Here is a 57,671-nt window from a genome sequence, read left to right as displayed (position 1 = left end):
AATGCCGCCGTTCCCGTTCACGCGCTGCGTGGTCCGTTGATTGGCCGCGTGCTGGGTGCCGGGCTCCTCCTTCGCTTGATGCTCAAGCATCCGGACGGCGTCCTGATGCAAGCTTTGGCCAGCGAGCTACAGGAGCAGTTTCCGACCTGGAAAACTCCGCGATCGGGGCAGGAGCTTATCCAGTGGCTAGTGGCCACCGACCTGTTCAGCGTCGAGACGGTTGGCGGAAGCTCGCTCTTACGATTGACCGAAGATGGTGAGGACTACGCTGCTGCCCTCCCCGAGGACTTCGACGACCGCTGGAAACCTCAGAGCGTCGTCACATCGGCATCTGCCACCGACGGCGGTGAGGAACTCGCGGCGGAAGTCGTCACCGGGCCCATGTTGGAGCCCTACACGCCAGCCGACATCGTCGCCGACGGCTGCTTTCTGCCGCAGGTCGACATCGACGCCATGCTGGCCCTGCTGAAGCACAAGAAGAACCTTGTGCTTCAGGGACCACCCGGGACCGGCAAGACCTGGCTGGCCCGACGCTTGGGCTACGCCCTAGCCGGGGCCAAGGATCCCGACCGGGTTATGGCGGTGCAGTTCCAGCCGTCCCTGTCATACGAGGACTTCGTGCGCGGCTGGCGTCCCTACGCCGGGGAAGACGGGAAGGGCGGGCTGCAACTGGCTGACGGTGCCTTCCTCGAATGTGTCACCGCCGCCTTGGCGCGCCCCAAGGAGGTTTTCGTGCTGGTGATCGAGGAGATCAACCGCGGCAATCCTGCTCAAATCCTTGGCGAGCTGTTGACCCTGCTCGAGGCCGACAAACGTATCCCCGGTGAGGCTCTCCGACTGGCCTATCCCCGAAAGCCGGATGAGCGGGTCTATATCCCGCCCAACCTGCACGTCATCGGCACGATGAACCTGGCCGACCGTTCGCTGGCGCTCGTCGACTTGGCCCTGCGGCGGCGCTTCGCCTTCCGGACGCTGGAGCCGATGCTGAACGATGCCTGGCGCAGCTGGTGTATGGCAGCCGGCGCACCGAGCGGGCTGGTCGATACGATGGCCAAGCGGCTGGGCGAACTGAACACGACCATCGCCGCGGACAACCGGCTGCGTTCGCAATTTTGTGTCGGGCATAGCTTCGTCACGCCGCCGAAGGCGGGCGTTGCGGACTGGCCGGGCTGGTTCCGGGCAGTGGTCGAAACCGAGATCGCCCCCCTTCTCGACGAGTACTGGTACGACGACGAACCGACAGCCAAATCCCAGAAAGCAAAGCTGGTGGCCCCGCTGTGATGGAGGCGATCCACAGTCCGCAGGTGGTCCCGCCGCCCGCCGGTCTGTGGCGCAGTCACGTCGGCATTCCGATACGCAATCTGTGGCTGCTGCTGATGTACGCCTCCGATCTGGCAGCGTTCGGTCGCCGGTTCGACGGCATGGCCGACGAATCCGCCGACCTGCCCGAGTTGATGGCCCGCCTGTTGGCTTGGGTGGTCGAGCGCCGTCTGCGTCAGAATCTCTCGCGGGCCTATGAGCCCAAGGTCGCCACCTTGAACCGGGTGCGCGGCCGTATCGACTGGCTGCGGACCGAGTCTGGTCAACACCTGAACCGCGGCGAGGTGGTTTGCCGGTTCGAGGACCTGACCTGCGACACGCCCCGCAACCGGCTGGTGCGGGCGGCGCTGGAGCGGATGGCGGTTCAGGTGTCCAACCGCGACGTTCATCGCCGCTGTCGCACCCTCGCCCGGCAACTGGAGGAGATGGGAGTCAGTGCCGGACGCCCATCGCGTGCGGAACTCGCCCGCGACCAGATCGCGCGTCACGACGCCGAGGACAGACTGATGGTCAAGGTCGCCGAGCTGGCACTCGATCAGGTTCTGCCGAGCGAGGCGGAAGGCGACATGCGCACCACGCGGCTGGACCGCGACGAGGCGCTTCTTCGTCGGATTTTCGAAAAGGCCGTGGCGGGGCTCTACAAGTGCGAACTACATGGCCGCGACGGCTGGACCGTCTCGCCGCAGAGGTCCCTCGCGTGGAGCGTCGCTGACGAAAGCCCGGGTTTGGCGGCCCTGTTGCCCGGCATGAGCGCCGATGTGGTTCTGCAGCGATCTGCCGGGTCAGGCACTCCGCGGCGGATAGTCATCGAGACCAAATTCGCCGATGTCCTAACGACCAATCCATTCGGCAAGGACATGTTCAAGAACGGCCATCTCTATCAGCTCTACGCCTACCTCCAGACCCAGACTGGCAAGGGTGAGACCACCGCAGACGCGGCCGAAGGGATATTGCTCTACCCGGTTGTGGATCAGCACATCGACGAATGGGCCCTGATCCAGGGACATCGCATCCGTCTCGCCACCGTCGACCTTGCCGTTCCCGCCGACGAGCTGCGAGCACGTCTCCTCGGGTTGGTCTCGGAAGCCACAGGAACCTGACATGAGCGGCTTCTCCGAAGACATCGTCGAACATGCCGGTATCGAGATCCTCAAGGAGCTCGGCTGGAGCTATTTCCACGGCACCTCGGTCGCGCCCGACGGCCCGGCTCCGCAGCGCCAGGCCTTCTCGCAAGTCATCCTGCTGCCGCGCCTCGAGGCGGCGCTGGCAAGGCTCAATCCGCACGTTCCCGAACCGGCACGCAATGAAGCCATCCGACGGCTGCTGACCAGCGAAACCAGCTCCTTGGTCGAGGAGAACCGCCGCCTGCACAAACTGCTCACCGACGGCCTCGACACCGAATACCGGGCAGCGGACGGGCGGCTCGTCAGCGACAAAGTATGGTTGATCGATTTCGCCGACGTCGACGCCAACGACTGGGTCGCGATCAACCAGTTCACCGTCGTTGAAGGCCGACACAATCGCCGGCCGGACCTTGTGCTGTTCGTTAACGGCCTGCCGCTGGGCGTGCTGGAGCTAAAGAACGCCGCCGCCGAAAACGCCACCCTCGGCGACGCCTTCAACCAGCTGCAGACCTATCGCGAACAGGTCCCCAACCTGTTCCGCACCAATGCCGTCCTGGTAACGTCAGACGGCATCGAGGCACGGATCGGATCCCTGACCGCGGACGTGGAGCGGTTCATGCCTTGGCGCACCGTGACCGGCGAAGATTTCGCGCACCGGGGCACTCCCGAGCTCGAGACCCTTCTGCGGGGCGTCTTCAATCGCGAACATTTCCTGGCCCTGATCCGCGATTTCATCGTCTTCGGCGACCACGGCGACGGCCCTTTCAAGATCCTCGCCGGCTATCACCAGTTCCACGGTGCCCGAAAGGCGGTGCGCGAAGCGATCGACGCCACCCGTCCCGATGGCGACCGCAAGATCGGTGTCGTCTGGCACACCCAGGGGTCGGGCAAGAGCTTCCTGATGGCCTTCTTCGCCGGACTGGCGGTCAAGGCTCCCGAGCTGGAAAACCCCACCTTGCTGATCCTGACTGATCGCAATGATCTGGACGATCAGTTGTTCTCGACGTTCGGCCTGTGCCGAGACCTGATCCGCCAGAAGCCGGAACAGGCGGACAGCCGTGATGACCTGAAACGTCTGCTCAGCAGGGCATCCGGTGGCGTAATCTTCACCACCGTCCAGAAGTTTTCGCCGGAGCGCGGGGAAGAAGCCTTCCCGCTTCTCAGCGACCGTCGCAACCTTATCGTCATCGCCGACGAGGCCCACCGCAGCCAGTACGGCTTCGACTCCAAGCTCAACCCGACCACCGGGGTCCGGCGCTACGGCTATGCCCACTACGTGCGGCAGGCGATGCCGAACGCCTCCTTCATCGGCTTCACCGGCACGCCGATCGAGGCCACAGACGTCAACACCCCTGCCGTCTTCGGCGACTACATCGACATCTACGACATCAGCCGGGCGGTCGAAGACGGCGCGACAGTCCCGATCTATTATGAAAGCCGTCTGGCCCGCATCGAACTCGACGAAGACGAGAAGCCGAAGATCGACGCCGAGATCGAGGCGCTGGTCGAGGACGAAACCCTCACCGAGGCCGAAAAGGCCAAAGCCAAATGGTCAACGGTCGAGGCTCTGGTCGGGTCACACAAGCGGTTGCAGCAGATCGCCGCCGACCTCGTCCGGCATCTTGAAGCCCGGATCGACGCCATGGACGGCAAAGCCATGGCCGTTTGTATGAGCCGGCGCATCTGCGTCGACCTGTACAATGAGATCGTCGCCTTGCGACCCGACTGGCATTCCGATGATGACAGCGCAGGCGCGATCAAGATCGTCATGACCGGCGCGGCTTCCGATCCCCTCACCTGGCAAAAACACATCGGCAACAAGCGCCGGCGCGATGATCTCGCCAAGCGGGCCCGAAATCCTGAAGATCCGCTGCGTCTGGTGCTGGTTCGGGACATGTGGCTTACCGGCTTCGACGCGCCCTGCATGAACACGATGTATATCGACAAGCCCATGCGCGGACATGGCCTGATGCAGGCTATCGCACGCGTAAACCGCGTCTTCCGGGACAAGCCCGGCGGCCTGGTCGTCGACTACATCGGCATCGCCCAGAACCTGAAGAAGGCGCTCGGCCAATACACCGAGTCAGACGGCGAAAAGACGGGCATCGATGAGGAAGCGGCCGTGGCCGCTATGATCGAGCGCTACGAAATCGTCCGCGGCATGTTCCACGGCTTTGACTACATGCCCGGCATCGACGGCGCGCCGATGCAGCGGTTGACCTGCTTGGCCGGCGCCATCGATTGGGCTCTGAAATGGGCCGAAGACGAGGCGGCCAAGGTCACCAGTCTGGATGACAAGAAGAAGGCCCACCGGCGCTACCTCGACCTGGTGCTCGAGCTGAGCAAGGCTTATGCGCTCGCGTCCGCCAGCGACGCCGCCCGTGAGATCCGCGATGAGGTCGGGTTCTTCCAAGCCGTGCGCGCAGCTCTCTCGAAGAGCACCGCGACGGGCAAGCTCAGCCAGGCGGACAAGACCCTGGCCGTCCAGCAATTAATCGATCGGGCAATGGCATCCGCCGAGATCATCGACATCCTGAAAGTCGCCGGGATCCAGTCACCGGATATCTCCATTCTGTCTGATGAGTTCCTGCTCGAGATCCAGGGCATGGAGAAGAAGAACCTCGCCCTTGAAGCCTTAAAGAAGCTTCTCAACGGGGAGATCGCCAGCCGGTCACGGACGAACATCGTAGAAAGCCGGACCTTCTCGAAGCGGCTGGAAGACGCCGTCGCGCGCTACCATGCCGGGGCGCTGTCAGCCGTCGAGATGATCCAGGAATTGATAGCCCTGGCCAAGGACATGCAGGCCGCCCGAGCGCGTGGCGAGGAGCAGGGCCTGAGCCCGGAAGAGGTCGCCTTCTATGACGCCCTCGCTGAAAACGAGACGGCAGTGGAAGCCATGGGGAGCGAGACGCTCCGCGTCATCGCCCACGAGCTTCTGGAACAACTGCGCCAAAATGTGACCGTTGACTGGCACCAACGTGAAAGCGCCCGGGCTCGAATGCGGGTTTTGGTGAAGCGCATCCTCAAGAAGTTCGGGTATCCTCCGGATCTGTCGGACGAGGCGGTACAGACGGTCCTCGCTCAAGCAGAGATATTGCTAAGGGAGCTTTAGGCGGAGCTGCCTTCGGTGTCCCAGCACCTACGGATTGCGGCACCCCCAAGTTGAATGATTGAAAGGCGGCTTTCGTGGAAGACCTGCATCCGGGCGTCCAAGCTATTGTCCGAGGCCTGCTCTCCAGCCCACTTTCCGACGTCGGCCGGCTCGCCCTCGATCGTCTGCGGTGCGGGCCCGATCCCGACAAACGATACAAGATAGGGGACGACGCTGATGAATACCGGGACCTTCCAACTTGGCGCTGGGAGCCGACCCACGATGATGCGCGCCTCCAGTTGGTCTTGATTGAAGATGTCATCCACCACTGGCTGGTCGACGAATTGCACATGGCTCGCGAGATCTCGCAGCTGTCACGCAAGCTCGAACTGAAGGTAATCGCCTTCGAGGGACAGGGCGAGGCCCCGGTGGGCCGCCCTGACTTTTCCGGCAATCTGGTCGGGACCGGACGCATCAAGGCACTCCAGACCTTCGGCAAAGCCTTCAGAAAGTCGATCCGGACTGTCCGCGAAGCCATCGATCAGGGGGGTGTGATCCGATGAGCGCATTCGAGGACCAAGTCGAAAGTGACGTTCTCGCTGCCGCTACTAAGCTGGCGATAGCGACTCCGGATTTGGCTAAGGGCTTGGGCAAAAGCTACGAGGCGTGGCTCTACCTGCGAATTGCGGCAGGCATTGATGGCTCCGTGACGGCTTGCGACCACCAAGGCAATCCGACCTCCATCCTGATCCTTCGCGGCGGCCCCGGGTACATGGCGACGGCGCAGTCGACGAAGGCGAACGCCGCCGGGTTCTTCTCGGTAGCGAACTATTCGGGTTCACTGGAACTGCACAGCAGCCTGCGCCACCGCGGAACGAGTGAAGCCTCTCACGAGATCGACATCAGCCTGAACCGTGCCGAAGAATGTTGGACAGTCAGGTTGGGCGGCGGCGGCCCCTATCCCGGACCGCCGGTCATCGGCCTCGAACTCAAGCACTATGGGTCGCACACTAAACTGGACAAGAACTTCGCCCGCGCGCTTCTCGGCGTGGCGATGGACCTTAATCCTTGGTTCGGGATCCGGACCATCTCCGCACGTGGGCCGGGCAAGGCGCTGGCGGCTCGTACACTGCCGGTCCGGGGACGTTATGGCTTGGTGACCACCGCAAGCCTATCGCCCGAGACGGCCCGATTCCTTAAGACCTATGCTATTTCGGCATATCCGGACTTCTCACCGCAGAGCCGCCGAAGAGTTGCTGGCCTGATCCGCCGGATCCAGAACCTGATCGATAACCTGTAGCCCCCCCTTGATCACCTGCCATGCGCTACCGGGGACGCATATGCCAGGAACGCGGAGGCATAAACTGCCGTCGGGCGGTAGTCGCGCCGGAGTGCTCTCGGACGAGCTGGCGTAGGTCCGCTTTCGGAGGCCGACGGCTGCTCCTGGCGCTTTTCGAACAGTTGCCTCGATCGCAGTTCCGGCGTTGCGCCGCGCTGATTGCCGTGGCGCGTAGCGTGTCAATTCGACTCGCACCTCACCCCCTCAGATTGCATTCGTCATGCCAAGCCTTAGGGTCGGAGCGGGGGAAACTTGAACATGGACAACGACGCGCCCGACGGCTCCGTGGACGCCTTTCTTCTCTATAATGAGCGCGAGGGCCTGATCGATCAAATCGCCGACGCCCTGCGTAGCGCCGGCCGCTCGGTTCATTTCTGGCGTACGGACGTCGCTATCGGCGAATCCTGGATGCCCTTTGAACAAAAGAGGCTGGCCGCCGCGCGGGTAGTTGTCATCTTCTTGGGGTCGGAGGGCTGGGGACCGACACACGAGGCGATGGCCTTGGAGGCCGTGCGGCAGGACAAGAAGATCGTCCCGGTCCTGATTGGGCCCGCCCTGCCGCTGGAGATAATGGAGCGGGCGGGACGGATATTTGTCGAGCGTCGCTACCTGCAGCTCTATCCGGAGAGTTGGCGGACGGATTTCCCCGAGCTGCTGCGCTTGATCCCCCTCATTCCTTTACGGCATCCTCTGATTGGGATCCTGCTTAACGGCGACGACGGAGCGCGACGCCGCGCTGTCAGCGACCTCCTTGCCAGCGGCACCGAGCCGTCTCCAGGACTGCTTGCAGAACTAGTGGAGCAGATCCAACTCCTTCAGTCAGGGACTCATCCGGAGACCCCCACCGATGAGCGCATAGCGTCGGCTCGAAGCTGGCTGCTCAGCACCTTGGTTGAACTGACCGGCGGCTCTCCCGCGGTCGAGCGTTTCGCCGCGCATCATGTTGACTACGTCCGCGAGCCCTATGCACCCGCGCGCTTCTGGCTGCTCGAGGCTCTCGAGCGGCGAGCGCCGGACCTCGGCCGCCGCGTCGCGATCCGGGCCTTCGAAGACCCGGTCGAAGAGGTGCGGCTCGCCGCCCAACTGCTGTTTACGGACCAACCGCAGACCGTGCGTCCCAGGCTGGAGCGAGCCCTCAGATCCGATGAGCCGGAGGCCGCGATCCAGTTCTTCAAGATCCGGCCCGATCCATCGCTGGCGGTGGTGGTCGCCGAACGTCTGGCGTCGGAAGGCCTCGCGCCACTGGTCATCGACGCCCTGACCTTCAATCTCCCGATCAGCATTGCCAGCGAGGCCTTGCGGATTGCCCAATCCCCGTCGAACTGTGTCAACAGGATCGTGCGGGTTGCCGCCCAAGCCGACCAGGCGTTCCTTGAGAGGTGCGCCGAGTTGCTGTTCGGCATCATCTCATCTGACCCCGATGCATCGATCGTGCTCAGCGAGCTGGCGGCGAGCGATCCCCAGCTCGTCCCCACCCTAGCCGATCTTGACCGACTTATGCGTCCGCCTTCGAATGACCTGGACGGCGCGGTGCGGATTGCTGGCTACGATTCCGATACCTTGGACGGCTCCCCTGATTACCTCGACATCCGACGCGATGTAGAGGCGGTGACGGCGGTGATGCTCGCGCGCGAACTGAGGCCGCCGCTGGCCGTCGGTTTGTTTGGCGACTGGGGCATGGGCAAGAGCTTCTTCATGCGAGCCATGCGGATCGCGACTGGGGAGCTCAGGACACGGTATCCCGAGCGCTTCTGTCAGGAGGTGGTCCAAATCGAGTTCAACGCTTGGCACTATGCAGACGGCAATCTGTGGGCCAGCCTTGTTTCACACATATTGCAGAGCCTGTCAGACCATGTGTCGCCGCAGGCCACAGCGGAAAGCCAGGCAGCCTCCCTAATCTCCGAGCTGGAGAGCGCCCGGGCAGAGACGGCCGCACTGGAGAGCGAGAGGCTCAATGCGGTAGAGGCGGTGCGCAGCCGGGAAGAGCAGCTTCAGGCCCTCCAGTTCGAGCGCGAGACGGCCGAGGTCAAGCTGACCCAGCTAAAGCTTCAGAGCGTTCGCGAGATCTTCAATGATCCCCAGCTGAAAGCCGCCATCGACCAAGCGCTTGAAGACCTCGGTGCCCCATCGGCCCTAACCCAGATCGAGGATCTGCAGGCCGTAGTACGTCAGGCAAACAGCCTCGGCGGACGAGCGATCGGCTTGGCGCGCGCCCTGACAAACCCGGGAGTGTGGCCTTGGTCGATCGCATTCTTGGCCGCACTCGTGCTGGTGCCGCCGCTGATCGCGTGGGGCGTAGGCTTCGTTCGGGCCGAGCTCGCCTCGGTCGTCGGCTTCGCCACGGCGGCCCTGACCCTGGCCGCCGGCGGCGCGCCGCTGCTGTTGAAAGCACTGAAGGTGGTGAGTGGCCACCTAAAGCGGTTGGAGAACGCCAAGGCGGCGATCGACCGCGCGATCGAGGAGAGACGCGCAACTCCGACCAAGAAGGAACTGGATCTCCAAGCCGCACTGGCACGCTTAAGGGGCCAAGAGGAGGCGGTCGCAGTGCGCCTCCGGGTCGCCGAGGAGCGAGTCGCCGGGCTAGAAACCCGCATCGAGGCCCTAAAGGACGGTCGCTCGCTCAAACGATTTCTCGCCGAACGCACAGGCTCGGACGACTACCGCAAACACCTCGGCGTCATGGCGACGATCCGCAAGGATTTCGAGGATCTAGTCGAGCGCCTGCAATCCCCCCCGATCGAAGGCCATCGCCGCGTTGACCGGATCGTTTTGTATATCGACGATCTGGATCGCTGCGAGGCGAAGAAGGTGGTTGATGTGCTGGAGGCGGTGCATCTGCTCTTGGCCTTCCCCCTGTTCGTGGTCGTCGTCGGCGTCGATCCACGCTGGCTCTCTCACGCGTTGGCCAGCGAGCACCGCGCCTTGGCCAGTGTTCCCGAGAGATTGGACGCTAAGGACACTGCGGCCGAACTTGTCGGCCGGCGAGCGACGCCCCAAGATTTTCTCGAGAAGATCTTCCAGATCCCGCTGGCGCTCAGGCCGATGTCGGAAGCTGGTTTTGGTCGATTAATGGGCAGCCTGCTCGAGGCCACGCCGGATCTTTCGACCGACGCCCTGCCGCCGATCATTGGAGAGGCGCAGATTGGGCTGGTGCCGATGACGGCTTCGGCGTCGGCGGGGACTGATCCGGATCCCGGTGGTGCCGACGCTCCCAATCGAGTCGCGCCATCAGGGACCTCGGTGCCCGAACCGATCGAAGGGCTGACAATGGAAGCACTGCGCATCACGGCTGGGGAAGCGAACTTCTCAAGCACTCTTCACGCCTTCCTGCGAACGCCCCGGGCAGCGAAGCGCTTCTCCAACACCTATCGTCTACTCAAGGCACAGATCTCTGATGGGGATCGTCAGCGGCTCGAGGGCGATGCGGTTGGCGCAGCGGGAGAGTTCCGGATCCCCATGGCGCTGCTGGCCCTAGTGATCAGCCAGACCGCCGAGGCCGCTGCCATCCTCAAGGCCGTCCGGTCCATGTTGGGATCGACCGCAGTCAGCTCAGGTTGGCGCGAACAGATCTCCGGTGACGGTGCCTCCGGATCCCTCGGTCGGATCTTCGTCGAGTCTCTCGACGCCAGTCCCGGCGACCCGGTTTCCAAAATAGCGTTCTGGCTGCCCCGCGTGGCCCGCTACAGTTTCGAGGGCCTGAGATAGGCGTGGTTGTCAGCCCCATGAGCAGGAGCGGCTCGTCTATCGCGATAGGGGTCCTTGTTCAGAGCGGTGGTCGAGACCTTGCGCTACATGTGATTTGAGGTCGTCTTCAGCACTACGGGGACGTCGCTCGCAGCGCTTCGCAATCCTGCTGTCGTCCGTCGAAGCACGATATCAGGCGGCCAAGTCACCTCGAGCGGAGCGGCTAAACCGGACGCGAGGAGTGGCGGGGCAGACGGGACACACCCCCTATAGGGGGTGTCCCGGTTGTCCCCCGCGGGACATGTTCCTCGGGACAATCAGTCCCTTCATTGTTCCGTCTCAATAACCCACGCGAACGGGCCGTGGGTACCGACCACACCTTTTGATTGAAGGTCTTTGACAGCCCGGCTGAATGCCCTTTTGCGGGCCTCACCGTTGTCGGTCGGACTGATGCCCATACTGTAAGAATACTCGCGCCAGAGAGTCAGAGTAGTACCAGCAGCATCAAGCGGGACCGGCCCTCCAGGCGAGGGCGCACCAGCCTCAGAAGTGGCTTTCTTCAGGGCCGTCATGGCGATTGTCTGGGCGGGGGACAGGCGAAGACCTTTTGCTCGTCGGACAGGCGCTTCCAGAATGTCGAAACGGCTACCGTCGGACGCCAAGTTGTAGGTCCGGCCGGCGCGGCCGTAGTTGCTCTTGGTATGCTTCAGGGTCAGCAAGCACCGCTTGTCGGGATCACCCTGGACGTCATCGACAATGAGGTGAAGGAACGACCGTGCTTGATTGCGCCAGGCGGTGGAGCCGGATGTCCCGCGCCCTCCCTTCATGCCATCGACGGACGGATGACCCAACAACAGGATCGCAATATCCTGTTGCCGCGCACAGGCATTCAGCTTCCGCATGAAGTCCGACACCTGATGCCGGTCCAGCTCATTGCCGCCGAACACCGCCGCCGCATAGTCGATGACCAGAAGGGACGCCCCCTCCGACTTCACCCGTTCCAGAAGATCGTGCATGAGCGCCGTCAGGACCAGCTCGCCGGTTTCGGCGTAGAGGGCCAAGATCGTGTCGAGGCCCACGCCGGGTAGCGCGCTGATGTAGGGGGCGATCTGATCAAACGGCACTCCCCTAGCGTCACAGATTCGCCGCAACCGCCGTACGAGCTCGTCGCCGTCATCCTCCGCGAACAGGCCAACAGAACGCCAGCCACGGGGCAGTTGGCCCAGCCACAATTTCTGCCGGGAAGCCATTGCCACCATCAAATCAAGTGCCAGCATGGTCTTGCCGGAACCGCCGTCGCCGTAGAGAGCTGTTACACAACCCGCGGGAATGAGATCGGGAATCAGCCAGTCGCGGTCCGGCGGTTCACGGTCAACCCAAGCCATCAGGTCAATAAAGCGGGAGGACGTCGGATCGCTCGCGACGACAGCGGCAGGGGTTACTGCAGTCGAACGAAGCCCTTTCGCAACGTTCATGACAGCACCACCGCGACGGTGTAGGGTTGTCCCTGTTCACGATCACTATTTGGACACTCGATCCGAACCCCGGTTTCGCCCGCCAGCGAGCCGGGGTTTTTCGCGCCCAGGTCCGGGGGCGGGAGGTTCCAGCCCCGCCAGAAAGGGCACTTCGGTTCAACGTCCGGGCTACGCGGCTCCATCACATAGCCCCGCGCTCGGCAATCCGGCTCTTCAGCCAGTCACTGATTTCGTTTTCCAGCCAGCCGTTGGAGCGCAGGTTCAACTTAACGGGCTTGGGAAAGCTGCCCTTTCCCATCATCTCGTAAATGGTCGACCGTCGCAGGGACGTGCGCTCGATAACCTGGGGAAGTCTCAGTAATTTTTGCATGGCCGTCTCCGTCTCGCTTCGGACGGCCAAGCACCTAGTCGGACGCTATCGTGCTAGTCGGTAGCGTCCGCACCTTTCGCCCGTTTGGCCCAGGCACCACGCACTGTTGAGACGCCGCATTGAAGGTCACGCGCCGCGTTCACATAGGCCTCTGTGAGCTTGTCGCCCTTGGCCAGATGATGGCGCACCTTATCGACCCGTCCCTCGTCAGACCCTTTCCGAGTCGCCGCGCCCCCCGCAGCTCGCTCGTCCAAGGTCTTTTTCCCCAGCAGGAAGAGCTCCTCGCGCGCCAGCTTCATCTGTAGTTCGCTGAACGTCTCGCCGAACAGCGCCGCCTCGTGGGCCGCCCACGAAGGCTCTCCTTGGTCGATATAGTCCTGAACAAGGCGGCCAAGCACCACCAGACGGTGAAGATACCAGCCTGCTTCCTCCCGCGGCTTGAACCGGTACTTCGCGGGCTTCCTCGCGAGCTCTAACGCCAACGCTTCTCGTGCGGCCTCGACATGTTCCCGATGCGACGCCCACGGGTCCTCGGCCCACTCACTCATCTGCTGGAAAACCTCTAAAAACTCCTCCGAGGTCTCGGCGACATCGTGGGTGGACTTCCGCCTTGTGAACGCCGTGCCCTCAATTTTCTCGGCCCTACGCATGAAGCTTTGCCACTTCACTGCACCCATTCGACGTCACGATCCGTCCGACCTCGGCGGCCCAAGCGTCCAGAGCATGTCGCTTCTCATCGAGGAAGTCGTGCCGTTGATAGACACCGGCAAGACCGCCTCGCGTCCCCGAGATGTGATTGAGGGCCGCCTCTGTGACCTCCAGCCGGACGCCGAGGCGTTGCAAGCCCGTCGCCATGGTCCGTCGCAGATCGTGGAGGGTGAAGTGATCGATTATTGCCGGCTCCTTAGCGTCGCCGGTCAGCTCCTTCACCATATCCGCGGTGATCCGCGCCAGCGCCCTGCTAAAGCCGGACGCACCCCGTTCCGGGTCGGCGCGGGAGGGAAACAGCTTGGCGCTGCCGTCGATCACCGGCACGGCCTCCAATATCGCAACGGCTGCGTTGGACAGAGGGACAAGGTGCGCCTTGCCGTTCTTCGCCCGGTCGGCGGGGATGGTCCACAGCTTCGCCTCTAGATCGAATTCGGCACGATCCGCACTGAAGACTTCATCGCGGCGTTGCCCCGTCAGGACCAACAGCTTGACGGACGGTCCCCACGGCAGCCCTTCGCCCTCAAGCACAGTCCACAGGGCCTTAAGCTCGCCATTGCTCAGCACTCGTTCGCGCGCCTTTGGTTTGTCAGGCTTGCCGGCGTCGCGGCATGGATTGACCTCAAGCCGATGAAGGCGCGGCATAGCCCAAGAATAGAAGGCGCTAAGCTGGGCCGCGACAGCGCGCGCCATGACCGGCGTTGGTCTGCTGCCGCCGGCCGCCACACCGTCGATTAGCCGAGTCACCTCCGCGCGGCTGACGCTGTCCGCCAGCCGGTCCCCAATCTCCGGCAGGACGTACTTGTTGAATATGCGCTCGACTTCGGAGCTCGAGCGCTTGCCGGCCTTCGCTCTCTTATAGTCGTCAAACAGCGCCCGAATGGTGCCAGCTCCCCCGCCAGTCATTCTACGGGTCTCGCCTCTCGGGTCGCCACCGCCTTCAATATCATTAAGCAGAGTCCGCGCCTTCTTGCGCGCGTCGGTCAGGGTGAACCGCTGGTCGTGAAATCGACCAACCGTGACGTTGGCAATCCGACCCCCGATCCGCTTTCGAAGAATGAAGGTCTTGGCACCGGAGGTGCCCACCCGGATGCGGAGGCCGGAAACGACTTTGTCCGCCACCTCGATCCGGCCCGCGTCAGGTGCTTGGAGGCCCCTAATCTTCGCGTCCGTCAGCCCTACCGCGCCCGCCATCGGGTCCTCCTGAATGGGTACCAGCGGGCTCCACAAGCCGTTACCCCGGGTAACAGAATGCGGGACATACCCCCGGAAACCACCGGACGATGCTGGACAGAAAAGTCTTGTCACACAAGGGGTTTTCGACAAACCCGAACAGCGCCGGACGGCCAAGAAAATAACTCTTAATCAGCGGGTCGTAGGTTCGAACCCTACATCACCCACCATCGTCCTTCCCTCTTCCCCACATCCTGCCTAGGCTCCGCCGCATCATTGCGGAGGGGCGTTTCATGCGGTGGATCGGCCAAAACACGATCTTGGCGGCGATACTGGCCATGGCGCTGGCGGGGTGCGCGACCGCGCAGGAGGCGCCCGCGCCCCTCCCGACCCCGTTCGAGGCCGTCGATCCCTTCATCGGCACGGCCGGCAAGGGTCACACCTTCCCCGGCGCGGTCGCGCCGTTCGGCATGGTGCAACTGAGCCCCGACACCGACTACCGCCCGTTCCGCCAGTCCTATCACTGGGCCTCGGGCTACCGTTACGACGACCCGACCATCATGGGCTTCTCGCATACCCATTTCTCGGGCACCGGCCATTCCGACCTCGGCGACGTGCTGATCACCCCCATCTCGGGCGAGCTGAAATGGGATCCCGGCGCGGCCGACCAGCCCGGCTCGGGCTATCGCTCGCGCTACAGCAAGGCCTCTGAAACCGCCGAGCCCGGCTATTACGCCGTCAGCCTGACCGACTCGGCCGTGCGCGCCGAACTGACCGCGGGCGTCCGCGTCGGCCTGCATCGCTACAGCTTCCCGCGCGGCGCCCCGGCCCGGGTGCTGCTCGACTTCCGCGGCTCCATCTACGACTATCCGGGCAAGGTGCTGTGGTCGCGCATCCGTCTGCATCCTGACGGCACGGTCACCGGCTTCCGCGAGACGCGCGGCTGGGCCCCGGCGCGGCAGCTCTATTTCGCCATGCGCTTCTCGCGCCCCATGGTCGGCCATGAGCTGAAGGACCGCGACGAGGCCATCCCCTACAACGGCTTCCGCCAGCCGGGCCGCACCCCCGCCGACCGCGACCAGGTCCAGGGCCGCCAGCTCGAGGCCGCCTTCGACTTCGGCGAGATCGCCGGGCCGCTGCTGGTCAAGGTCGCCGTCTCGTCGGTCGACGAGGCCGGGGCCATCCGCAATCTGGAGTCCGAGGGCGGTGATTTCGACTTCGACGGCGTCCGCGCCGCCACCCGCAAGGCCTGGGAGGAGGCGCTGGACGTCGTCCAGATCGAGGCCGCGCCCGAGATGCGGACCACCCTCTACACCGCCCTCTACCACGCCCTGATCGCGCCCTCGGTCCATGGCGACGCCGACGGCCGCTGGCGCGGGCCGGACAATGCGGTGCACGCGTCCGACTTCACCGTCCACTCGACCTTTTCGCTGTGGGACACCTTCCGCGCCGAACATCCCCTGCTGACCCTGGTCGCCCCGCCGGCGCGCAACGCCGACATCGTCAACTCGCTGATCGCGGCCCAACAGGTCAGCCCCTACGGCATCCTGCCCGTCTGGTCGTTCCACGGTCAGGAGACCTGGACCATGATCGGCTATCACGCCGTGCCGGTCATCGCCGACGCGTACCTGAAAGGCATCCCCGGCATCGACGGCGCCGCGGCCCTGAACGCCATGACGGCCAGCGCGACCTACCGGCCCTGGGGCGGGCTGGGCGACTATATGGACCTCGGCTACGTCCCCATCGACCGCGAGCCCGAGGCCGCCTCCAAGACCGTCGAATACGCCTATGACGACTGGACCATCGCCCGCATGGCCGAGCGGCTGGGCCGGGGCGACATCCAGGCCCAGTTCGACCGCCGTGCTGGCGCCTGGCGCAACACCTTCGACGTCCAGACCGGCTTCGTCCGCGCCCGCAAGGCCGACGGCGAATACCGCACCCCCTTCGACCCGACCGCCATCAACTACGGCTCGGACTACACCGAGGGCAACGCCTGGCAGTATTCGTGGTTCGCGCCCCAGGACCTGGGCGGTCTGGTCGGCCTGATGGGCGGCGACGCGGCGACGGTGGCCAAACTCGACGCCATGTTCGACTTCGACAACACGGGCCTCGACTATTCCCACGCCGAGGACATCGCCGGCCTGATCGGCCAGTACATCCACGGCAACGAGCCCAGCCACCACACCGGCTATATGTACGTCTACGCCGGCGCCCCGTGGCGCACCCAGGCCCGACTGACCCAGATCGTCGCCAGCCAGTACCACGCCCGCCCCGACGGCCTCGCCGGCAATGACGACGTCGGCCAGATGTCGGCCTGGCTGATGTTCACGGCCATGGGCTTCTATCCGGTCACCCCGGGCTCGAACCAGTATGTCATCGGCCGCCCGTTCACCGACCGCACGGTGCTGAACCTGCCCGGCGGCAAGCGCTTCGCCATCGTCACCGAGGGGCTGGCCGAGGATCATCCCTACATCCAGTCGGTGACCCTGAACGGCCAGCCTCTGGAGCGGACCTGGATCGGCCATGACGAGATCACGGCGGGCGGCGAGCTGCGCTTCGTCATGGGGGCCGAGCCGAACATGACGTGGGGCGTCAGCGCGGAGGCGCGACCGTATTCGATGACGGGGTATCCGGCGAACTAGCACTGGACCTTGTCATCCCGGACGCCGCAAGGCGGCGATCCGGGACGCTCGGCGCCGGGATGTCATCCTCCCGGAAGCGGCGTTAGCCGCTGTCCGGGAGACAGGTCAGGACAGGTGCGGCGGCGAGCCGTCTCCCGGACAATCGCGTTGCGATTTCCGGGAGGTCACCGGTTGGGCGCACTCCGTCCCGGATCGCCGCTTCGCGACGTCCGGGATGACAAAGTGATCGGCGCTCTGTCCTCCCCATTCGCCTCCGCGAATGGGGAGGTGAACTCACGCCTTCACAAACCCCCTCAACACATTCGCCTCCGTGCTCAGCACCAGCCGGTTCAGGTCCACCCGCTTCGGCTCGGCGAACATCAGGTAGTAGTATTTCATCTGCTCCGACCACCAGTAGCCCGGGCAGTTGTCGCCCTGGGTCATCGGCCGGGTCGTGATGTCGGCCAGCGAGGTGTAGCCATGGGCCACCTTCGAGGTCTCCTTCATCGCCCGATAGTGCACCGCCGTCAGCGCCCGATACCGCTCGTCCCGGTCGCCCAGCCAGAGGTTCAGGCAGGCGTCGGCGAACTCGGGGCGCAGGCCGGTGCGCTTGCCGCGGGCCGTCCCCGTCGTCACCTCGATCGACTCGGGGATGACGGTGTAGCGCGCCTGCATCTCCGTATAGCTGGCCAGGAAGTCGTCGCCCTCGGCCTTGCGCCCGACCTGCCCCAGCAGCCCGGCCAGATAGCCGCCCAGCACCGTCTGCGACGTCCCGGTCACCTCGGCGGTCTCATAGTCGACCATCGGGAACCACAGCCGGCCGTCATAGCGGCGGCCCTGATGGGCGATCATCGCGCCCAGACATTCCTCGGCCCAGCGCTTCATCTCGGCGTCGCCGAACATCTCCCAGCTGTCCCAGAGGTATTCGTAGAAGCTGTCGGCATAGACATCGATCGAGGCGTTGCGGCTGGTGAACTGACCCGTCTCGGCGTGGATGTTCGCCGCCATCAGCCCCTTGTCCGACCGCATGTCGAGCGCGTGCTTCATCGCCCGCTTGGCCGCCGCATAGTATCGGTCGTCGCCCGTCAGCTGGCCCAGCAGGCCGAACTCGGTCGCATAGGTGCCGATCTCGGCGAGATTGGTTTCCGGATCCCGCACCGCCCCCGTCTTCAGATTCACATAGCGGTACGGCAGGCCGTGCGGCGAAGCGTCGAACGCCTTCATCAGCCGGTCGGCGAGGTCCTTCGCCTTGTCCAGCAGCACCGGATCGCCGCACGCCAGATGCGCCGACAGCAGGCCGCCGACCAGCCGGATATTGGTCTCGAACACCTGGGCGTAGCCGTCGATGTCGAAGGCCAGATTGGCCTTGACCCAGTCGACCCCGGCCTGGAATTCCTCGTCCAGCTCCATGATCCACAGGGTGTCCAGCGCCTCGACCAGCGACAGGCCGAGGTCATGCCCCTCGATGAAGAAGGACTGCGACGTCCCCGAAACCGGATTGATCTCGTCCCTGCCCCAGGCCCGGGCGACATAGTGGTCCCAGGCCCATTTGAATTCGGCCTTCACGTCCGCGCCGAGCGCCGTCCAGTCTTCGGACTGCGCGAACGCGGGCAGGCCGGTCAGGCCGGCGACGGCGGTTCCACCCATCAGGGTCAGGGCGTGGCGGCGGTTCAGGGCTCGGATCATGCGACACCCTGACCCGAGGCCGCGCGACGGGCAATGGCCTAGGTTCGGCTGGACGCCAGCCGCGGTCCCATCATCCACGGCGGCTCGGGCATCGAACGGCGCGCGGTGGTCTGGGCCCTCGTCCAGCGTTCGTGCAGATCGGCGAAATAGGGATCGTCTTCCTCGATCCGCCGCTGTTCGCCGCTGATGAAGCCGCGCCGGATGGTGATCAGGTCGAACGGCGCCCCGACCCCGACATTGCTGCGCATGGTGGTGGAGAACGAGATCAGGCCCAGCTTGACCGCCTCGGCCAGCGGGGAATCGAACGCCAGCCCGCTCTCCAGAATGGGTTTGCCGTATTTCAGTTCGCCGATCTGCAGATAGGGGGTGTCACGGCCGCATTCGATGAAATTGCCCTGGCTGTAGATCAGGAACAGCCCCATCTCGCCGCCCTTGATCTGGCCGCCCAGCAGCATGGAGGCCGAGGTGTTCAGGCTGTCGGCCTCAAGCGCCGGCGCGATCGACAGCCGTACGCTGCGCAGGGCGTGACCCAGAATCTGGGCGCAGCGGAACAGGGTCGGCGCCGTCTCCAGCGTCTCGGGCTCGTCGCCGACGTTCAGATGGACGCCCTCTTTCGCCATGGCCAGCGCGGTCTGGGTGACGGACAGATTGCCGGCGGTGCAGACGCCCAGAACGCGGTCCCCGGGCCGGTCGACGACGTGCAGCTTGCGATAGGTCGAAATGCTGTCGACGCCCGCGTTGGTGCGGGTGTCGGCGATCATCGCCAGACCCTCTTCGACCAGCATGCCCACGCAATAGGTCATCTGGTGCGCCATCCCCGTACGGCAGTCATGGGGCGACGGTATCAGATTCGCGCGACGGCGGCGCCCGCATCCGCACCGACGTCAGGCCTGCTGCTGGCTCTGTTGCATGTCCGCATCACGCACGTTCAGACGCACCGCCAGCCGCTCGCCGCCGCCGCCATAGGTGGCCCCCCGCACAGGGGCGGCGCCCAGATAGTCCAGCCCCGTAGCGACCCGCACATAGCGGTCCGTCGAACAGATGCCGTTGGCCGGGTCGAAGCCGACCCAGCCCAGATCCTCGATCCAGGCCTCGGCCCAGGCGTGGCCCGCCTCCTGGTCGTCCTGTCCGTCGCGCCGCAGCAGGTGGCCCGACACATAGCGCGCCGGCACGCCCATCTCCCGGCAACAGGCGATGAAGACATGGGCGTGGTCCTGACAGACCCCCCGGCCCAGGGCCAGGACCTCGGCCGCCGTGTGGGTCGGCGTCGTCACTCCCACCTCGAACGCCACCGAGCCGTGGATGCCGGCCATCAACCGATGCAGCCGCTCGAGCGGCGGATGGGCCGAAAACTCCGAGGCGAAGACCGAGATCAGCTTGTCGCGTTTCGTCAGCGCCGTATCCCTCAGGAACACCAGCGGCGACAGCGTCTCCTGATCCCGCGGCACGACGCCGGCGGTCTCGTTCGTCACCACCTCGCCCGAGACCCGGATCGTCAGGCTCTGGGTCGGCTGCTCGGTGTAGAGGGTGTGGACGATGTTGCCGAAGGCGTCCTCGGACTTTCGCAGACGGGCGTCGACATCAGTCTCCACACGCCAGTCGCGCACCTGCTGGGCCTCGGACGAGCGGGGCGAAAGCCGCAGGGTCTGGATAATGAAGCGCGCCGCCCGGTCGTAGGCGTAGGTGGTCGCGTGATCGATACGGATGCGCACTGGATCAGCTCAGATACTGTTCGTGGATCGCCTGACCCAGGCGTCCGTTCTCGCCGAGAAACGCCTGGATGTATTCGTGCAGGCCCGACTGGAAGATGTCGTCCATGCGCGAGTTGTCGAACGCCCGCATCCGCTCCGCCGCCAGCCGCTGCGCCGGCCCGCGCCGGCCGTAGTCGCTGGCCAGCCGCTCCAGATAGCGCACGATCGACGACTGGCAGCTGGCCAGGGAGCGCGGCATCTGCCGGTTCAACACCAGCAGATCGGCCACCAGCCACGGCTTGACGCTGTCGCGATACACCCAGCGATAGGCCGTCAGCGCCGACACCTCGCGCAGCAGGGTCGTCCACTGGAAATAGTCCAGCTGCCCACCGACGCGTTCGCCCTCGGGCAGCAGCAGATGGTATTTGACGTCCAGCAGCCGCGCCGTGTTGTCGGCCCGCTCGATCGCGGCGCCGAGGCGCAGGAAATAGTAGCCGTCGTTGCGCAACATGGTCCGGCTGGTCGCGCCCTCGACCGACAGGGTGACGGTCTTCACCCACTCCAGAAAGCGGGCGAAGTCGTCGCGGCGGGTCGGCTGGCCCTGCTCCTCCAGCCCGTTCCAGGCCCCGTTGATCGCCTCCCACAGCTCGATCGTCAGCGCCGTGCGCACGGACCGCGCATTGGTCCGGGCGCGGGTGATGCAGGCGGTGATCGACGAGGAATTGTCCGGCGCGAAGGCCAGATATTCGCGCACCGACTTCTCGGTCGGCGACCGGCCCAGCGCCTTGGGCGCCCCGGCCGAGGCCAGGGCGCTGGCCCACACCGTCTCGGCGTCGCCGTCGCCGCGCGTCGGAATGGCCGCCAGCCTCAGCGTGGCCTCCAGAATCCGGGCGAGAAAGTCCGCCCGCTCGATATAGCGGCCGGTCCAGTACAGACTGTCTGCGGTTCTCGAGAGCATCTCAGGTCTCCTCCCCACACCGTGGGGAGGTGGCGCGGCGCGGCTTCGCGCCGTGACGGAGGGGGCGGCGCAGGCCGTCGCCGATCGAACACGCAAACCATCTGACGGAGTCGCCCCCTCCGTCTCGCCGGCTGATCGCCGCCGAGCCACCTCCCCATCGAAGATGGGGAGGAGACATGTCCGCGATCTCAAACATCCAGCACCCAGGTGTCCTTGGTCCCGCCGCCCTGACTGGAGTTGACCACCAGCGACCCCGGCTTCAGCGCCACGCGCGTCAGCCCGCCCGGCGCCACCTTCACCCCCTCGGGGCTCGACAGCACGAAGGGCCGAAGGTCGACGTGGCGCGGGGCCAGCTCGCCCTTGTCCAGCGTCGGCGCGGTCGACAGCGCCAGGGTCGGCTGGGCGATGAAGTCGTCGGGATGGTTGATCAGCTTCTTGCGGAAGGCCTCGATCTCGCTCTTCGACGCGGCGGGCCCGACCAGCATGCCGTAGCCGCCCGATCCGCCGACTTCCTTGACCACCAGCTGATCCAGTTTCGACAGCACCTCCTTCAGCGCCTCCGGCTCGCGGCAGCGCCAGGTCGGCACGTTCTTCAGGATCGGCTCCTCGCCGGTGAAGAAGCGGATGATATCGGGCATGTAGGTGTAGACGGCCTTGTCGTCGGCCACGCCCGTGCCGACGGCGTTGGCCAGGGTCACCGTTCCCGCCTGATAGGCCGTCATCAGCCCCGGCACGCCCAGCGACGAGTCCGGCCGGAACGTCAGGGGGTCGATGAAGGCGTCGTCGATGCGGCGATAGACGACGTCCACCTGTTGCCGCCCCTGCGTCGTGCGCATGAAGACCTTGCCGTCGTCGACGAACAGGTCGCGCCCCTCGACCAGCTCGACTCCCAGCTTGTCGGCCAGGAAGGAGTGTTCGTAATAGGCCGAGTTGAAAGGCCCCGGCGTCAGCACCACGATCGTGGGATCGGTTCCGGCCGCCTCGGGCGCGCAGGCCCGCAAGGACGACAGCAGCATGTCCGCATAGGTCTCGACCGGCCGCACCGGATAGTCGGCGAACAGATCGGGGAACAGCCGCATCATCATCTCGCGGTTCTCCAGCATGTAGGAGACCCCGCTGGGCGTACGACAATTGTCTTCCAGCACGTAGAAGCCGTCCTCGCCGGTCCGCACCAGATCGACGCCGGCGATATGCACCCACACCCCGCGCGGCGGCCGGCGGCCCTGCATCTCGGGCACATAGTGGGGATTGGTCAGCACCAGTTCCGGCGGCAGGATCCCCGCTTTCAGGCACTCCTGCGGGCCGTAGACGTCGGCGAGGAACAGGTTCATCGCCGTGACCCGCTGGATCAGCCCGGCCTCCAGCCCGGCCCATTCCGACGCGCCGATGATGCGCGGCACCACGTCGAAGGGGATCAGCCGCTCGCTGGATTCCGCGTCGCCATAGACGGCGAAGGTGATGCCCATGCGGCGGAAGAACAGCTCGGCCTGACGGGACCGCGCCTGCAGCAGGCCCTCCGGCGCCTCCGCCAGCCAGCGGGCAAGCCCGCGGTAGCTGTCGCGGACATCCGCCCCATACCCGGCCGTCCCACCTGACATTTCGTCGAAGGCCATACCACTCCCGCTGCATTGATCCCGCAGCGTGGCCTGACAAGCGGCGCTGAAGCAACAGGAATGTTGCGGCGCGACAAGCGTTCCTTGCCGTCGCGCGAACCGCGGCCTCGCTGCGTTCACGGACGGTTCGTCATCGGAACGCCTTTGCAGCTTCACCGCGCCGACGCGGGCCTGTCGCAGGTCCGGCATGAACCACGGCTACGCCGCACCATCCAATCGCAGGGGGCTGCCATGACGTATCGCGTTCAACGGACCAAAATTCTCCTCGGCGCCAGCGCGCTGGGTCTCGTCTGGGGGCTGGCCGGCGCGGCCTCGGCCCAGGACGCCGAGCCGACCAGCCTGGACGAGGTCATCGTCACCGCCCAGCTGCGCGAGCAGAGCGCGACGGAGGTGCCCTTCGCCCTGACCGCCTACAGCGGCGACATGCTGGAAAAACTCGGCGTCCAGGACTTCGAGGAGCTCTCGGCCTTCACCCCCGGCCTGCTGGTGCAGAACCAGTCGCCCAACAACCCCGGCTTCGTGATGCGCGGCATCACCTCGGACTCGGGCGAAGCCACGAACGAGCCGCGCGTCTCGGTCTATCAGGACGGCGTCTCGATCTCGAAATCGCGCGGCTCCTATGTCGAACTGTTCGACGTCGAGCGCATCGAGGTCGCCAAGGGCCCGCAGTCGACCCTCTACGGCCGCGGCGCCCTGATCGGCGCGATCAACGTCATCCAGAACAAGGCCGACATCGACGGCTTCGACGCGGCGGGCCGGCTGGCTTTCGGCAATCTGAACTACAGCATGGTCGAGGCGATGGTGAACGCCCCCATCAACGACATGCTGGCCCTGCGCTTCGCCACGCGGATGAAGACCCGCGAGGGCTATGTCGAGAACCTGCTCGGCGGGCCCGACTACAACGGCTTCCGGACCTATGCCTGGCGTCTCGGCCTGGCCTTCCAGCCGAATGACGCCTTCCGCTACGACCTGATCGGCAACTACCAGACTGACGAAGGCCCCGGCACCTCGTTCAAGGCCATGGCCTATTCGCCCGCCGACCCGACGACGGGCGCCGTTCTGGGCGGCCGCGATCCGTGGGACGGCGCGGCCCTGACGCCGGCGGGCACGTTCGACGGCGGCAAGCCTCTGGGCCTCGACCGCACGGTTCACGGCGTGACGGGTATCGGCCGGTTCGATTTCTCGGACGCCCTGACCCTGACCTCGACCACCGCCTACCGCGAGTTCGAATCGTATGAGGCCTTCGATCCGGACGGCATCTCCCTGCCCCTGCTGTTCGCCGGCGAAGACGCCCAGGGCAAGCAGTTCAGCCAGGAGCTGCGCCTGAACTGGGACAACGGCGGCGCCGTCTCCGGCTTCATCGGCGCCGGCTATTTCAACGAGGACGGCTTCCAGCGCACCCCGACCGAGTTCAACGAGCGGGTCGCCCTGGCCCAGCTGGCCGGACTGCTGGACGGCAATCCCGCAGCCGCCGGCACGACCGCCCTGCCCCTGGCCGCCTTCTCCAGCCCGGCCCTGATCGACCCCATCCTGGCGGCGTTCGGCATCCCCGCCCCCTTCATCCCGGGCATCCGCAACAATCTGAAGTCCTCACACATCGAGACCGCCACCAACTCCAGCGAGCTGGAGTCGTTCGACGTGTTCGGCGACGTGACCTGGCGCCCGACCGACCGGCTCGAGTTCGCCCTCGGCGTCCGCTGGACCCAGGATGAGAAGACCACCGGCATTTCCACCGCCACCTTGAACGGCCGTTCCATCCTCGGCGGCCTGCTGGCGGTGCAGCAGCTGCAGGGCCAGATCGCCGCCCTGGTCGCCCAGGGCACGCCCGCCGCCCTGACCCAGGCCGCCGCCCTCGGCGCCTTCGCCAACGGCGTCGTCTTCCAGCTGGCCCAGCCCGGCGCCGCCACCGCCCCGGTGACCGCCGCCTTCCCCCTGTTCGGCCTGACCTTCCAGCCGACCGCCGGCAACGGCTCGACCGTCAGCCAGGATCTGGAGGATGACGGCCTGACCTGGCGCGCCACGGCGCGCTACGCCCTGACCGACGATACGAACCTGTACGCCAACTACGCCCGCGGCCGCCGTCCGGCGGTGCTGTCTCCGGGCGCACCGTCCTCGCCCTTCGGCGCTCCAGCCTTCACCTTCGTCGACGAGGAACGGGTCGACAGCTATGAGCTCGGCGCCAAGACGGCGATGATGGGCGGGGCCCTGCGGCTGGACGGCGCGGCCTATTTCTACGACTACACCAACTTCCAGACCACGGTTCAGGTCGGGACCCAGTTCTTCACCACCAACGCCGGCGAGGCGACGGCTTACGGCTTCGAGGGCCAGGCCTTCTTCAGCCCCTCGGACAGCCTCGATCTGTTCGCGACCTATGCCTACAACCACTCGCGGTTCGAGGCGGGCATCTTCGACGGCAACAAATTCCGCCTGTCGCCCGACAACCGCGCCTCGGTCGGCCTGACCTGGCGCGTCGCCCTCCCGGGCGGCGAGGTCGAGGTCCAGCCGACGTACAGCTGGCAGTCGGAAACCTTCTTCGACAACGACAACGACCGCGCCGATCTCCAGACCGGCAACTTCGTCCCCGACACCGCCGTGGACGAGGTCCAGGAGGCCTACGGCCTGCTGAACCTGCGGGTCCGCTACGCCCCGTCCGACGCCAACTGGGGTCTGGAGCTGTTCGGCGACAACCTGCTGGACGAGGAATACATCAAGGACGCCGGCAACACCGGCGACGGCCTCGGCCTGCCGACCTTCATCGCCGGCGAGCCGCGCACCTATGGCGCGACCCTCAGCCTGCGCTACTAGGAGCCACAGCGATGACCCTGCACCGCCGCGACCTTCTCGGCCTGTTCGGCGCGGGCGCGGCGGGGGCGGCTGTTCCCGCCGCCGCCCGCGCGTCCTCGGCCGCCGCCTTCGTCCACGGGGTGGCCTCCGGCGATCCCCGACACGACGGCGTGATGATCTGGACCCGCGTCACCCCGACGGATCCGACGGTCCGCGCGGTGCGGGTCGACTGGTCGGTCTGGCGCGAGGGCGACGCGGCGGCCTCCGTCGCCTCGGGCACGGTCGAGACCGGACCGGATCGCGACTTCACGGTCAAGGTCCCGGTCGCCGGCCTGCAGCCCGGCGTCGAATATCGCTACGCCTTCACCGCCGGCGAGACCCGGTCGCCGCAGGGCCGCACCCGCACCCTGCCCGCCGGCCCGACCCCCGATGTCGTGCTCGCCGTCGCCTCCTGCCAGCTCTACCCGGGCGGCCTGTTCAACGCCTGGGACGCGGTCTCGAAGCTGGAGCGGCTCGACGCCGTCGTCCACCTCGGCGACTACATCTACGAATACGGCGCCGAGCCCGACGCTTACGGCATGGCCTCGGGCGCCCCGCTCGGCCGCATCCCGGCGCCGGCCCATGAGATCGTCTCCCTGGTCGACTACCGGACCCGCCACGCCCAGTACAAGACCGACCCCGACTTGCAGGCCGCCCACGCCCGCGCGCCCTTCATCTGCGTCTGGGACGACCACGAAATCGCCAACGACGCCTGGACCGCCGGCGCCGAGAACCACACGCCCGCCACCGAGGGCGCCTACGCCACCCGCAAGGCCGCGGCGCTCAAGGCCTGGTTCGAATGGATGCCGATCCGCGAGCCGGGCGCCGGTCTGACGCCGGAAGCCATCCAGCGCAGCTTCGACTTCGGCGACCTCGCCAGCCTGCTGATGGTCGAGACCCGCCTGCTCGCCCGCGGCGAACAGCTGACCTATGAGGCCGACATGCCGGTCGCGGACGGCCGCCCCGACCTCGCCGCCTTCCAGACGAAGCGCAACGATCCGGCCCGCGACCTGCTGGGCGACGCCCAGCGCGACTGGATCAGGTCCACGCTTCAGGCCTCGCGCGCCTCGGGCAAGCCGTGGCAGGTCGTCGGCAACCAGGTGGTCATGGCCCGCGTCCAGGGCCCCGACATCACCACCATGGCCAATCCGCTGCAGATCGCCGGCCTTCTGGCGACCCTGCCCGCCGCCGTCCGCGGCCAGGTCCAGCAGTCGATCGAGCTGTTCAAACTGGGCGTGCCTTTCAACCTCGACAGCTGGGACGGCTATCCCGCCGGCCGCGAGCGCCTGTACGCCGCCTTCGCCGAGGCGGGGGTCCAGCCGATCGTCCTGGCCGGCGACAGCCACGCCTTCTGGGTCGACGACCTCAGGGACGCCGCCGGCGCCCGCCGCGGCGTCGAGTTCGGGACCAGCGCCATCTCCAGCCCCTCGCCCGGCGACGCCGTGCCCCGGCTGCCGCTGGGCGCCGCCCTGATGCAGGCCAATGACGAGGTCGTCTTCTGCGACCAGTCGGCCAAGGGCTATATCCTGCTGACCCTGACCCCGGACCACGCCAAGGCCGAGCTGCGCACCGTCTCGACCCTGTTCGCTAAACCCTATGACGAGCGCGTGCTGAAGACCTTCACCGTGGCGAAGACGGCGGACGGCCTGGGCGAGATCGTCGAGGCCTGATCCTTGCGCTCCTTCGCCGGCGCGCTTGTCATCCCGGCCGAAGCGAAGCGGAGAGCCGGGACGCTTCGCCCACATCGCTGACCCTCCCGGAAGCTGCGCCAGCAGCTGTCCGGGAGACAGGTCGACCCACACTGCGACGATCACCCGTCTCCCGGACAATCGCGCCGCGATTTCCGGGAGGTCAGGCTATTGGCGCATCCCGTCCCGGATCACCGCTTCGCGGTGTCCGGGATGACAAGGCCCGGCGGCCAAGCCGGGCCTTTCCAAATCAACGCGGCCCCGCGTTCTTCACATACTGGTCCAGCCAGCGGGTCATCTCCCAGAGGGTGTGGCCCACGGACTCCCGCGCCCGATAGCCGTGCGCCTCCAGCGGCAGGACGACGTATCGCACCGTCGCGCCCTGCCCCTTCAGCGCGGCGTAGAACCGCTCGGACTGGATCGGGAAGGTGCCAGAATTGTCGTCGGCCTCGCCGTGGATCAGCAGGATCGGCTCATTGACCCGGTTGGCGTAGGTGAAGGGCGACATCTCCGTATAGGTCTCGGTCGCCTCCCAGTAGGTCCGCTGCTCGGCCTGGAAGCCGAACGGCGTCAGGGTCCGGTTATAGGCGCCCGACCGGGCGATGCCGGTGCGGAACAGGTCGGTGTGCGCCAGCAGGTTGGCGGTCATGAAGGCGCCGTAGCTGTGCCCGCCCACGGCGATGCGGTCGCGGTCGGCCACGCCCAGTTCGACCACGGCGTTCACCGCCGCCTCGGCGCTGGCCTTCAGCTGTTCGATATAGGTGTCGTTCGGCTCGGCTCCATCGACGCCGACGATCGGCATCGAGGGATTGTCGAGCACGGCATAGCCCTGGGTCAGCAGGAACAGATGGCTGATCCCGCCCGGCCGCGTGAAGCGATTGGCGGTGTCGACCACCTGACCGGCCACGGCGGCGTCGGTGAACTCGGCCGGATAGGCCCACATGATCAGCGGCAGCGGACCGTCGCGGTCCTTGTCGTAGCCGGCGGGCAGATACAGCGTCCCCGACAGCTGCACCCCGTCGGCGCGGGCGTAGCTGATCGTCTGCTTGCTGACCCCGGCCAGTTGCGGCGCGGGATCCGGGAACTGCGTCAGGGCCGTCGGCTCGCCGACGGTCAGGTCGCGCACGAACAGGTTGGGCGGATCGTTGCGCGTCTCGCGTCGGGTCACGACCCTGCGGCCCGCCTCGTCGAGGAAGCCGACGACGGCCTCATAGTCGCCGCTGGCCGAGGTCCACAGCCGCTCCGACCGGCCGTCCGTCAGATCCATGGCGGCCAGGAACGGATACTCGCCCTCGCGCGTCGCCCCGGCGCCGGTCATCAACACACGGCCGTCCCCGGCGAAGCGAATGACGGGGAAGCCGCTCGCGTTGGGCTCGGTCACCGGCGAGCCGGGGTCGTTGTACCGGTCCTGATAGTTGCGCTCCAGCAGCACCCGACCCTGCCCCGGGTTCGAGGGGTCGACGACATAGCGGGTCTCGTGGCGCGTATTGAACCACTGACTGTCGACCAGGGCGGTATCGGCGTCGCCCCACGTCACGCCGCCGTAGCGTTCCTTCAGATCGACCAGCGGCGTCGGCTGGGCGCTGAACGGCGCCGCCAGGGTGAAGACCCGGTCGCGAACCTCGGCCGGCGTGCGCGGATCACCCCCGTCCTGGGCCTCGGTCCAGACCAGGGTCGCCGGCGCGTCCGAGCGCCACTGCACGGACCGCGGCCCGGGGGCCACGGCGTCGAACGGCGTGGGGATGTTGTCCCTCAGCGGCAGGTCCGCCACCCGATGCACGATGCGCCCGTTCAGATCGGTGACGACCACGTCGGCGGGAAACAGATTGGCCGGGACCACATAGCTGTAGGGCCGCTTGGCCGTCGTCTGCAGCACATGGAGCCCGTCCGGCGACACCCGCGCGCCCAGGTAGACCGACGGCGCTCCGACCGTGCGGGGCGCCCCGTTCAGCGGGACCAGCGTCAGCTGCGAGGTGAAATAATGATCGAACAGCGCCTCGTCGCCGGGATCGGTCAGCAGGTCCTGATAGGTCCGCGCCGGCGCCGCCCGGCCCATGCTTTCGGCCACGGTCGGGCCCGTCGGCGGACGCGTCACGTCCGGCGCCGCGCCGCGTCCCTCTGGGGTCATCCGCACCAGCAGGCCCGAGCTGTCGGGCAGCCAGTCGAACGCCACGCCCCCGGCCGCGTTGACGCGCGCGTCGGTCAGCCTGCTCGCCTGCGCGCTGGCCACATCGACCGTCCACAGCTCCAGCCCCGTCGGCGCGTCCATCAGCAGGGCGATCGACTTGCCGTCCGGCGACCAGCTCGGCGAGATGAAACGGGCGTTGGCCGGAAGCGCGACCGTGCGCGCCGCGCCGCCCGCGACGGGCTGGAGGCTCAGCCCGGTCAGCCAGGACACGCGGCTGTTCGCCGGCCCGTTGTTGCGCGGATTGATGCGATAGCCCGCCAGCCGCAGCATCGGCTCGGCCAGTTCGGCGATCGGCGGCAGATTGGCCCGGTCGAACAGCGCCAGCGTCGTGTCGTCGGGCGACAGGCTGGGCGTGGGCGTGGGTTTGGTGTCGAGAATGTCCGCGATCGGCGCCGGCGGCTGCTGATAGGTCAGCCCGTCCTGGGCGAGGGCCGGCCCGGCCACGGCGGCCAGCAGGACGAAGACGGGCAGGGCCCGGCCGAACAGATGACGACGCATGTGATGTTTCCCCGAACCAATCGCCCCTCTCCGGGCGTCGCACGCTAGGGTCGGCGCGCGCGGTCGGTCAAGGCGTGGTCGGCTCGGGCGCCTGGCCGATGAACCGCGCCTGGCGCGCCGCCATCCACATCTCGCGCAGACCCTGACGCGGCATGTCGACCCCGAACACCGCCAGTTGAGCCACCCAGACCTCGGACAGTTGCTCCACGGTTCCGGGGATCCAGCCCGGCGGTTGCTGGCGCGCCCAATTCAGCGGCGACACGGCGTTGAACACCATCAGGAAGGCCGCCGTCATCAGTATGGTCCGGCTGGTCCAGCGCCGGTCGCGCGCCGCCACGCCCTCGTCGTCCAGCGGCGGCGCGGGCGGAAAGGCGAACCGCCCCAGCGCGGTCAGGGCGTTGTCGCGCGTCGGCAGGTCGTGGGCGTCAGCCGTCTCGATCCAGTCGCTGGGCGGATCCTCCGGCGGCGGCGGCAGGCTTTCGTACAGCGGCGGAAAGGGCGATTCCGGCCGATGAACCGGGAACGGCTCCAGCGGCGTCGCGGGCGTTTCGCCATCCTTGCCTGTCGTGTCGTCGGTCATCGCGGGTCCAACGCCTCAGAACTGGAAATAGATGAAGGGGGCGACGCCTTCGGGCCGCACCGCCTCGATCAGCAGGAAGGCCGCGCCGATCAGCAGGCCGAGGGTGATCGACGGCGCCGTCTTCAGCCGCTCGGCCACGCCCTCGATGGCGCGCGGCGGCAGCCAGTGCATGGCCAGCCCGCCGACGATCAGCATCAGCAGCAGCGGCGTCAGCATGACCACCGGCCCGATCCGCCCCAGCCCCTGCAGCATGGCCATGGCCATGTCGAAGCTCTCGGCCCGGAACAGGATCCAGCCCAGGCAGACGATGTGGAAGGTGACCAGCACCCCGACCACCGTCGGGATCACCTTGCGGTCGCCGAAGGCCGCGCGGCCGAGGCGCTCGATCACCTGCACCCCGCCATGCAGCGCGCCCCAGGCCAGGAAGGTCCAGGCCGCCCCGTGCCACAGCCCGCCCAGCACCATGGTGATGAAGACGTTGATGCAGGACGAGACCAGCCCCTTCCGCCCGCCGCCCAGCGGCACATACAGATAGTCGCGCAGCCAGCTGGACAGGCTGATATGCCAGCGCCGCCAGAAGCTCTGCATGGAACTGGCCCGGTAAGGCTGGTCGAAATTGCGCGGGAAGGAATAGCCCAGCAGGGCCGCGATCCCGATCGCCATGTCCGAATAGGCCGAGAAGTCGCAATAGATCTGGACCGCATAGCCATAGACCGCCGCCGCGATGTCCACCGCGCCATAGGCCGACGGATCGAAGAACACCGGATCGACCAGGTTCACCGAAATCTCGGAGGCGATCACCGTCTTCTTGAACAGGCCCCAGACGATCAGCAGCAGGCCGTGCGTCGCCATTTCCCGCGTCAGGCGGGGCGTCCGGTCGAACTGCGGCAGCAGGTCCGAGGCCCGCACGATCGGCCCGGCCACCAGATGCGGGAAGAAGCTCATCAGCAGCATGACATCGAGGAGCGACTTCGCCGGCGGCGTCTTCCCGCGATGCACATCCACGACATACGAAATGCCCTGGAAGGTGAAGAAGGAAATCCCCACCGGCAGCACGACCTGCAGCAGCGGCAGGTCCCGCTCCCAGCCGAACCGCATCAGCAGTTCGCCCGCCTGCTCGATGAAGAAGCCATAGTATTTGAAGAAGCCCAGGATCAGCAGATTGACCGCGACGCCCAGGCCGACCAGCCACGCCTTCCTCGCCCCCGGCTGTCGCGCGATCAGCGCCCCGACGCCCCAGTTCAGCACCGCCGACAGGATCAGCAGGCCGACGAAGCGCCAGTCCCACTGGGCGTAGAAGAACCAGCTGGCCAGCAGCAGGAACAGTTTTCGCCGCCCGTTCTCGCGATCCAGCGACCAGGCGGTGAAATAGACGAACAGGAAGAAGACGCCGAAGGCGAGCGTGGGGAACAGCATCTAGTCCGCCGCCCCCTGTCCGGCCTTCCACGCGTCATAGGCGGCCAGCAGGTCGTCGCTCAGCACGCCGCCGATCCAGTCCGCCCCGGCCGAGGTGAAATGCACCCGGTCGCCGCGCATGAACGGCTCGTCCCGCATCGCCAGCCGGTCCGCTGAACAGTCGCCGCCCATCCGCCCGTGCCAGTCCCAGAACGCCACACCCATGTCGGCGGCGACCCGGCGTTGCACGTCCCGCACCACCGCCAGAGAGGGCGGCGGCGCGCGCAGTCCGTCCGCGCTGCAGCCGCCCGTGACGCCGCTGCGCTGGGCGTCGGGGGCGCCGAGGATCAGCAGCGCCGCCCCGGGTGCGCGCAGCCGAAGCCGGTCGATCTGGCCGCGCAACATGAGGTCGTAGGCCGCGGGCTCAAGCGCGTCGTCGAAGCCTTCGTTGACGCCGTAGGCGACCACGATCAGGTCCGGCCGCCACTCCGCCAGTTCGTCGATCACCACCTCTTCGGTCCGGGCCGCCAGATCGGCCAACGTCGCCCCGACCTGTCCCAGGTTGGAGACCACGACGCCCGGCCCCGTCTTCGTGAGCCGGATATGATCCAGCCGCACGCGCGGCCGTTCAGGATCGGCCGGACGCACGACCAGTTCCCCCGGCGGCGTCGCGGGACGGATCCCGCCGCAGGACAGCAACCAGCCGCGCGGCTCGGCCGCGACGGTCCAGGTCTCGTCCTCGTCCGACACGGTCACGCCCCACGGCGCCTCCCAGCACAGCCGGATCTCCGTCTCCCGCAGCGGCGCGTCCGGCCGCAGGGTCAGGCGGCCGTCCGGATCGGCGTTGAGGTCCCACACGGCGGTCAGGCCGACCGGGTAGGGCTCGAAGCCCGGATAGGTCAGGGGTGCGGGGACGATGCGCCAGCCCGCCGCCGTCACCTCGACCTGCATCGGCGAATAGCCTTCGTGGGGGGCGCCGGGCGGCAGGACGCCCCGCCCGCCATCGCCGAACCGCGCCTGCCATACGGCCCTCAGCTTGCCGGTGATGCGGTCGCCCGCCGTATGGCTGTCGCCGAGCTGCAGGATGTGCACCGGCCGGGTGGAAGTTCCGGCCTCGGTGGCGGCCAGCGCCTTGAACAGGCTGTTCAGCGCCTCCGGCTGACAGAGGCTGGCGGCGCAGACCCCGGCGCCCGGCCGGGGCGTCAGCAGCGCCGCATAGGGCGTCTGGGCCGCGACGCCGGTCGCCGCCCCCCACAGCCCGGCCGCGATGACCGCCCCCCGCAGCGTCATTCTCAGCCGGCGGGCGATACGGACGCAGCCGCCGGAACAGGAACCGCCGCCGGCCGGTCCAGACCCGCGTCGCGCTTCAGCCGCGCCGACACCGGCGCGCTGAGCCTCAGATAGCCGGCCATCGACATATGGATTCCGTCATTGGCCCGCATCAGGGTGCGGCGACCGCTGTCGGTCGGCAGATAGGCCTCATAGCCGCCCTCGCCGTTCGAGGTCAGGGCCGTGGTGCCGATATACGGCACGCCCAGCGCCTTCATCCGCGCCTCGACCACCCCGTTGATCAGCGTCATCTTCGCGTCGAACGTATCCCGTTTCATGCGCGGCAGGCCGACCCAATAGACGGCCACGTCGCGGCTGCGCAGCAGGGCCACCAGGTCGTCGACCCGCCGGGCGTAGGCGGCCTTCCAGCCGTCAGAGCCGAACGGATGGACCTGCCCGTCCATCTCTATGCCCTGGGCGTCGTTGGTGCCGAACAGCATGACCGCCACGTCCACCGGCTGCGCGTCCAGCTGGCCCCGCGTCTTCGACTGGATGTCGACGTAGTCGTAGCGGCTCAGCCCCGTCGACACCTGGGAGAATTTGCTCACCGTCACATTCGGCGTGTGCTGCAGGTCGCGGTAGAGGCCCGCGTACAGGCCGTCGGCCATCGAATCCCCGAACACGCCGATACGCAGCGGCCCCTCGGCCAGACGCGCATCCAGCGGCGTCACGGCGGGCAGGACCGGGGCGGCGACCGCCACCGGAGCGACCGGCGCAACGGGCGCGGGCGGCGCCGAGGCCGCGGCCCTGTCGCCCAGCATCACGGTCGGATGGCGCAGCCACGCCCGGCCGTCGGGCGTCAGCACCAGCCCGGCCAGCACGCCGACCACGAAGGTCGCCGTCAGAGCATTTATGCCAGCGCGCAAACCGTCCCCCGACTGAACCCTGTTCCGTCGGGTCTTTTACCCTATCGCCGCGGGACCGCTACCTCAGGCCCGCGTCACGGGAATAAAAAGGTTAACCGGACCGTCCCCTCGCCCCCCTGGGGCCGGCGTCAGCCGAACCGTCCTTCCGCCCAGCGCGCCGCGAAATATCCGCCTAGGGCCGACAGCGTCGTCAGCGCCGTTCCCCAGCACAGGTCGATGATCGTCAGCCGCGTCGACCACACGTTCAGCGTCGCCTGGTTGGTCAGGTCATAGGTGGCGTAGGCCACGAACCCCAGCACCGCGCCATTGATCGCCGCCCTCTGCCAGGCGCCCTCGCGCAGCGCCGGCTCGATGGCCAGGAACACCGTCCCCGCGATGGAGATCAGATAGAAGGCCACGGCGGCCCTCATGTCCGGCTTGTCCGCCAGGATCGGGCCCAGCACGGGCTTGTACAGCCGGTCGGTCATGGTGGTCAGCCAGACCGCGTCGACCGCGGCGAAGGTCAGACCCGCGCCCAGATAGGCGGCGACATATTTGATCATGGTTCAGCTCCTCAAGCCGGCTTCAGCAGGTAATGACTGACCGCCCAGGTGTTTCCGTCGTCGTTTCCGAACAGGCCGGCCGTCGCCAGGTAGAACCGCCGCCAGCGCCGTCGCCACAGGGCCGCGTCGGCGCCGTAGGTCTCCCGCATCAGCTCCATCACCCGGTCGCCGTTGGCGTCCATATTGGCCAGCCAGTGGTCCGCCGTCCGCCTGTAGTTGACCCCGTTCCAGCTCCATTCCCGCTCGACCTCGAACAGGTCCGGAAACTGCCGCATCAGCCCCCGGCTGGGCATGACGCCGCCGGTGAAGAAATGCTGGGCGATGAAGTCGCCGCTGTCGGTGTGATCGAACCGGTACGGCGCGTCGCGATGGGTGAAGACATGGATGAACATCCGCCCGTCCCGCTTCAGCCAGCCCCGGGCCCGGTTCAACAGCGCCCGCCAGTTGGCCATATGCTCGAACATCTCGACCGAGACGATCCGGTCATAGCCCTCGCCCGCCGCCACCGGAGCCCGGAAGTCGTTCATGTCGGCGGTGATGACCGTCAGATTGGTCAGCCCCCGCGCCGCCGCCTGGGCCTCGATATGCTGGCGTTGGCCATGGCTGTTCGAGACGGCGGTGATGGTCGATCCCGGATAGCGCTCGGCCATCCACAGGCTCAGCGAGCCCCAGCCGCATCCCAGCTCCAGCACCCGCTGGCCGTCTGTCAGGCCCGCGTGGGCGCAGGTCTCGGCCAGGGCGGCCTCCTCGGCCTCGTCCAGCGTCGTGTCGGCGGTCGGATACAGGCAGCACGAATATTTCAGCCGCCGGCCCAGACACAGGCGGAAGAACTCGGCCGGCAACTCATAGTGCTGCTCATTCGCCGCCCCGGCATGCTCGGCGATGGCGCGTCTGGCCATGTCGCGGGCGAACGCCGCCTCGTCATGCGGCCCTTCGCGGTCCAGCCGCCTGCGCGCCTCCGACACCAGGCTGTCGATCGCCGGGCGGGCGACCAGATCCGGAAACGGCGCGTCCTGCAGCCGGCGAATGGCGACGTTGGTAAGGCTCATGCGGAAGTCCTGACAGGCTGACGAACGCTCCAGCTACGTCCGGCGGCGCCATCCGGATGTCCGGCATCCATCCCGGGGCCCGCTCCGTAGCTTCGGGCGAGTTTTTTCCGGAGCCGGCATGACCCCCCAACTCGTCGCCACGACTGAACCGCCCGTCGGCAAGCGCATCGCCGTGGTCGGTTCGGGCATATCGGGCCTGTCCTGCGCCTGGCTGCTGTCGCAGTCGCACGACGTGACCCTGTTCGAGGCGGACGGCCGGCTGGGCGGCCACTCCCACACCGTCGACGCCCCCTCGCCCAGCGAACCGGTCGCCGTCGACACGGGCTTCATCGTCTATAACGAAGCCAACTATCCCAATCTGACCGCCCTGTTCGAACATCTGGAGGTGCCGACCAAACCGGCCATGATGTCCTTCGCCGTCTCCCTCGACGACGGCGCGTTCGAATACTGCAGCCAGGGGCTCGGCGCCCTGTTCGCCCAGAAGCGCAACTACGCCAGCCCCAAATTCTGGCGCATGATCGGCGACCTGCTGCGCTTCCAGAAACAGGCCCCCCGCGACCTCGCGGCGCTGGAACGGTCCGGCGAAACCCTCGACGCCTATCTGACCCGCGGCGGCTACGGCGCCCTGTTCCGCGAGGCCCATCTGCTGCCCCAGGCCGCCGCCATCTGGTCATGCACCATGGGACAGATGGCCGGCTATCCGGCCGCCTCCTTCGTGCGCTTCTACATGAACCACAATCTGCTCAAGGTGGACCTGAAGCCGACCTGGCGCACGGTCGACGGCGGCAGCCGGTCCTATGTGACCCGGCTGGCCGAGGCCTTCCGCGGCCGCGTCGTCACCGACGCCGGCGTCACCGGCGTGCTGCGCGGTCTCGACGGCGCCGCCCTGCGCTTCGCCGACGGCCGGCTGGAGCGGTTCGACGCCGTCGTCCTGGCCACCCATTCCGATCAGGCCCTGGCCCTTCTGGAGTCCTCCTCGGCCGAGGACCGGCGTCTGCTCGGCGCTATCCGGTACCGCCCCAACAGGGTCATCCTGCACCGCGACACGTCGCTGATGCCGAAACGGCGCAAGGCCTGGGCCGCCTGGACCCACCTCGGCTATTCCGACCGCGCGGGCGAGGGCGGCGTCACCTACTGGATGAACGAGCTTCAAAGCCTGCCCGGCCCGCCCCTCTTCGTCAGTTTGAACCCCGCCAAGGCGCCCGATCCCGAACTGATCCTTGGCGAATGGGACTATGAGCACCCCGTCTTCGACGCCGCCGCCGTCGCGGCCCAGTCGGACCTGTGGAGCCTGCAGGGCCGCCGCAATGTCTGGTTCGCGGGGGCCTGGTTCGGCTCGGGCTTCCACGAGGATGGATTGCAGGCCGGCCTGGCCGTCGCCGAACAGCTGGGCGGCGTCCGCCGTCCGTGGACCGTGGCCAACGAGAGCGGCCGTATCCATGTGCGCGCCCCGGCGGCCGCGCCCGGGCGGCTGACCGAGGCGGCGTGACCCCCCGTCCTGCAGGCGCGCCCGCCTCCGCCCTCTACGTCGGCGAGGTCGTCCATCAGCGCACCCGGACCTTCGACCACCGCCTGCGTTACCGCCTCTGGATGGTGCTGGCGGATCTCGACGAGCTGGGCGGGCTTCAGGACCGCCTGCGCCTGCTGGGCCGTCGCTTCGGCCCGGTCACCCTGCGCGCCTCGGACCACGGCGACCGGTCCGGTCGTCCGCTACGCTTCCAGATCGAACGCCATCTGGCCGACGCGGGCATCGACATCGCCGGCGGCCCGATCCGCCTGCTGACCATGCCCCGCATCCTCGGCTACGGCTTCAATCCGATCAGCGTCTTCTTCTGCCACACGCCGGACGGCGCCCTCGCCGCCCTGCTCTACGAGGTCACCAACACCTTCCACGAACGGCACAGCTATCTGGTCGCTGTTCCCGCGAACCAGACGGGCGCGGTGCGGCAGACAGCGGAAAAACAACTCTTCGTCTCCCCCTTCATGGACCGCGACCTGACCTACGACTTCACGGTCCGCCCGCCCGGGGACGCCGTCTCCATCGTCGTCGCCGTTCGCCGGGGCGACACGCCGATCCTGACCGCCAGCTTCGCCGGACGCCGCCGCCCCCTGACCGACGGCCAGCTTTTGCGCGCCTTCGTGACCCACCCGCTCCTGACCTGGAAGGTCACCTGGGGCATCCATTGGGAAGCCTTCCTCGGCATCCTCAAGGGCGCCCGCTACCGCGAACGCGGCGCCCCGCCCGCGCATCCGGTCACCACGGGCTCCGTCCGATTCTGACGTAGGCCGGCGCCATATTGGGGCGTGGCGGTCCCGGGATCCACCTTCGAACGAGGCGAACGGAGTAGACGAAGTAGACTCTCTAGACTGTGTTTTTTTCCACTCGCCTTGCCCGTCCCGCGCCCTCACGCTAGGGACGAACCACGGCCGCCGATATTCATCAGGCGGTGAAAATATGAGGAAGCGATGCGGAAGATCTTCCCCGACGCGGCGTCCGCCCTCGAGGGCCTGACCTTCGACGGCATGACCGTCATGTCCGGCGGCTTCGGCCTGTGCGGCATTCCCGAGCACCTGATCGCCGCCCTGCGCGACAGCGGGACCAAGGGTCTGACCGTCATCTCCAACAACGCGGGCGTCGACGGCTTCGGCCTCGGCCAGCTGCTGGAGACCCGCCAGATCGCCAGGATGATCTCGTCCTACGTCGGCGAGAACAAGGAGTTCGAGCGCCAGTATCTGGCCGGCGAGCTGCAGCTCGAGTTCAACCCCCAGGGCACCCTGGCCGAGCGCATCCGCGCCGGCGGCGCGGGCATCCCCGCCTTCTTCACCGCCACCGGCGTCGGCACCCTGGTCGCCGAGGGCAAGGAGGTCCGCAATTTCGCGGGCCGCGACTACGTCATGGAGACCGGCCTCGTCGCCGACCTGTCGATCGTCAAGGCGTGGAAGGCTGATGGCCGCGGCAATCTCCAGTTCCGCAAGACCGCCCGCAACTTCAATCCGATGATGGCCACCGCCGGCAAGGTCACCGTGGTCGAGGTCGAGCACATTGTCCCGACCGGCTCGCTGGACCCCGACCAGATCCACACCCCCGGCATCTATGTCGACCGCATCGTCCTGACCGTGCCAGAGAAGCGCATCGAACAACGCACTGTCCGCACCCGGGAGACCGCATAATGGCCCGCACCCGCGAACAACTGGCCGAACGCGCCGCGCACGAGCTGCAGGACGGCTTCTACGTCAACCTCGGCATCGGCATCCCGACCCTGGTCGCCAACTACATCCCTCGCGGCATGGAGGTCACCCTCCAGTCCGAGAACGGCATGCTGGGCATGGGCCCCTTCCCCTATGAGGACGAGGTCGACGCCGACCTGATCAACGCCGGCAAACAGACCATCACCGAGATCCCCGAGAGCAGTTATTTCAGCTCGGCGGACAGCTTCGCCATGATCCGCGGCGGCCACATCAATCTGTCGATCCTCGGCGCCATGGAAGTGGCCGAGAACGGCGACATCGCCAACTGGATGATTCCCGGCAAGCTGGTGAAGGGCATGGGCGGCGCCATGGACCTGGTCGCGGGCGTCAAGCGCGTGGTCGTGGTCATGGACCACGCCAACAAGCACGGCCAGTCCAAGGTGCTGAAAGCCTGCACCCTGCCCCTGACCGGCGCGGGCGTGGTCAGCCGCATCATCACCGACCTGTGCGTCTTTGACGTCAAGCCCGACGGATCGGGTCTGGAGCTGATCGAACTGGCCGACGGCGTGACCCTGGACGAGGTCGCGAGCAAGACCGAGGCCAGCTACACCGTTGCGGCCGACCTGAACTCGTAGTCATACTCCGCCCCGACCGGCCGCAGAGCCGGCGTGGGTGGAGCAGAAGTCATGGCGGACGGATCCTATCGCTGGTTCGGCCATGCGCCCGAACCCGATGCGGCCCGCGTGGCCGCCATCCATGCGGCCTGGGACGAGGCGACCGCCCATGCCTTCGGCGAGCCCGCCCGCGCCGCCGCCGTCGAACGGCTCGAGCGGGCTCTCGCCGCGGCCCGCGTCGGCGACCTGGCCGGCGTCGCCGACAGCCTGGCCGGCACGCGCTCCCTGATCGAAGCCTTGCAGCCCCGGGCGCTGGAGCGCCGCCGGGGCCTCGCCAGCCTCTTCGACAGCCGCGGCAAGCGGTTGAAGCGGTTCCGCGCGGCGTACCGCGACGCGGCCGCCCGCCTGACCGACAGCGTCGCCGCCCTGCCCGAATGGACCGAGGCCGCCGCCCGCCGCTCGGGCGCCCTCGAGACCCTGTGGGGCGAGCTTCGCGACGCCGTCGCCGATCTCGACGCCCACCTCGCCGCCGCCGCGCGTCGGCTGACCGGCCAGGCGCCGGCCGAGGACGGCCCTCCCCACCCGCTGAAAGCCCGCAAGGCGACGCTCGACGACTGTCGCGCCGCCGCCCTCCAGTCCCTGCCGTTGATCCGGAGCGCCCAGAACGCCGACGCCCGCGCCTCGGAAGCCCTCAGGACGTGCGGCGAAGGCCTGACCGCCTGGCGCGACGACTGGCGCGAGGCGCTGGGCCTCTCCGGAAAGCGGCCGCGCCGCATCCGGCCCGACGCGGAACGGCTGGCGCGCAGCCGTGATCAGGTGTTGGCCCGTCTCGACCGGACCCTCGCCGAACTGAAGGCGCTGGGCGCGCGCCGAAACGATGTCGAAGGCCGGCTGGCCGCCCTCAGGACGCCGCTCTAGCGTCCGCCCGCATTGGCTTCGGTCCAGGCCACGATCTGGGTGTTCAGATCGCGCGTGGCGACATCAAAGGCCTCGACTATGGAAGACACCCGGTTCTCCGAGGCCGGCTGCTCGACGCTGAACATCCGCTCGGCGGCGACATTGCGCTCCGGCAGCGTCGTCACCCGCGCGCGGGCCGTGATGACCACGGTGGGCGCGACGCCGGGCGCGTCATAGCGGGCCTCGAAGGCGCGCATGTCGATGTCGAGGCTGCGGCCGCCCCGGACAATCTCGCGGGCGCCGACCAGCCGCACCCGCGTGGCCTGACCGGCGAAGGCGTTCTCCAGGCTCTCCATGTACAGGTCGGCCGCCGGCGACACCCAGCGCGCGCCCTTGATGTAGGCAGTCTCCGTGCCGGTGACGCCCAGCAGACGGTCGCCCTCGACCGCCTCCGGGAACTCGACCCGCCGCAGCGCGATCGCCGTCGCCGTGGATCCGACGCTCTCCGACACCACCGGCGCGGGACCGCCGAACCGGTAGGTCTGGACGGGATCGGGTGAACTCAGCAGGGCGCAGCCCGCGAGCATGGACGCGGCGACGCCGACGGCGGTCAGCCGGATGAGGGACGAACGGATCACGGCTGGACCTCCATTTCCTTGGTCGGCGCGCGGCCGATGAAGTCGCGCGGGCTGGACCGCACCTCCTCCACCAGGCCTTCAAGCGCCCGGGTGGCGTCTTCCAGGCTCTGGATCGACTGCTGCAGCTGGGGCAGGCCGGTGGTGGCGAAGTCGTTCACCGGCCGCTCAAGCCCGCTGATGGTGCGGTTGGCCGCTGTCGCGGCCTCCGCCGCCTGATCGGCCGCCCGGTTGATGTTGGCGATGGCCTGACGGCCGTCGCCCTCGACCAGCTGACGGGCGCTGACGCCCAGGGCCTGGTATTCGCCGATCGCCGCGTTGGCCTTGGTCAGCGCCTGCTCGAGCTGGGCGAACATTCCCTTGCGCGCCTCGAGCTCGCTGGACAGGGCCTCAACGTTCTTCACGCTGGTCGAGAAGGAGCGGATGTTGTCATCCGACAGCACCCGGTTGATCCGGTTCAGCGCATCCACCGTCTGGGCCAGCACCGTACCCGAGCCGCTGAGCAGCTCGGCGATCGGCGACGGCTGGCTCTGGATCACGGGCACGACATTGTCGGGATACTGGGTCTTCAGGATCGCGCTCTGCGGGTTGCCGGCCGTGATCTGGATGTAGTTCAGGCCGGTGATGCCCTGCGGCTCCAGCTGGGCGCGCGAGGTCACGCGCACCGGCGTCGTGCCGTCCACCCGGATGCGGGCGATGACCTGGTCGCCCTTCTTGGGGTCGAGATTCAGGTCGGTCACCTCGCCGACGCGGATGCCGTTGAAGTGGACTTCACCCCCCTCGGACAATCCGCGCACCGGCCCGTAGAAGACGATGTCATAGACGTCGTAATCGTTGTTGAACTGCAGGCGGGCCAGCCAGATGCTGAACACCGCCAGCGCCGCCAGAAGGGCGATGGTGGCGATGCCGACGGCGGCGTAATGGGCGTCTCGTTCCATCGGGTCCGCTCTCCTCAGGCGGCTCTGTCGGCAGCGCGACCGCGCGGCCCCAGAAAATATTCCTTGATCCAGGGATGATCAGAACGCTCGAGCTCCTGAACCGTCGCCTTGGCCACAATGCGTTTGTCGGCGACCACCGCCACCTTGTCGGTAATGGCGTACAGACTGTCGAGGTCGTGGGTGATCATGAACACCGTCAACCCGAGATCGTCAGCCAGCCGCCGGATCAGGTCATCAAAGGCCGCGGCGCCGATGGGGTCGAGGCCGGCGGTCGGTTCGTCGAGGAACAGCAGTTCCGGATCCAGCGCCAGGGCGCGCGCCAGGCCGACGCGCTTGCGCATGCCGCCGGACAGTTCGGCGGGCTTCAGATGGTGCGATTCCGGCTTCAAGCCGACCATGGCGATCTTCATCTCGGCCAGTTCGCGGATGACGGTCTTGGGCAGGCGGGTGTGTTCGACCAGCGGCGAGGCGACATTCTCGATCACGCTCAGCGCGGAGAACAGGGCGCCCTGCTGGAACAGGATCCCCGTTCGGCGTTCGACGTCGCCCTCCTCAGCCGCGGTCATGGTGGCGCGGTCGTAGCCCAGGATGCTGACCGAGCCGCCCTCGGGCTCCTTGAGGCCGATGATCGAGTTCAGCAGAACCGTCTTGCCGGAACCGGAGCCTCCAACGACGCCCAGCACCTCGCCGCGCTCGACGACGAGGTCGAGGTTTTCGTGGATAATCCGCTCTCCGAACTGGCTCAGCAGGCCGCGCACCTCGATCATGTATTCGGGGGCGGTCGCCGGGGTTGCGGCCAGGGCGGTCACCAGTTCAACTCCAGGAAGATCATCGCGAAGACGGCGTCCAGGAAGATGATGGCGAAGATGGCCTGGACCACGGCGGCGGTGACCCGGCGGCCGAGGCTCTCGACGTCGCCCGCAACCGACATGCCCTGGCGGCAGCCAATCGCCGCGATGACCACGGCAAAGACCGGCGCCTTGAGCAGCCCGACCCCGAGGTGGGTGCTCATCTTCGAATCTTCGGTCATGCGCTGGATGAAGAAGGCTGGCCCGTAGCCCAGCTCGGCCCAGGTGACGATCAGCCCGCCGAACAGGCCGGCGATCATGCCGACGAAGGTCAGCAACGGCAGCATGGCGAGCATCGCGGCGAGGCGAGGGATCACCAGCGCCTGGAACGGATTGACCCCCATCACCTGCATGGCGTCGACCTCCTGGTTCATCCGCATCGAGCCGATCTCGGCCGCGAATGACGAGGATGACCGCCCGGCCAGCAGCACGGAGGTGATGACCACCGCGAACTCGCGCAGCACCGAGACCGCGACCAACTGCACGGTGAAGACGCCGGCGCCGAACTGGGTCAGCAGATTGGCGCCCAGAAAGGCGATAACCGCGCCGATGAAGAAATTCGTCGTGGCGATGATGGGAATTGCATCCAGACCCGACCGCTCGCCCTGGCTGAACCATGCAGCCCAGCGAATCCGTCCGGGATGGCGCAGGGCCGTTCCGACCGCCACGATCAGCCGACCGAAGAAAGCCATCGACAGCGTAGCTTCGGCCGCGATATCGCCCACGCCGCGGCCGACCTTGGCGAAGCCGCGCACCCATCCGGGCGACTGCTTCGGCGGGACGGCGCTTTCACGCTCCAGCTTCGCCACCATTGCGAAGGTTCGGCCGGCCTCGGGACGCTGGGTCCAGGCGGACGTGGGCAAGACGCAGTTGTGGGCCTGGACTAGGGCCAGGGCCCCGGCGGTGTCGAAGCGACCCATGTCGGACAGGTCGACCGCCTCGACCTTCCGGTCATGCAACTCCTCGTCGAGGCGGCGCGAAATCCGCCCCAACTCGGTCGCCGTCCAGTCGCCGGTCAGACGCAGGGTCAGGCCCGGCCCGCCGTCGTCGATCTGGAAATCCGCTGCGGCCATGCCCCTACCTAGATTGCGCCGTCCATTTTGCCTACGCCGGCCGAACGTCAAAGCTGGGGCAGACACCACAACGCAGCCCGGTCGTATTCGTTCAGCCACGGTTTCAGGCGTTTACGGACAAGAGCAACCTCCGGACGCGTTTCGGATCCTCGACGCGAGGCGCGTGCCATCAGGCTGGGCGCTCGCCTGCTCGCCCTCGTTGGTGGTCGCAACCTTGCCGGGCCGTAACGGCGATTTGTCGCGTCAGCTCAGATAGTTGAGAAGCGACACTTGACGCAGCTGGCTGATGACCTGCGCCGAAGCCTCTATGGCGATCTGCGACAATTGCAGATCGGTCACCGCCTTGGCCATGTCCGCATCCGTCCGGCCTGACACCAGTTCATCCAGGGCATTCTTCTGGGCTGTGTGGCCGGTCGAGATGCTTTCCACCTGCTTGGCCAGCGAGCCGGTCTTGGCGACCTTGTCGATGACCGCCGTGCCGGCCTGTTCCAGCCGGCTGAGCTGGGTGGTCAGGAAGGTCTTCTGCGCCTCGGTCAGCTTGCCGGTCAGCGGCCCCTGCCCGATCGTGGCGTGGAAATTCTGCACGTCGCGAAGGATGGTCAGTACATCCGTACCCAGTTCGTCGGCGAGGAAGCCGGTTTCCAGCGTCGTTCCGTCCGCGACGCGGCTGGCCGTCTTCAGGGTGTCGTTCCGGAACACGGAGGCGACGCTGGGCGCGGCGGACAATTCGCTCAGGTTGGCGGCGTCGAGCGGCGCGGTCGTGGTTGAGGCGCCGGCGAACAGGTAGCCGCCCTGGTGCCGCATGTTCAGGCCGCCCCGGATTGACTGGAAATTGCCTTCCATCTCCAGCATGAGCGACCCGGCGGAATCGGTGGACAGCGCATCTCCGATCGCTTCGCGCAGGCCGCTGATGCCGTCGTTGATCTGGTTCATGGCCAGATCCTGGGTTGTCAGCCGCGACGTCACGGCTTCGGCCGTGTCGATAAAGCCCTGAATGCGGCTCTGCGCGCCCTTCAGCGCCGTCAGCGTTTCGGACTGGCGGCCAAACCCCGTCAGGTCTGTGGCGTTCTTCTGGGTCGACACACGCTCCTGCGCTTCAGCCGAGCGGATCTGGGTGTTCATCAGGTTCAGCAGGGCTGACTGATAGTTTCCAAAAGTGGCGACGCGGGTCATCAGACTATCCCCATCAGCGTGTCGTACATGTCCTTGCAGGCCTGGATCAGGCGGGCGGACGCGTTGAAGGCCTGTTGGTAGGTCGTCATCAGCACCAGCTCCTCGTCCAGGTTGACGCCCTCGTACGCAGTCTGGCGGGAGCTGGCCTCGGTATACAGGGCGGCCGACGTCTCCTGGCGGTTCTTGGCCGCCGCCGCGCGGCCGCCGATCTCGCCGGACAGTTCCGAGGCGTAGCGGGACACCGATATCGTCCCCCCCGTGGATCCGCCCGCCGGCTGGAAATTGGCCGACCGCTCTCCGGCGTCGGCCAGGACGAGCGCGCCGCGGCCGTCGCCCGTGCTGAGCGCCGGAGTGCCCGCGGCCGCCGACAGGTTGAGTTGCGCGAGAGCCAGCTTCGACGGGGTCTGCCGGATGTCGGTGCGCAGCGAGAAGCCGTCCGCGCGCGAAGACCGGACTCCCCCGGCGATGCCGAACAGCTCGGTGACCGACACGCCCGACGGGACCTGGGTCGTCGTATCCGCCAGGACGCTGAGGGTCGGGGCCGGATTGCCGTAGCCCGTGAAGCTCAGGCAGCCGTCGGCCGCCAGCGAGAAGGCGCCGAAGCGGCCGACGCCGAGCGCCGGGTCGTTGAGGCGGTTGATCAGATCGCCGACCGTCCCGCCGGGGGGAACCGAAACCGCGATATCACGCAGTTTCGCCCCGGTCTCGCCGGTGAAACGGAAGGTCAGTGTCTCACCGGCCGTAAAGCCGTGCGGAGAGCTCACCGTCAGGCCGTTGTCATAAAAGGCCGGGCGGTCAGTCGATATCAGGTCGTTCAGGCCGAAATAGTGCGAGAAGCCCCGACCGGCCTTGTCAGAGGGGGCCGTCGCATCGTCGGCCACGGCGACGCCATTCGGCGTGGTGGCGGTGATGCTGAGGCGGCCATTGGCGAAGCTGGCGGTGGCCGATCCGCCCAGTTGGGTGTTCAGCTCGGTGAGAAAGTTGGCGGGCGTAGTGGCCACGCCGTTCACCGTCATGGTCGCGCCGGAGAAGACGATGTCGGCCCGGGTCTGGATGACGCCTGCGGCATTGATCACCGCCACCGTCGTCCGGCCCGTGAAGCCGGCGATGGCGCTCTCGAACGACTGGCCCACATTGCGTCCGGTCAGGCTTGTCGGGGCGGGCACGGAAGCGTTGGCGTTGTGCGCCCGGTTCAATTCGTCGGCGACATGGGACACCAGTTCAGCCAGCCGCTCGGCGGCCGCCGGCGCCTCGACGTCGCGCAATTCGACGAGACCCTTGATCTCGCCCGAGGTGACGCTGTCCAGCAAGGAACGCTTCTGGCCGCCAGGCTCCGTGATCCAGATGTCGTTGAAGGCGGTCTCGCCGGTGACCGTGCCGGCCCGGTTGTAATCCAGGGTCGCCGCGCCTTCCCCGGCCAGCAGGGTGCCGGACCCTGTGCGGATCGACACGCCGCCGACGGATCGGACCGAAACCCGGATGTCGACCAGCTCCGCCAACTGTCCGATCAAGGCCGACTGGGCCGTTTCGGCGCCCGAGGCGTCGCCGCTCACGGCCGTTGCGCGGGCGATTTCGAGGTTCAGGCTCTCGATCTGTTTGAGCAGGCCGTTGGTCTTTTCCACCGCGCTCTGAATCCGGCCGTCGGCGTCCTCGCGGACGGCCTGGATCTGCTTGCCGATGCGCCCCGCCTCGTCGAACAGGGCCTGGGTCTTGAACAGGGCGTCCTGGCGGCGCGGAGATGAGGTCGGGTCCTCGGCGCTGGCGGCGAAGGCCGAAAACACGCCGTCGACCTGGGAGAAGAAGCCGGTGTCGCCGCCCGGGTCGCCGAACAGCGACTGGATGCGGTCATACAGTTCGTAACGCACGCTTTCGCGCGCGGCGTTGGCGCCTGCGTTCAGGCTGGCGGCCTGCAGGAAGCGGTCGGTCGCCAGACGGATGCGCGACACCTCGACGCCCGAGCCCATGCCCTGGCTGGTCATGGTGGTCTGATCGGCGATCTTGCGGACATAGCCGGGCGTGTTGACGTTGGAGACATTGTCCGAAACGACGCGCAACTGGGTCTGGGCCGTGGCCAGTCCCGAAGTCGCCGTGTTCATGATGGCGTTCAGCGACATCCAGCGGCCTCCATACGGACGGCGCCCGGCAAGCCCTGCCAGCCAACGAGCGCTTTTTGCCCGGCGTCCCGCGAGGGCAGGTGCGGCAAGCCTTTGATTTTACGCGCTATCGCGTTTCGCGCCTGGGTCATGATCACTCAGGAGCGCAAGGGCCGGGCCAGCCGCGGCCGGACCGGTAGACGTCGCTGGCGCCGGGCAAGAATCGTCGGCACGCGGCAAGTTTCGACCGGACGCAAGGCGACGACATCCCTCGGGGGGATTCCTTTTGTCCTGTCTTTTCCGCAACTTCCAACTGCGGCCCGGTTTGGCCCGCGACTTGCGCCATGGGGTCTGAATGTCCGGCGCAGCAAGCGCCCAAGCCACCATCGCCCTTGCGACCATCCCCCCGGGACAATGTCCGCCCTCGCTCTGCCATCCTTCATCGCGTCCGCCAAAGTCAGCGCCCCGCAAGGGTCGACCGGCGCCGAGGACGCATCCGGATTCAGGAGCCTGCTGGCGACCTGCCTCGAGAATGACGCGGAACACGGCAAGACCGACGATCTGATGGTCGCTCCCGCCAACGATGGTGGCGAGCCCGCTCCGGCGACCGTCATGCCGCCCGTCCCCGTCCCCGTCCCCGTCCCCGTCCCCGTCCCCGTCCCGGTCCCGGTCCCGGTCCCGGTCGCGGTCGCGGTCGCGCCGGCGCCTGAAGGCCAGGCCGCCGCTGCTGTCGAAATTCCCGTCGCGTCCATCGCCCCGGAAACAGACTTTTCTTCCCTTTTGCAGAACAGCGGCGCCCAGCTGGCCTCGTCTGTCATGCCGGAGACCAGCGACGGGTCCGTGCCCGCCCGGCAAGCGGCGCCGCCAGTCGCTTCAGCCGCTCCGGATGCCGACGCCGCGGTCGACATCGACGCCTCGGCTGCGACCGCCGACGCGAAGGCGGCGATGGCCGCCGCTACCGCCGCCGCAGGCGTCACTTCGGGCCAGACAGCCCTCCAGCCCCCCCCGCCGCCACTGCGCGCCTTGGCCGAACGGACTTCGCGACCGCTGGATGCGCCCGTCGACAAGGCCGCCGACATCTCGGCTTCCAGCGCGGGAACCACCGAAGCGAAGGACGCCACGGCGGCTGGCTCCCTCGCCCGTTCCAGCCCCGAGCGGTCGGCTGAACCGGCCCAGCCGGCGCCGAAGCCAGCCGCCGACAGCGTAGCAGGATCGGACGGCCCCTCGATCGACGCCGCGCCCGCGGGCGAGAACGTGGCCGCCGCGAACACCTCGACGGCTCAAGCCCGTGAAACAAGCCTCTCCGGCCTGTCGCGCGCCACAATCGACGCCACGGCCCAGATCGCCGCCCAGATTTTGCGCAAGCTGGAAGGCCGCTCGACGCGGTTCGAAATGGCCCTGACCCCCGACGACCTCGGTCGGGTGGATGTGAAACTGGACATCGACTCGGAAGGTCGGCTCGCCGCCCGGCTCGCATTCGATAACCCCGCCGCGGCCACCGACCTGCGCGGTCGGGTCGACGACCTGCGGCGCGAGCTGGAGGACGCCGGCTTCCACCTGGCCGAAGACGCTTTCGAGTTCGCCGAGCGTGACAGCGGGTCCAGCGGCTTCGACCGTGGACAGGACGCCCGTGAAGGCCAGAACCGCGCCTTCACCGCCGCCGCCCGCCTGAACGCGGAAATCGACGTCGCCCAGCCTCCCCGCTGGATGGCGCTCTCCCTCTCGCCCGCGGGCGTGGACTTGAAGGTCTGATCGATGGTCGACGCCGTCACCACCACCACCAACAACGCCACGGACCGGATCGCCGCCGGCAGCGGCATGCTGGCCTCGAATTTCGAGACCTTCCTGGCGCTGCTGACATCGCAGTTGAAAAACCAGGACCCGTTGTCGCCCGTCGACTCCAACCAGTTCACCGCTCAGCTGACCCAGATGGCCGGCGTGGAGCAGCAGTTGCTGACCAACGAACTGCTGAAGAGCCTGGTTTCGACCCAGGCCGGGGGCGATCTGGCCGGCGCGGCCACCTATATCGGCAAGGAAGCCACCGCGGCCTGGTCGGCGACCAAGATGGCCGGCGGCGAGGCGAGCTGGAGCTATGAGCTGGGCGCGAACGCCGCCTCGGCCACGCTGCAGGTGCTGGACGGCTCCGGCAATGTGGTCTGGTCCGGCGACGCGCCGGCGAAAACCACCGGGATGCATGACTTCACCTGGGACGGCGAGGCCACGACCGGAAACGACGGGCAGGACGGTCAGGTCTACACGCTGAAGATCGTCGCCAGGAACGCGACGGGCGGCGCCGTCGACGCCCAGGTCCTGACCCGCGGCCGCATCACCGGCGTCGAAATGTACGAGGGCGAGGCCTTCCTGACGGTCGGCAACTCGATCGTGCCGCTGTCCACCGTCATCGCCCTGGAAGAAGCCAGAGCCCCGTCCGAAGACCTGGCGGCCTGATGCGTCCGCCTGCCTCCCTCCGCAATACCTTGAACCTGTTCTCATAAGGAGCCCGCGCCATGAGTATCAACAGCGCACTACTGGCTGGCGTGTCCGGCCTGACCGCAAACTCCGCCGCCCTGGCGGCGATCTCGCAGAACATCGCGAATGTGAACACCGTCGGCTACAAACGCACCGCCGGCGAGTTCCAGACCGTGATCAACAGCCAGTCCCAAGGCGCAGGCTATTCCGCCGGCGGCGTCCTGGCCTCGGCGCGCCACTACACCAGCCAGGCCGGACAGTTGCAGCGGACCACGTCCGCCACCGATCTGGGCATCGCGGGACAGGGCTTTTTCGTCGTCACCGAGAAACCCGAGAACCTGCAGGTCACGGACAGCCGCCTGTTCACCCGGGCCGGCGCCTTCAGCGTGGACAACATGGGCTATCTGAAGAACACCGCCGGCCTGTATCTGCAGGGCTGGCCCGTCGATGCGGAAGGCAATATCGCCACTGATCCGTCGGACCTGAACCGCCTGCGCACCATCAACGTCGGCTCGGTCGGCGGCACGGCCGAAGCCACCACCCGCATCCAGTTGAACGCCAACATCAAGTCCAGCCAGCTGGTCTCGGCCGAAGCGACGGACGCCGCGGCCATCCCCCCGGGCGCCAACGCCTACAATCCCACGACCAACTCGATGGCCATGTGGGACCCTGAAACCGGCGCGGGCGTCAAACCCGACTTCGAGCTGACCATCCCCGTCTCTGACTCCAAGGGCGGCCAGCGCACTGTCGCGATCGCCTTCCTGAAGAGCACGGTGCCGAACCAGTGGTACTCCGAGATCCGCGCCATACCGGCGTCGGACGTCGTCACCGGCGCGGGCCTGGCCAATGGCCAGCTCAAGACCGGTCTGGTGGCCTTCACCCAGGACGGCCGGCTGGATGTCGACGCCATGGCCGCCCTCGGCGCCCAGGCCCTGTTCCCCGACCCCACCGCCGCGACGTTGACCTTCGGGTCCTCCGACAGTGCGGCGCCGGCGGCCGGCGGCTTCAACTGGGCGCCGGGCCTGGGCATCGACGACCAGTCGCTGGCCTTCGACCTGTCGGCCTCCGCCGGGGGCCTGACGCAGTATGACAGCGCCTCGGTGGTGCAGGCCGTGCTGACCAACGGCACCGCCTTCGGCAACCTGTCCGAGGTCAAGATCGACGACACCGGCTTCGTCACCGCCATCTTCGACAACGGCGTCACGCGCCGGATCGCCCAGATCGCCCTGGCCACCTTCCCCAGCCCGGACAGCCTGTCCCAGACCTCGGGCAACGCCTATCGGGTCAGCCAGGGATCGGGCACCTACAACCTCAAGGCCGCGGGAACCGGCGGCGCCGGGCTGATCGGCGCATCCCAGCTGGAAGCCTCGACCGTCGATCTGTCGGCCGAGTTCACCGGCCTGATCACCACCCAGCGCGCCTATTCGGCGTCTTCCAAGATCATCACCACGGCCGACGAAATGCTGGCCGAGCTGATCAGCATAAAACGCTGATACCTGAGTAACGGGCCGTAAACCTCAATGAATCCATTGTTGAATATTGAGAGGGTGGACGGAAGGCATTTTAGGCTTTCCTTCACCACAACGCTTAAACGGCCCTTAGCCGGAGACCGCTACCGTTCACCCATAGTGGTGGTGGTCAATGAGGCATAAGCCCATGTTGCAAGAGCGACGTCTGAATAGCCGAGGCGAACAATATGTGGTCGGTCCGACGGGCACGCCCCTGACGATGCACGACCTTCCCCCGGCGAATACCGATCGCTGGGTAATCCGCCGCAAGGCAGAAGTGGTGGCCGCCGTGCGTGGCGGTCTGATCAGCCTGGACGACGCGCTCGCGCGTTATCGTCTGACGGCCGAGGAATTCCTGGCGTGGCAGAAGGCCATCGACAAATGGGGCATGCAGGGCCTGCGCACGACGCGGATCCAGCACTACGGCCGCCCCTAAGACATTCTCCCCGAGCCGACCGCGGCCGCTTCCGGAAACGGAGGCGGCCGTTGTCGTTTCCGGCCCTGTTTTGCTCCGGCCTCGAAATCGCGCGGGTTTCGCACTAGATAGCGCCCCATGACGCTCGCCGAGCCCCTCTGCCCGATCCCCGACATCGCCCCCATGACCGGCAAGGCCGACATGGACGCGGCGATCGAGTCCGCGCGCGCGGCCGTCGGCCTGCCGGTCGGGTCGCGGGTGGTGGCGGCCATGTCGGGCGGAGTGGACTCCACCGTGGTGGCCGCCCTGCTGCACAAGGCCGGCTATGACGTCGTCGGCGTGACCCTGCAGCTCTATGATCACGGCGCGGCGCTGAAGAAGAAGGGCGCCTGCTGCGCCGGGCAGGACATCCACGACGCCCGGCTGGCGGCGGAGATGCTGGGCATACCCCACTATGTCCTCGACTACGAAAGCCGGTTCCGCGACGCCGTCATCGACCAGTTCGCCGACAGCTATCTGGCGGGCCAGACGCCGGTGCCCTGCATCCGCTGCAACCAGACTGTGAAGTTCCGCGACCTGCTGGACGTCGCCCGCGACCTGGGCGCCGAGGCCATGGCCACGGGCCACTATGTGCGGCGCTCGGTCGTCAACGACCGGGCCCAGATGCGCAAGGCGATCGACCATTCGCGCGACCAGTCCTACTTCCTGTTCGCCACGACGGCGCAGCAGCTGGACTATCTGCGCTTCCCGCTGGCCGATCTGGAGAAGCCCCAGGTGCGCGGCGTGGCTCTGGAGCTGGGCCTGCGCATCGCCGCCAAGCCGGACAGTCAGGACATCTGCTTCGTCCCCAACGGCGACTATCGCACCCTGATCGACAAGCTGCGTCCGCAAGGTCGTGAGGCCGGCGACATCGTGCATATGGACGGCCGGGTGCTGGGCGGCCATTCGGGCATCACCGACTACACCATCGGCCAGCGCCGGGGTCTGAACGTCGCGGTGGGCGAGCCGCTGTTCGTGACCCGGCTGGATCCGGCGAAGCGCCATGTCATCGTCGGCCCGCGCGAAGCCCTGCTTACGGCGTCGCTGACGCTGGACGAGACCAACTGGCTGGGCGACGAGGCGGACATCGAGGCGGCGGCGCAGGCCGGCGCTCCCGTGCTGGCCCGCGTGCGCTCGACGCGTCCGCCCTCCCCGGCTCGCCTGTCGATGGCCGACGGCGCCGTCGCGGTGCTGTTCGAGACCGGCGAGGAAGGCGTGGCCCCCGGTCAGGCCTGCGCCCTCTATGATCCGGCCGATCCCGACCGCCTGCTGGGCGGCGGCTTCATCAAGACGACCACCGCCGTTGTCTGAGACACCCGACGCGCTGGCGGCGCGAGCGTGTCTGCCGGCCGAGTTCCTGTATCTGCGGGACGCCTTTCCGCGCGACCGCTGGGCCTCGACCCTCGACGAGACGGCCGCCTTCTGGCTGCAGATGCACGCCAGCTTCCGGGGGCATCAGGACCTTATGGACGGGCTGATCAGCCAGTGGCGAGCCACCGGGGACGCCGCGGCCTTGCATCGCCAGCTGATCCCGGCGCTGCAGTCCTTCCTGCAGCACCTCGACGGCCACCACCGCATCGAGAGTGGTCAGTATTTCCCCATGATGCGCCGGATCGAGCCGAAGATCGGCGCGGGGATCGACCTGCTCGACCGGGACCACGACGCCATCCACGAGACGCTGGAGGCGATGTTCCGTGACGGTCTGGCGTTTCATCAGGCCGTGACCGGCGGGGCGCCGGACACCGCCGACAAGGCCAACCGGCTGTCGGACCTGATCGATGGAAACGCTCGCCCCCTGCTGCGCCATCTGGAGGACGAGGAGGATATCGTCATCCCCCTGATCCAGCTGCGCGGCCTCGGCGAAGCCGGTTGAAAAACACCGTGCGCATAGTGCGCATAGTGCGCTTCGACCGCTTGACCGGGCCCGGTTGTGAGATTCGATTGTCAAAGATCCGGCGGAAGTCAGCCAAGCATGCGCCTGCGTCAGAATCGGACGCAGGCGTCAGCCGCGCGTCGGCATCAATTTGCGGCGCTGGCGGACCAGCGCCAGCGGGCGGCCGTCCGGGGCCCAGGCGACGCCGTCCTCGACCGCCCAGCCGCTTCCAACGTCCCGGCTGGTGAAGTGGAAGTAGGCCCAGCCCTCCGGCGACGTGTCCGGTGTCAGTTCGGTCAACAGATCGGCGCGCAGGTCGACGCTGGCCGAAATGATCGGCGGCGCCGGGAAGGCCGTGAAATAGGTCGGGTACAGGCCGTCCAGCAGGAACAGCAACCGGGCCTCGTCCAGCGGGGCGGCGTCGACGGTGCGCATCCAGCAGCCGAGCTCGGGCGTCTTACCGGCGTTCTCGCCGAACAGTTTCGGGCCGGCGACGAAGCGGTGATCGATATGCCGCGTGAACCAGGGGCCGAAAACGGGATCCAGCGGCGTCGGCTCAAGCTCGTTAACCGGTCGGGGTGACGCCGTCAGCGGCGTCAGCACGGGCCCGGCGACGTCGCGGCCGTATGTGCCGAGGGCCTGGATGGCGAGGCGGTCGCCCTGCCCCGCGGTGACGGAGGCGTAGGCGACGTTGCGGCCGCCCCGGTTCATCACCGGCGTGAACACCGCCTCCTCGAACCGAGCGGCGGCGAGATACTGGATGGTCAGGCTCTGAAGCGGCGCTTCGACGCCCAACCCCTGACGCATGGCGCCGGCGGCCAGCGCCGCCATCAGGCCGCCGAAGGGCGCGCCGCGCTCCTGCGGCGCGGACCTGGGCGCGTTCGAGAATCCGCCGTCCAGCCGCGCCGTCAGTCCACCCACGCCGTCGTCGGTCAGGGTCAGGGCTTCGGCCAGGGTCCGGGTCATGCTGTGTCGATATCCGGGAGAAAGGGCGGGCGGAAGGCGGGGAGGCCCTCCGCCCGAAGTCGAGGGGATCGGGAGACGCCGCGGCGACTCCGTAGCCAAACAAGACTGACCCAGTCCGTCCAGATTGGCAACCCTCTTGCCAAACGGCTGACGCAGGGTCACTTTCCCATCATGGGACGCACCGCAGACTACTCTCGCCAGAGCTGTTCGATCGCCGCGACGCTCGAGATCATCGGCGATCCGTGGACCCTGCTGGTCATTCGCGACGCCTTCAACGGGGTCAGCCGGTTCGAACAGTGGCAGGAACGGCTGGGCGTCGCCCGCAACGTTCTGGCCGCGCGGCTCAAGACCCTGGTCCAGCACGGGGTTCTGGAGCCCCACCTCTATTCCGAACGCCCGCCGCGCAACGAGTACCGGCTGACGGCCAAGGGCAAGGACCTGTACGGCGTTCTGGTGACCCTGCACGCCTGGGGCGCCCGGCACGTCTATGGCGAGACGGATTCCGGCTTCGCCATGATCCACAAGGAATGCGGTCATGACCTGGCGCCGCGCATCGCCTGCGGACACTGCAACGAGATCGTCAAACCGCGCGACATCCAGCTGGTCCACGCCAAGGACTGCCCGACCGTCGGCGACGTCATGCCGCGCCAGACGGCCGACGAAAAGGCGGCCTGAGCCTCTTGTCTTCCGTCTCGCCGCAGCTCATCCAGCGGCGCAATTTCTCCTCCCAAGGATAGCGTTCCCATGTCCGATCCCGTCGTCATCGTCTCCTTCGCCCGCACGCCCATGGGCGGCTTCCAGGGCGCCCTGTCCGGCGTCAAGGCGACCGAGCTGGGCGCCACGGCGGTGAAGGCGGCGGTCGAGCGCGCGGGCGTCGATCCGGCGAAGATCGAGCAGATCTATATGGGCTGCGTCCTGCCGGCCGGTCTGGGCCAGGCCCCGGCCCGTCAGGCGGCGATCGGCGCGGGGCTCGGCCAGCATGTCGAGGCGACGACGGTGAACAAGATGTGCGGCTCGGGCCTGCAGGCGGTGATGATGGCTTCGGACGCGCTGGCCGCCGGCAGCGCCGACGTCATCGTGGCGGGCGGCATGGAGTCGATGACCGGCGCGCCCTATCTGATGACCAAACATCGCGGCGGGGCCCGCATCGGCCACGATGTGATCGTCGACAGCATGTATATGGACGGCCTCGAGGACGCCTATACGCCCGGCAAGCTGATGGGCAATTTCGCCGAGGACTCGGCCCGGACCTATCAGTTCACCCGCGAGGCCCAGGACGAATACGCCATCGAGAGCCTGACGCGGGCGCGCGCCGCCATCGCCTCGGGCGCCTTCAAGGCCGAAATCACGCCCGTCGAGGTCACCACCCGCAAGGGCGTCGATACCGTCTCCGAGGACGAACAGCCCGGCAAGGCCATGCCGGAGAAGATTCCCAATCTGAAGCCCGCCTTCTCGAAGGACGGCACCATCACCGCCGCCAACGCCAGCTCGATCTCTGACGGCGCCGCGGCCCTGGTGATGACGCGCGAGAGCGTGGCCAAGGCCCTGGGCCTGCCCATCGTGGCGCGCGTCGTCAGCCACGCCGCCCACGCCCACGAACCCGGCCTGTTCACGACGGCCCCCGTTCCCGCCATGCAGAAGGCGCTGAAAAAGGCCGGCTGGAGCGTCGAGGACGTCGATCTGTGGGAGATCAACGAGGCCTTCGCCGTGGTGGCCATGATCGCCATGCGCGACCTGGGCATCGACCGGGCGAAGCTGAACGTCAACGGCGGAGCCACGGCGCTGGGCCATCCGATCGGCGCGTCCGGCGCCCGCATCCTGACCACCCTGCTGGCGGCGCTGCAGGCGCGCGGCGGCAAGAAGGGCGTGGCCAGCCTGTGCATCGGCGGCGGCGAGGCCGTCGCGGTGGCGGTGGAGCTGGCCTGACGCCGACTGACGCCGGAGAGGGCGCGGCAAAGCCAGAACACCCAGGCCTGGGTCAGGTCTCTGACCGGGGCGTCGCCGACGACGGCGCTCCGGCCGGGCGGGCGGGACCGGACGCCGGGCCGCCGGACGGGCGAGCGCGGCGCTCGCCATCAGACGAACAAGGCCGGTCTGGCCGACACCGAGCACGATCATCGCACCGCTCCTGTGTTGCGAATGATTCTCAGCTTTGCGCGAAAGGCGCCGCATGGCAAGCCCGGACCCGGATGGCGTCTCGAACGGAGCATGGCGATGCGTGAAGACGGAAAGCTGGATTATCTCGAACTGCCCGGCGGCGAACTGGACGCGGTCAAAACCTTCTACGGCGCGGCCTTCGGCTGGACCTTCCAGGACTACGGTCCGTCCTATGCCGCCTTCGACGAGGGGCTGGACGGCGGTTTCGACGCGGACCTCGAGGCTGCAACAAAGCCCTTGCCCGTCCTGTTCGCCCACGATCTCGAGGCCATGGCGGCGAGGGTCGAGGCCGCGGGTGGGCGCATCGTCAAGCCGATCTTCGCCTTCCCCGGCGGACGGCGGTTCCACTTCCGCGATCCGGCGGGCAACGAACTGGCCGTGTGGTCGGAGACCTGAACCCGGACTAGCGCACGTCGACGGACTGGGCGATCCCCTCGGCCATGACGCGGTCGGCCCCGTCCAGGCTCATGGTCCAGACGTGGATTTCGCGCGGAGCATCGGGCCGCTGGAACAGATGCTCCATCGCGTGACGCACGCCATCCTCGGTCGAAACCACCGAGGCGCGGCCGCCCGCCTCGACCATCTCGCCGCTGTAGATCGGGAACTGGGAAGCGGGCCCGGCATAGACCATGACGAACGACCGGTCGCCGCGACGGATCGTATAGATGCGGAAGTCCGGGCCGGGCCGGCCGGTGACGATCTCGAATCCCGGCGGCAGGGTGACGGAGAACGGCAGGGCCGCACGGGCCGCGGCGTCCAGGACCGCGACGGTGGACACGTTCGGAGGCGGCGGAACCGGCGCCGGGGCCGGGACGGGGCTGGCCGGCGTGGCGGAAGCCGGCGCGGCGGCCGGCGGGGCGGCGGGACGGACGACAGGGGGAGCGGCCGTGGTCGGGGCTGACGACGCAGCGGGTCGAGGCGTGGTCGCAGACGGCGGGGCGGCCGGTCGGCTCACGACCGGCGCGGGAGCGGC

The 57,671-nt window shown here is 67.4% G+C and carries 48 protein-coding genes (1 of these 48 running past the window's edge); 24 read left to right on the top strand and 24 right to left on the bottom strand.

Annotated elements, in window-relative coordinates:
• From WC555_RS05015 to WC555_RS04990, 6 genes are all read left to right on the top strand, one after another.
• Nucleotides 1-1,281: the 3' portion of an McrB family protein gene (locus tag WC555_RS05015; protein ID WP_373251717.1), read on the top strand. It extends 936 nt beyond the left edge of the window; 1,281 of the gene's 2,217 nt are visible here — the last part of the coding sequence; the start codon falls outside the window, past its left edge; its stop codon occupies nucleotides 1,279-1,281.
• Nucleotides 1,281-2,420 carry a 5-methylcytosine-specific restriction endonuclease system specificity protein McrC gene (gene mcrC / locus WC555_RS05010; protein WP_373251715.1) on the top strand — a complete coding sequence of 380 codons (1,140 nt, stop codon included), beginning with the start codon at nucleotides 1,281-1,283 and terminating at the stop codon, nucleotides 2,418-2,420. Before WC555_RS05015 ends, mcrC begins: the two co-directional genes overlap by 1 nt.
• Nucleotide 2,421: 1 nt before the next feature.
• Nucleotides 2,422-5,556 (top strand): type I restriction endonuclease subunit R, encoded by a 3,135-nt coding sequence (locus WC555_RS05005; RefSeq protein WP_373251714.1) that lies wholly within the window; start codon nucleotides 2,422-2,424, stop codon nucleotides 5,554-5,556.
• A gap of 74 nt (nucleotides 5,557-5,630) precedes the next feature.
• The gene (locus tag WC555_RS05000) at nucleotides 5,631-6,098 is read left to right on the top strand and encodes a hypothetical protein (protein WP_373251712.1); all 468 of its coding nucleotides are present in this window, start codon (nucleotides 5,631-5,633) and stop codon (nucleotides 6,096-6,098) included.
• A complete protein-coding gene (locus WC555_RS04995; RefSeq protein ID WP_373251710.1) occupies nucleotides 6,095-6,835 on the top strand; it encodes a hypothetical protein in 741 nt (246 codons plus the stop codon). Before WC555_RS05000 ends, WC555_RS04995 begins: the two co-directional genes overlap by 4 nt.
• Nucleotides 6,836-7,132: 297 nt before the next feature.
• Nucleotides 7,133-10,579 carry a P-loop NTPase fold protein gene (locus WC555_RS04990; RefSeq protein WP_373251709.1) on the top strand — a complete coding sequence of 1,149 codons (3,447 nt, stop codon included), beginning with the start codon at nucleotides 7,133-7,135 and terminating at the stop codon, nucleotides 10,577-10,579.
• Between the two features lie 305 nt (nucleotides 10,580-10,884).
• Here WC555_RS04990 and WC555_RS04985 read toward each other — a convergent pair whose 3' ends face one another.
• The 4 genes from WC555_RS04985 to WC555_RS04970 all read right to left on the bottom strand — a co-directional run bounded on the left by WC555_RS04985 (nucleotide 10,885) and on the right by WC555_RS04970 (nucleotide 14,305).
• The gene (locus WC555_RS04985; RefSeq protein ID WP_373251707.1) at nucleotides 10,885-12,033 is read right to left on the bottom strand and encodes an AAA family ATPase; all 1,149 of its coding nucleotides are present in this window, start codon (nucleotides 12,031-12,033) and stop codon (nucleotides 10,885-10,887) included.
• A gap of 181 nt (nucleotides 12,034-12,214) precedes the next feature.
• Nucleotides 12,215-12,403, bottom strand: a complete 189-nt coding sequence (locus WC555_RS04980) for a helix-turn-helix transcriptional regulator (protein ID WP_373251704.1) — start codon at nucleotides 12,401-12,403, stop codon at nucleotides 12,215-12,217.
• Nucleotides 12,404-12,456: 53 nt separating this feature from the next.
• A complete protein-coding gene (locus tag WC555_RS04975) occupies nucleotides 12,457-13,080 on the bottom strand; it encodes a hypothetical protein (RefSeq protein WP_373251702.1) in 624 nt (207 codons plus the stop codon).
• Nucleotides 13,046-14,305: a tyrosine-type recombinase/integrase gene (locus tag WC555_RS04970; protein WP_373251700.1), complete on the bottom strand. Its 1,260-nt coding sequence runs from the start codon at nucleotides 14,303-14,305 to the stop codon at nucleotides 13,046-13,048. The genes WC555_RS04975 and WC555_RS04970 overlap by 35 nt, the downstream gene beginning before the upstream one ends.
• Before the next feature lie 299 nt (nucleotides 14,306-14,604).
• Between WC555_RS04970 and WC555_RS04965 the strand changes: the two genes are divergently transcribed.
• Entirely contained in the window at nucleotides 14,605-16,926 is a 2,322-nt protein-coding gene (locus WC555_RS04965; RefSeq protein WP_373251699.1) for a GH92 family glycosyl hydrolase, read from the top strand.
• Between the two features lie 273 nt (nucleotides 16,927-17,199).
• On the opposite strand, the gene WC555_RS04960 is transcribed toward WC555_RS04965, so the two are convergent.
• The 5 genes from WC555_RS04960 to WC555_RS04940 form a co-directional block, all read right to left on the bottom strand.
• The gene (locus WC555_RS04960) at nucleotides 17,200-18,591 is read right to left on the bottom strand and encodes a glycoside hydrolase family 47 protein (protein WP_373251697.1); all 1,392 of its coding nucleotides are present in this window, start codon (nucleotides 18,589-18,591) and stop codon (nucleotides 17,200-17,202) included.
• A 38-nt stretch (nucleotides 18,592-18,629) separates the two neighbouring features.
• Nucleotides 18,630-19,406 carry a peptidase gene (locus WC555_RS04955; RefSeq protein WP_373251696.1) on the bottom strand — a complete coding sequence of 259 codons (777 nt, stop codon included), beginning with the start codon at nucleotides 19,404-19,406 and terminating at the stop codon, nucleotides 18,630-18,632.
• A 69-nt stretch (nucleotides 19,407-19,475) separates the two neighbouring features.
• Nucleotides 19,476-20,303, bottom strand: a complete 828-nt coding sequence (locus WC555_RS04950; protein WP_373251693.1) for a transglutaminase domain-containing protein — start codon at nucleotides 20,301-20,303, stop codon at nucleotides 19,476-19,478.
• A 4-nt stretch (nucleotides 20,304-20,307) separates the two neighbouring features.
• Complete coding sequence (locus tag WC555_RS04945; protein ID WP_373251690.1) at nucleotides 20,308-21,240, bottom strand: alpha-E domain-containing protein; 933 nt, start codon at nucleotides 21,238-21,240, stop codon at nucleotides 20,308-20,310.
• Between the two features lie 188 nt (nucleotides 21,241-21,428).
• A complete protein-coding gene (locus WC555_RS04940; RefSeq protein ID WP_373251688.1) occupies nucleotides 21,429-22,853 on the bottom strand; it encodes a circularly permuted type 2 ATP-grasp protein in 1,425 nt (474 codons plus the stop codon).
• Between the two features lie 231 nt (nucleotides 22,854-23,084).
• On the opposite strand from WC555_RS04940, the gene WC555_RS04935 reads away from it, so the two are divergent.
• Together WC555_RS04935 and WC555_RS04930 are read left to right on the top strand one after the other, a co-directional pair.
• Complete coding sequence (locus tag WC555_RS04935; RefSeq protein ID WP_373251685.1) at nucleotides 23,085-25,658, top strand: TonB-dependent receptor; 2,574 nt, start codon at nucleotides 23,085-23,087, stop codon at nucleotides 25,656-25,658.
• Nucleotides 25,659-25,669: 11 nt separating this feature from the next.
• Nucleotides 25,670-27,346, top strand: a complete 1,677-nt coding sequence (locus WC555_RS04930; protein ID WP_373251684.1) for an alkaline phosphatase — start codon at nucleotides 25,670-25,672, stop codon at nucleotides 27,344-27,346.
• 268 nt (nucleotides 27,347-27,614) lie between these two features.
• On the opposite strand, the gene WC555_RS04925 is transcribed toward WC555_RS04930, so the two are convergent.
• The 7 genes from WC555_RS04925 to WC555_RS04895 all read right to left on the bottom strand — a co-directional run bounded on the left by WC555_RS04925 (nucleotide 27,615) and on the right by WC555_RS04895 (nucleotide 35,811).
• Entirely contained in the window at nucleotides 27,615-30,050 is a 2,436-nt protein-coding gene (locus WC555_RS04925) for a prolyl oligopeptidase family serine peptidase (RefSeq protein WP_373251682.1), read from the bottom strand.
• Between the two features lie 67 nt (nucleotides 30,051-30,117).
• Nucleotides 30,118-30,630, bottom strand: a complete 513-nt coding sequence (locus WC555_RS04920) for a hypothetical protein (RefSeq protein ID WP_373251679.1) — start codon at nucleotides 30,628-30,630, stop codon at nucleotides 30,118-30,120.
• 15 nt (nucleotides 30,631-30,645) lie between these two features.
• Nucleotides 30,646-32,046, bottom strand: a complete 1,401-nt coding sequence (locus tag WC555_RS04915; protein ID WP_373251677.1) for an MBOAT family protein — start codon at nucleotides 32,044-32,046, stop codon at nucleotides 30,646-30,648.
• Nucleotides 32,047-33,315, bottom strand: a complete 1,269-nt coding sequence (locus WC555_RS04910) for a GDSL-type esterase/lipase family protein (protein ID WP_373251675.1) — start codon at nucleotides 33,313-33,315, stop codon at nucleotides 32,047-32,049.
• Between the two features lie 2 nt (nucleotides 33,316-33,317).
• Nucleotides 33,318-34,220, bottom strand: a complete 903-nt coding sequence (locus WC555_RS04905) for a DUF459 domain-containing protein (RefSeq protein WP_373251672.1) — start codon at nucleotides 34,218-34,220, stop codon at nucleotides 33,318-33,320.
• Between the two features lie 128 nt (nucleotides 34,221-34,348).
• Nucleotides 34,349-34,762 carry a DUF2177 family protein gene (locus WC555_RS04900; RefSeq protein WP_373251669.1) on the bottom strand — a complete coding sequence of 138 codons (414 nt, stop codon included), beginning with the start codon at nucleotides 34,760-34,762 and terminating at the stop codon, nucleotides 34,349-34,351.
• 11 nt (nucleotides 34,763-34,773) lie between these two features.
• Entirely contained in the window at nucleotides 34,774-35,811 is a 1,038-nt protein-coding gene (locus WC555_RS04895) for a cyclopropane-fatty-acyl-phospholipid synthase family protein (RefSeq protein ID WP_373251668.1), read from the bottom strand.
• A 118-nt stretch (nucleotides 35,812-35,929) separates the two neighbouring features.
• Between WC555_RS04895 and WC555_RS04890 the strand changes: the two genes are divergently transcribed.
• The 5 genes from WC555_RS04890 to WC555_RS04870 all read left to right on the top strand — a co-directional run bounded on the left by WC555_RS04890 (nucleotide 35,930) and on the right by WC555_RS04870 (nucleotide 40,532).
• Complete coding sequence (locus WC555_RS04890; RefSeq protein ID WP_373251667.1) at nucleotides 35,930-37,300, top strand: NAD(P)/FAD-dependent oxidoreductase; 1,371 nt, start codon at nucleotides 35,930-35,932, stop codon at nucleotides 37,298-37,300.
• Nucleotides 37,297-38,091, top strand: coding sequence for a DUF1365 domain-containing protein (locus WC555_RS04885; RefSeq protein ID WP_373251665.1), 795 nt, complete (start codon nucleotides 37,297-37,299; stop codon nucleotides 38,089-38,091). The genes WC555_RS04890 and WC555_RS04885 overlap by 4 nt, the downstream gene beginning before the upstream one ends.
• A 186-nt stretch (nucleotides 38,092-38,277) precedes the next feature.
• Nucleotides 38,278-38,982: a CoA transferase subunit A gene (locus WC555_RS04880; protein ID WP_373251663.1), complete on the top strand. Its 705-nt coding sequence runs from the start codon at nucleotides 38,278-38,280 to the stop codon at nucleotides 38,980-38,982.
• Nucleotides 38,982-39,635, top strand: coding sequence for a 3-oxoacid CoA-transferase subunit B (locus tag WC555_RS04875; RefSeq protein WP_373251661.1), 654 nt, complete (start codon nucleotides 38,982-38,984; stop codon nucleotides 39,633-39,635). The genes WC555_RS04880 and WC555_RS04875 overlap by 1 nt, the downstream gene beginning before the upstream one ends.
• 51 nt (nucleotides 39,636-39,686) lie before the next feature.
• Nucleotides 39,687-40,532 (top strand): hypothetical protein, encoded by an 846-nt coding sequence (locus WC555_RS04870; RefSeq protein ID WP_373251660.1) that lies wholly within the window; start codon nucleotides 39,687-39,689, stop codon nucleotides 40,530-40,532.
• On the opposite strand, the gene WC555_RS04865 is transcribed toward WC555_RS04870, so the two are convergent.
• The 6 genes from WC555_RS04865 to flgK form a co-directional block, all read right to left on the bottom strand.
• A complete protein-coding gene (locus WC555_RS04865; RefSeq protein WP_373251657.1) occupies nucleotides 40,529-41,149 on the bottom strand; it encodes an ABC-type transport auxiliary lipoprotein family protein in 621 nt (206 codons plus the stop codon). The genes WC555_RS04870 and WC555_RS04865 overlap by 4 nt on opposite strands.
• Nucleotides 41,146-42,084 (bottom strand): MlaD family protein, encoded by a 939-nt coding sequence (locus WC555_RS04860; RefSeq protein WP_373251655.1) that lies wholly within the window; start codon nucleotides 42,082-42,084, stop codon nucleotides 41,146-41,148. Before WC555_RS04860 ends, WC555_RS04865 begins: the two co-directional genes overlap by 4 nt.
• 14 nt (nucleotides 42,085-42,098) lie before the next feature.
• Nucleotides 42,099-42,851 (bottom strand): ABC transporter ATP-binding protein, encoded by a 753-nt coding sequence (locus tag WC555_RS04855; protein ID WP_373251769.1) that lies wholly within the window; start codon nucleotides 42,849-42,851, stop codon nucleotides 42,099-42,101.
• Between the two features lie 38 nt (nucleotides 42,852-42,889).
• Complete coding sequence (locus WC555_RS04850; RefSeq protein ID WP_373251653.1) at nucleotides 42,890-44,005, bottom strand: MlaE family lipid ABC transporter permease subunit; 1,116 nt, start codon at nucleotides 44,003-44,005, stop codon at nucleotides 42,890-42,892.
• A gap of 243 nt (nucleotides 44,006-44,248) precedes the next feature.
• Nucleotides 44,249-45,178 carry a flagellin gene (locus tag WC555_RS04845; RefSeq protein ID WP_373251651.1) on the bottom strand — a complete coding sequence of 310 codons (930 nt, stop codon included), beginning with the start codon at nucleotides 45,176-45,178 and terminating at the stop codon, nucleotides 44,249-44,251.
• On the bottom strand, nucleotides 45,178-47,292 hold the full coding sequence (flgK, locus tag WC555_RS04840; RefSeq protein WP_373251650.1) for a flagellar hook-associated protein FlgK: 2,115 nt from the start codon (nucleotides 47,290-47,292) through the stop codon (nucleotides 45,178-45,180). Before flgK ends, WC555_RS04845 begins: the two co-directional genes overlap by 1 nt.
• A 393-nt stretch (nucleotides 47,293-47,685) precedes the next feature.
• On the opposite strand from flgK, the gene WC555_RS04835 reads away from it, so the two are divergent.
• The 6 genes from WC555_RS04835 (at nucleotide 47,686) to WC555_RS04810 (ending at nucleotide 53,575) form a co-directional block, all read left to right on the top strand.
• A complete protein-coding gene (locus tag WC555_RS04835; protein WP_373251648.1) occupies nucleotides 47,686-49,023 on the top strand; it encodes a flagellar hook-length control protein FliK in 1,338 nt (445 codons plus the stop codon).
• Nucleotides 49,024-49,026: 3 nt separating this feature from the next.
• Complete coding sequence (locus tag WC555_RS04830) at nucleotides 49,027-49,719, top strand: flagellar hook assembly protein FlgD (protein WP_373251647.1); 693 nt, start codon at nucleotides 49,027-49,029, stop codon at nucleotides 49,717-49,719.
• Between the two features lie 59 nt (nucleotides 49,720-49,778).
• Entirely contained in the window at nucleotides 49,779-51,233 is a 1,455-nt protein-coding gene (gene flgE, locus WC555_RS04825) for a flagellar hook protein FlgE (protein ID WP_373251646.1), read from the top strand.
• A gap of 163 nt (nucleotides 51,234-51,396) precedes the next feature.
• The gene (locus tag WC555_RS04820) at nucleotides 51,397-51,684 is read left to right on the top strand and encodes a DUF1153 domain-containing protein (RefSeq protein ID WP_055831520.1); all 288 of its coding nucleotides are present in this window, start codon (nucleotides 51,397-51,399) and stop codon (nucleotides 51,682-51,684) included.
• Between the two features lie 117 nt (nucleotides 51,685-51,801).
• Nucleotides 51,802-53,013 carry a tRNA 2-thiouridine(34) synthase MnmA gene (mnmA, locus tag WC555_RS04815; protein ID WP_373251644.1) on the top strand — a complete coding sequence of 404 codons (1,212 nt, stop codon included), beginning with the start codon at nucleotides 51,802-51,804 and terminating at the stop codon, nucleotides 53,011-53,013.
• On the top strand, nucleotides 53,006-53,575 hold the full coding sequence (locus WC555_RS04810) for a hemerythrin domain-containing protein (RefSeq protein WP_373251642.1): 570 nt from the start codon (nucleotides 53,006-53,008) through the stop codon (nucleotides 53,573-53,575). The genes mnmA and WC555_RS04810 overlap by 8 nt, the downstream gene beginning before the upstream one ends.
• A 129-nt stretch (nucleotides 53,576-53,704) precedes the next feature.
• Here the strand turns inward: WC555_RS04810 and WC555_RS04805 are convergent, their stop codons facing one another.
• Nucleotides 53,705-54,541: an acyl-CoA thioesterase gene (locus WC555_RS04805; RefSeq protein ID WP_373251640.1), complete on the bottom strand. Its 837-nt coding sequence runs from the start codon at nucleotides 54,539-54,541 to the stop codon at nucleotides 53,705-53,707.
• Nucleotides 54,542-54,712: 171 nt separating this feature from the next.
• Here WC555_RS04805 and WC555_RS04800 point away from each other — a divergent pair, with 171 nt between their 5' ends.
• The 3 genes from WC555_RS04800 to WC555_RS04790 all read left to right on the top strand — a co-directional run bounded on the left by WC555_RS04800 (nucleotide 54,713) and on the right by WC555_RS04790 (nucleotide 57,094).
• Nucleotides 54,713-55,216, top strand: coding sequence for a winged helix-turn-helix transcriptional regulator (locus tag WC555_RS04800; protein ID WP_373251638.1), 504 nt, complete (start codon nucleotides 54,713-54,715; stop codon nucleotides 55,214-55,216).
• Nucleotides 55,217-55,285: 69 nt separating this feature from the next.
• On the top strand, nucleotides 55,286-56,467 hold the full coding sequence (locus tag WC555_RS04795; RefSeq protein WP_373251635.1) for an acetyl-CoA C-acyltransferase: 1,182 nt from the start codon (nucleotides 55,286-55,288) through the stop codon (nucleotides 56,465-56,467).
• A 288-nt stretch (nucleotides 56,468-56,755) separates the two neighbouring features.
• On the top strand, nucleotides 56,756-57,094 hold the full coding sequence (locus WC555_RS04790) for a VOC family protein (protein WP_373251633.1): 339 nt from the start codon (nucleotides 56,756-56,758) through the stop codon (nucleotides 57,092-57,094).
• A gap of 7 nt (nucleotides 57,095-57,101) precedes the next feature.
• Here the strand turns inward: WC555_RS04790 and WC555_RS04785 are convergent, their stop codons facing one another.
• Nucleotides 57,102-57,476, bottom strand: a complete 375-nt coding sequence (locus WC555_RS04785) for a hypothetical protein (RefSeq protein WP_373251631.1) — start codon at nucleotides 57,474-57,476, stop codon at nucleotides 57,102-57,104.
• On the opposite strand from WC555_RS04785, the gene WC555_RS04780 reads away from it, so the two are divergent.
• Nucleotides 57,469-57,671 (top strand): hypothetical protein (locus WC555_RS04780; protein WP_373251629.1); only part of this gene is annotated, 203 nt, incomplete at its 3' end. The genes WC555_RS04785 and WC555_RS04780 overlap by 8 nt on opposite strands.

Source organism: Brevundimonas sp. (genome assembly GCF_041648615.1).
Classification (GTDB): Bacteria; Pseudomonadota; Alphaproteobacteria; order Caulobacterales; family Caulobacteraceae; genus Brevundimonas.
Note: the sequence above shows the minus strand (reverse complement) of the source record. Positions and strands in the feature narration are given on the sequence as shown.

Coding starts and splice junctions, on each gene's coding strand:
- WC555_RS04910 (WP_373251675.1), bottom strand. CDS start 33,315: ATGACGCTGCGGGGGGCGGTCATCGCGGCCGGGCTGTGGGGGGCGGCG.
- WC555_RS04800 (WP_373251638.1), top strand. CDS start 54,713: ATGGGACGCACCGCAGACTACTCTCGCCAGAGCTGTTCGATCGCCGCG.
- WC555_RS04860 (WP_373251655.1), bottom strand. CDS start 42,084: ATGGAACGAGACGCCCATTACGCCGCCGTCGGCATCGCCACCATCGCC.
- WC555_RS04895 (WP_373251668.1), bottom strand. CDS start 35,811: ATGAGCCTTACCAACGTCGCCATTCGCCGGCTGCAGGACGCGCCGTTT.
- WC555_RS04850 (WP_373251653.1), bottom strand. CDS start 44,005: ATGGCCGCAGCGGATTTCCAGATCGACGACGGCGGGCCGGGCCTGACC.
- WC555_RS04820 (WP_055831520.1), top strand. CDS start 51,397: ATGTTGCAAGAGCGACGTCTGAATAGCCGAGGCGAACAATATGTGGTC.
- WC555_RS04935 (WP_373251685.1), top strand. CDS start 23,085: ATGACGTATCGCGTTCAACGGACCAAAATTCTCCTCGGCGCCAGCGCG.
- mcrC (WP_373251715.1), top strand. CDS start 1,281: ATGGAGGCGATCCACAGTCCGCAGGTGGTCCCGCCGCCCGCCGGTCTG.
- WC555_RS04870 (WP_373251660.1), top strand. CDS start 39,687: ATGGCGGACGGATCCTATCGCTGGTTCGGCCATGCGCCCGAACCCGAT.
- WC555_RS04930 (WP_373251684.1), top strand. CDS start 25,670: ATGACCCTGCACCGCCGCGACCTTCTCGGCCTGTTCGGCGCGGGCGCG.
- WC555_RS04970 (WP_373251700.1), bottom strand. CDS start 14,305: ATGGCGGGCGCGGTAGGGCTGACGGACGCGAAGATTAGGGGCCTCCAA.
- WC555_RS04955 (WP_373251696.1), bottom strand. CDS start 19,406: ATGGCGCACCAGATGACCTATTGCGTGGGCATGCTGGTCGAAGAGGGT.
- WC555_RS04975 (WP_373251702.1), bottom strand. CDS start 13,080: ATGGGTGCAGTGAAGTGGCAAAGCTTCATGCGTAGGGCCGAGAAAATT.
- WC555_RS04980 (WP_373251704.1), bottom strand. CDS start 12,403: ATGCAAAAATTACTGAGACTTCCCCAGGTTATCGAGCGCACGTCCCTG.
- WC555_RS04875 (WP_373251661.1), top strand. CDS start 38,982: ATGGCCCGCACCCGCGAACAACTGGCCGAACGCGCCGCGCACGAGCTG.
- WC555_RS04835 (WP_373251648.1), top strand. CDS start 47,686: ATGTCCGCCCTCGCTCTGCCATCCTTCATCGCGTCCGCCAAAGTCAGC.
- WC555_RS04855 (WP_373251769.1), bottom strand. CDS start 42,851: ATGATCGAGGTGCGCGGCCTGCTGAGCCAGTTCGGAGAGCGGATTATC.
- WC555_RS04925 (WP_373251682.1), bottom strand. CDS start 30,050: ATGCGTCGTCATCTGTTCGGCCGGGCCCTGCCCGTCTTCGTCCTGCTG.
- WC555_RS04830 (WP_373251647.1), top strand. CDS start 49,027: ATGGTCGACGCCGTCACCACCACCACCAACAACGCCACGGACCGGATC.
- WC555_RS04985 (WP_373251707.1), bottom strand. CDS start 12,033: ATGAACGTTGCGAAAGGGCTTCGTTCGACTGCAGTAACCCCTGCCGCT.
- WC555_RS04915 (WP_373251677.1), bottom strand. CDS start 32,046: ATGCTGTTCCCCACGCTCGCCTTCGGCGTCTTCTTCCTGTTCGTCTAT.
- WC555_RS05005 (WP_373251714.1), top strand. CDS start 2,422: ATGAGCGGCTTCTCCGAAGACATCGTCGAACATGCCGGTATCGAGATC.
- flgE (WP_373251646.1), top strand. CDS start 49,779: ATGAGTATCAACAGCGCACTACTGGCTGGCGTGTCCGGCCTGACCGCA.
- WC555_RS04795 (WP_373251635.1), top strand. CDS start 55,286: ATGTCCGATCCCGTCGTCATCGTCTCCTTCGCCCGCACGCCCATGGGC.
- WC555_RS04805 (WP_373251640.1), bottom strand. CDS start 54,541: ATGACCCGGACCCTGGCCGAAGCCCTGACCCTGACCGACGACGGCGTG.
- WC555_RS04890 (WP_373251667.1), top strand. CDS start 35,930: ATGACCCCCCAACTCGTCGCCACGACTGAACCGCCCGTCGGCAAGCGC.
- mnmA (WP_373251644.1), top strand. CDS start 51,802: ATGACGCTCGCCGAGCCCCTCTGCCCGATCCCCGACATCGCCCCCATG.
- WC555_RS04900 (WP_373251669.1), bottom strand. CDS start 34,762: ATGATCAAATATGTCGCCGCCTATCTGGGCGCGGGTCTGACCTTCGCC.
- WC555_RS04990 (WP_373251709.1), top strand. CDS start 7,133: ATGGACAACGACGCGCCCGACGGCTCCGTGGACGCCTTTCTTCTCTAT.
- WC555_RS04920 (WP_373251679.1), bottom strand. CDS start 30,630: ATGACCGACGACACGACAGGCAAGGATGGCGAAACGCCCGCGACGCCG.
- WC555_RS04945 (WP_373251690.1), bottom strand. CDS start 21,240: ATGCTCTCGAGAACCGCAGACAGTCTGTACTGGACCGGCCGCTATATC.
- WC555_RS04880 (WP_373251663.1), top strand. CDS start 38,278: ATGCGGAAGATCTTCCCCGACGCGGCGTCCGCCCTCGAGGGCCTGACC.
- WC555_RS04845 (WP_373251651.1), bottom strand. CDS start 45,178: ATGACCCGCGTCGCCACTTTTGGAAACTATCAGTCAGCCCTGCTGAAC.
- WC555_RS04995 (WP_373251710.1), top strand. CDS start 6,095: ATGAGCGCATTCGAGGACCAAGTCGAAAGTGACGTTCTCGCTGCCGCT.
- WC555_RS04960 (WP_373251697.1), bottom strand. CDS start 18,591: ATGATCCGAGCCCTGAACCGCCGCCACGCCCTGACCCTGATGGGTGGA.
- WC555_RS04940 (WP_373251688.1), bottom strand. CDS start 22,853: ATGGCCTTCGACGAAATGTCAGGTGGGACGGCCGGGTATGGGGCGGAT.
- flgK (WP_373251650.1), bottom strand. CDS start 47,292: ATGTCGCTGAACGCCATCATGAACACGGCGACTTCGGGACTGGCCACG.
- WC555_RS04790 (WP_373251633.1), top strand. CDS start 56,756: ATGCGTGAAGACGGAAAGCTGGATTATCTCGAACTGCCCGGCGGCGAA.